The sequence below is a fragment of the Aliikangiella marina genome (assembly GCF_007004765.1).
GTDB lineage: Bacteria > Pseudomonadota > Gammaproteobacteria > Enterobacterales > Kangiellaceae > Aliikangiella > Aliikangiella marina.
The window spans coordinates 230,687-288,357 of sequence record NZ_VIKR01000001.1; the positions used below are offsets into that span (position 1 = coordinate 230,687).

Genomic DNA, 57,671 nt, shown 5'->3' on the forward strand with positions numbered 1-57,671 from the left:
TCCGTTGAGACGTTTATGGAGTTTACTGAACAAAACCCTAATATCTTTCGCTTACTGTTCCATGAGCGTTCTGGTACAGCTTTCGCATTGAGAAGTGCTGTTGGCAGAGAGATCCAGTATTTTATCGCCGAATTAGCCGATTATCTCGACGACTATAATAGCGATAAATCAATGGCTTACACGCAAGCAGAAGCCATGGTTGCGGTTGTGTTTAATGCAGGGGCTGAATCACTTGATGCCAAACCATCGGCGCGAAAAGCGATATCAGAGCGAGCGATGATTCAACTCAGGTTTATAGCCTCTGGGGCCCATGAAGCGGCTAAAAAGAAAGGCAATCTCGATCAATAAAGCACAATATCAGTAAAACAAAATATCGGCTAAACAATATCAACAAAGCAAACTAAAGTCGTCTAGTCGTCATGCCGGCCGAGCCTTTTTGAGGGACTCTCCAGGCAAAATGACTCAGATTTTGTATCTCAGATGTTTAAACTGCGGCCCATATGAGATTGCTTTTAACAAGGGAATCAGTCTCGAAGGTGCTGGTTTAAATGATGGAACATGGTACCAGTGACTGCCATGCCCTTTGTATTTCGCGATGATGGGCCGTTGAGATTGCCAAAATTTATATTTAACGGGTAGGTGCCGCAAGGTGATCTGGATACAGTCGGCATCTTTTGGGTCGGTTTCTACTTTTAAGATCTGGTCACTCATATAATAAAACTTGCTGGTGCTGCTGGTTCGACAGTTGAGTTTGAAGTCTTAATCTCGTGCATTGATTTGATAAAACCAACTCGCGGTCGACATTCTTTCACTTATTCCCTAACATCCTTATTCAGTCAGGTTTTTGATAATTATAGTGAATGATTGACGATTCGGCATTAAAATTGCGCCTGCCGGAGCATAGCAATCGCTCAGTGGTTTATACGTTAGTTAATCATGAGCCGTTTTAAAGAGTTTTGTATCTGAAGTAATGAATCCCGAAAGCCAAAAATTGATTCAATTAGTAGAAGTATTCAACAATCTATTTTTAGAGTCTGAGAATACCCAACTGAAACCTGGCGCCGAAGAGCCTTTTTACCGAGCGGCTAAAGACGGTCGACCAGCAACGATTTTTTCGAGAAATGATTATTTCTCAAGTGCGCTCCATGAAATTGCCCACTGGTGTATCGCGGGCAAAAAGCGCCGCCAATTGGATGATTTTGGCTATTGGTATGCGCCGGAGGGAAGAACAGCCGAGCAACAGGTTGACTTCGAAGCGGTTGAGGTTAAACCTCAAGCAATAGAATGGGCGTTATCTTTGGCGGCAAACCATCAATTTCACTATTCCGCGGACAATCTTAGCCAAGGAATCGACGCATCAATGACTTTCAAAGCTGCCGTACACCAACAACTAGTCAATTACCTCGAGGGACAAAGTTTACCGCCGAGAGCAAAATTACTATTTGATCGGATGTTGAGCGTGTTTAATCAGGATAACGCTGTGGAGTTACCTCATGTTTAATTTAGGTCTGATTATTAATCCTTTTGCTGGAATCGGCGGACGAGTAGGCTTAAAAGGCAGCGACGGTGATGCGATCCGGGCCCAAGCACTCGCCATGGGGGCACCCAAGTTAGCCCCCTCAAAGGCTGGGATCTGTTTGGAGCAAATACTTGATTTAAAAAATGATTTTAAGGTCTTCACGGTTTCTGGCGAGATGGGAGAAAATCTTTGCGAACAATTAGCGCTCAACTTTGAAGTCGTGGTAAACGCCAACGAGCCCTCGACTTTTGAGGATACAGAAAATGCGGTTAAAGCGCTAAATGCCCATGGTGTTGACTTGATATTGTTTGCTGGCGGTGATGGTACCGCACGAAATGTATTTCAAGCCGCTGATGAGTCTCAGATGGTGCTAGGGATCCCGGCAGGCGTAAAAATCCATTCTGGGGTCTATGCGGTATCCCCTGAAGCTGCCGGTTTGTTGCTTCACGACATGATCACCGGAAAAGTTTTAAGCCTGGTCTCCAGTGATGTCATGGACATCGATGAAGAAGCATTCAGAGGTGGCGTCGTAAAAGCTAAACGTTACGGTTACCTCAACGTGCCTGGGGCACTGGAATACATTCAAGCGGTAAAGTCTGGTGGTAAAGAAGTTGAAGAGTTAGTGCTAGATGACATTGCCGCAGAAGTTATCGAGTCGATGGAAGATGATGTTTATTACGTGATTGGTTCTGGCAGTACTTGTGCGGCTATCATGGCCCAATTGGGCCTCGACAATACGCTTCTCGGTTCAGATATTGTGTTTCAGGAAAAACTCTTTAAACAAGACGCCATTGAGAGTGATTTGCTTGAACTTATCGATTCTGGCGCAAAAGTTAAGTTTGTGATCACGGTAATTGGTGGTCAAGGACATATTCTTGGAAGAGGCAACCATCAATTGAGTCCAGAGGTCATTCGACGAGCGGGTTGGGAAAATTTCGATATCGTTGCAACTAAAACAAAATTGAATGCACTCAGCGGACGACCGCTCCTTACCGATACCGGTGATAGTGAACTGGATCACAGTTTACAAGGGAGCAAACGCGTAATTACGGGATACAGAGATTACGTTATTTGTCGGGTTGGCTTCGGCAATAAAGAATAGTTTGGGATATTACCCCGAGGCTTTGTGAGATATTTCTTACAAAGCCGTGAGAGATTACCGAAAAAGCCCTCAGAAAATCTCCAGAAGAGAACTTTAAAATTTTCTAACTGATTGTTTATAAAGAATTAATTGTGATTAGACCTTCTGGGGTATAGGTCCGAAAGTAATAAATCAGTCATAAAAGTCGCTTGTTCGATAAGCGCTATTCCTTAAAATAACACTTGTCTTTAGGAAATAAGACAAGGAAACGCTGAAGGAACAGCAGCCGAAAGGATTTGGCAAAAAAGGAACTGGTTCACTGACGAACGTTAACAGTTAAAATGGAACTTGAAGGAAAGCAAAAGGATTTGTGGAGTAGGAATCGGTAAGCGGATTACCGGAAAAGGATTTATAAAGGATTGTTGGAGATTGAGGAACCATAAGGATTTGGTAACGGATTGTTCTAGGACAGATTGAAAAAGATTAGAAAAGGCAACTGAGAAGTTGCCTTTTTTATTGCTTGTAAAAAAGGTTATCTGAATCGATTAAATATTATTCAAGTTACGCCAGATTTTAATTTTTTTATTTCTGCTATTGCATGTGGTATTTCTCTGCAACACAATACTCCCTCAAATTAAAAACGATAAACCGCAATTCGCACTCAAACCGTCCTCGTTGGAGCCTTCGTATTCATGGCAATTAGTGTCAGTTATCAGGAATTAGCACCATTTCTAAGCGAACAGACGCTAATCCTGACGCCCAATGCGAGAACCCTCAGCGCTGTTAATGCCGGATTTGTAGAGTCACTTGAGGAAGGGCAGGTGGTTTATGCCCCCAAAGCTAACACCTTTCTGGGGTGGCAATCCCATTTGCTGGAGCAACTCTCTTTTCACTATCCGGTACCCAAGCTCATTAAAAGTCTAGAAATTAAAACTTGGCTAAAAAATCAGATTAGCGGCGATGAAAACTGGCTACTAACAAATGAATTAGGAGTCGCTGAAAAAGTTCTCGAGGCTTTTAGGGTAATGCGTCAATGGGATTGTCAATTGAGTGACTTGGGGCAACTAGAAACCGTTGAAAATCAATACTTTGCAAAGTGGATTGGTGAACTTGAAAGCTTTCTTGATGCCAATGATTTATTACCCGATTTTGCGCTGTGTAATTTTCTGTGCGAGCAAATCGATGATTTACAATCGTTGTTACCCTCTGAACTGCTCACAATTGGTTTCAATCAGTTGACACCTGCCGAACAAAAGCTACTCGATTTAGTGAGTCAAAAGTCTGTTCGCTGGCAAACTTTTTTCCCCAGTCAAAAGCCCGCATCAGCAACGCGAGTGGAGTGTGAGCAATTTAAGCAAGAGTTAGAGTTTGCAGCTGAATTGGCCAGTAAGCGAGTCGTTGATGCCCCTGATAAAACAATTGCGGTTGTGGTTAACCAACTGTCTAACCATATCGACCTTGTTCACCAATGTTTTAGTGACACCTTTCAACCTGACGAACACCTGCCATGGAAACCGCTGGGTAAAACGGCTTATAACGTTTCTGCAGGTCAACCTATTGCCGAGTTTCCGCCGATATATGTTGCTCTGAGTATTTTGCAATTGAGTTCTAAAGGTTTAGACCTAACAACTCTACGGTTGCTGAAAACCACACCTTTCATTCATTGGGGGGATTACAGCAATCAAATCAGAAGCTTTTTACATGATCAAAGTTTGCTGGGGTATCGTCATTATTCGCTCGATAGGATTAGAAGTGCGATTGACTCTCATCCTGAGTGCGACAAACTAATTCAACTAAAAATTCGTCTAGATTCCATTGAAAACAAACCGACTCAAGCTCGTCCGATGAGCGCCTGGGTTGATCTTTGGTTGTCTGAATTAAACGCCTGGAGATGGATGAACAATGAGACAGTCGATAACAATCAGAATTTAATGAGTGAATTTTACGAGGCGCTAAAGTCGAGCGTTTCATTAGCAAGCGTTAACCCCAAGCCATCAAAGAGCGCCGCATTTGAGTACTTTCAACAAGTTTTGAAACAGTCAGCATTTCAAATGCCGAGTGATAGAACTAACCTTCACATACTAGGTATTTTAGAGGCGTCTGGATTAGTGTTTGACGAGCTAATTATGGTTGGCTTTGGCAGACATAACTGGCCCGCAAAATCTCAGCTTAATCCCTTCTTACCGGTCGCTTTTCAACAAGCCAATCACACGCCGGGTTCATCTGCAGAACGAGAATACGAATATACTCGAGACTTAAGTCAATCTTTACTTAACAGTGCAACCAACCTATGGGTTACTTACAGTAAAACCGAACAAGACAGTCTAACGGGGGAATCCCCTTTATTTTCCCACCTTCCTGAGACAGACATAGCAGATTGGCTGTCACAGAAAGCCACTTACCAAGTGCAGTCAGATTACGAATGGACTTGCGACGAGAAAATTACCATTGACACTAAAGCGATTAAAGGTGGCGCCTATCTTTTAAGCTTTTATGCCGCTTGTCCTTTCAAGGGAATGAGTCAGTTTCAATTTGGGATTCGTCCAGCGCAACAAACTGAACTAGGTATTGAAGCGAAAATAAGAGGTGCATGGCTGCATCGCGCGTTGGAGTTGTTTTGGCGAGAAGTGAAAACTTCAAGTGCGCTTCAAGCGTTATCAACGGAGCATCGGCAAACACTGATCGAAAACGTATTAATCGAAGCAAAATCTGAATTTGAAAAGCCATTGTATGCAAGTGCAAGTCCTGTCATTGTTGATTTGGAGTTTGAAAAACTAGCACGACAAATTGATGATTGGCTTGAAATCGATAGCCAATTTGGGGATTTCAAGGTCGCTACCGAAGTGGAAAAACAACTAACAATCGGACCTTTGGATTTTACTTTTAGGGTTGATCGAATTGATTATTTGAATGATGGCTCTATCGCCATTATTGATTATAAAACGGGTAATGTAGACGTTAAGAAGTGGTTAGGCAAACGACCTGATGAGGCGCAAATGCCTGCGTATGTTTTAGCTTGTGAAGAAGAGAATGTTAATAGTCTCTCTTACGCAAAAATAAAAACAGGCGAAACGAAGCGGGTAGGGGTATGGTTTACACCTGAAAGCAATAGTCAGTCGAGCTTTGATTACCAGTTTTTAGAGATTACTGAAGATGGTCAAAAAGACAGGACTCGATATTTTCAAGCAAATCCCAATCTAGAATTGACCAGCGACAGTTTGTCTGAACAATGGAGAGATAATTTACAACGGCTTGCTAACGCCATCGCAGAAGGCGTAATGCCCGTCTCTCCTAAATCGCGAAGTCAATCATGCCGATACTGCGACTTTTCTGATTTTTGCCGGATTAATGAATTCCAACCCGATGATGAAGCCGAGTTAGTAGTGGGCAGGGAGGATTGAATTTGAAGCAGACTGTAATCGATCAAGAAACTCGCTATGAACTGCTTAATCCGCGCGGCTCGTTTATCGTTCAGGCACCCGCAGGTTCTGGAAAAACTGAACTGTTAACGCAAAGAATTTTAGCGTTGCTTGCGGTGGTCGATAAACCTGAAAATATCTTAGCAATTACGTTCACTCGGAAAGCGGCAGCAGAAATGCAGAACAGAGTTGTTGCTGCTTTACTCTTGGGGGCTCAGCCTGAGCCAGAAGCCGCTCACGAAAAATACCGCTGGAAGTTGGCACAAAAAGTATTACAAAGGGACAAACAATTAAGCTGGAATCTATTGGAAAATGCGTCTCGGCTTAACATTACAACTATCGATAGTTTGTCTGCAAGCCTCTCGAGTGCTTTGCCACTTTTATCACAAACGGGCGCATTACCGAAGATCGCAGAAAATGCGCATGCTTATTATTTAGAGGCTGCGGAAAATACCCTGCAAGCTATCGAAAGCGATGATCAAATTGCCGAAGATATCATTCGTTTATTACGGCACAAAGATAATAATTTGTCGCAACTAACTGAACTACTGGCGCAATTATTAGCGAAACGCTTGCAATGGATGGCGAGTGTCACAAGTGGCCACAGTGAGAGCCTTACGCAAGAACTATTAAATTCATTATCAATTGTTACCCAAGAAAGATTAGAAGCGCTATTTGAGTTGTTTCCCACTGATATCATTAGCGAGCTCCCCGAACTAATGAATCAAGCGGGAGAAGTGCTGCGTCTCAACAATAAAAGTGGCAAGCCTTTCCTAATTGAGGTTGAAAATATTGGACCTCTTAAAACGCCTACTGCTGCGGATATCAATATTTGGAAAGCTATCAGTGAGCTGTTTTTAAAGGCTGGAAATAAGCCTGAACTGCTAAGCAAATTTAATGTGAGTCATGGATTTCCGGCAGTCAATAAAAGCAATACAGAAAATGAAAATGCGCGCTATCAAAAGAATAAGAAGCAAGTAGAGGAAATCGCGGCGCAACTTTCGCAAGATAAAAGGCTCATTAATCTGTTATTTCAAATAAAAAAGCTCCCTGCAACGGACGAACAAGAAAGGAATCAGCAAGTACTAGCGTCACTTGTCAAACTTTTACCTATTTCAGTCGCTCATTTGAAGCTTGTATTCAGTCGTTATAATGTTATCGATTTTTCTGAATTAGCGATTACTTCATTGCAGGCACTTGGTCATGGGGATATGCCAAGTGATTTAGCGCTAGCGCTTGATTATCGTATAGAACATATTTTAATTGATGAATTTCAGGATACTTCAACGCCACAGATCGAATTAATTAATTTATTAACCGCCGGCTGGGAACAGGATGAGCGAGGATTGATTAACCGAAGCTTGTTTCTCGTAGGCGATCCGATGCAGTCGATCTATCGATTTAGAGATGCCAATGTCAGTTTGTTTATGAAAATTCGCGAGCAAGGTATTGGGTCCATTCGCTTAGCATTCAGGCAAGTTAAAGTGAACTTTCGTTCCAACGCAGTAATCGTTGATTGGGTTAATCAGCAATTTCAAGAAATTATGCCAACACAAGAAGACTTAACAGTGTCGGCAGTGAGTTATGCGCAATCAGTAGCCTTCAATCACAGAGCAACCGATAGTCAAGTCAACGCATTGTTAACTGTTGATGCGCAGGATCACTTCACTCAAGACCACAAGGTAATTGAATTAGTTAACAACCACCTTAAAGAAAATCAATCTCGAGAGTCTAAAAAGACCTTAGCGATACTCGGTAGAAGTAGAAATAATTTAAGTGAGATCATTCAACTTCTTAACCAACACAATATCGCGTTTCAAGCGCTAGAAATCGATCTACTGTCTCAGAAGATGATCGTGCGCGATTTAATGAGTCTTGCGTTTGCGCTACTAGATCATTATGACGAGGTAAGTTGGGCGGCGTGCATGCGCTCGCCTTGGTTCGGTTTAAAACTTGATGATATTCGAAAAGTATTTGTCAATGGCGACAAAGCATTACCCATCATTGAAAGAATTGAAGCTGAGCAGGCGTTTTTAAGCCAAGCATCGCAAGCACGATGCGCTAAGATTCTTCCACTGCTCGCAGAAACAATTAACCAAAAAGGTTTTAAACCATTTCGTAAATGGTTGTATGGATGTTTTAAAGCAGTGGGCGGCCTTTATCAAATGGATTTTGACTCCGATTATGATGATTTACTCGTTTGTCTGGACAAGCTGGCGGAGCTTCAAGCAGGCGGCGAACTGAATGATAGATTGTTGGTGGAAGAATCAATTAATCAGCTCTTTGCAGCACCTAACCCGAGAGCAGATAGTCAGGTTCAAGTAATGACTATTCATAAATCTAAAGGTTTAGAGTTTGATACCGTGATACTGCCTAGACTTGATGCGACTGGTAGAAGCAGTGACCATGTTCTCCTCAAGTGGACAGAGGTTATCGGCAATAATGGAGAACCACATAATCTATTAGCTGTTTCAAAAGAAACCGGCCAAGAAAATGATGGTGTTTACCAATATATCGCTTATCTAGACTCGGAAAAGTCTCGCTATGAAGATCAACGAGTTTTGTATGTTGCAGCGACAAGAGCGAAGTCGAATTTATATTTACTGGGTAACCTTGTTAGCGATAGCAAGACAGGGGAGATGAAACGACCACAAGCCTCGAGCTTTTTAGGTATGCTTTGGCAAGGGATTAAAGGGAACTATACAGAAATACCGCTGATTGCTGAACCAGTCGACCGGCAAGAAACCCCGTTATTTGAATCGCGAATGATAAAGCAAGTTAATCACCAGCGTATCCTTACGCAACCGATTGATGTTCAGGAGACTAACGCTTTCTCTAACCAAGAGACCGGGGTTGCGACTCCAGGTATTAAGGTCGAAGGCCATCAGCCTGTGTCGCAATTGGCTGCCGCAACCGGGAGAGTGTTACACAAACAGTTACAATGGTTGAGCGCACATTTTGATGACGAGTTTCAAGTTGATAATAGATGGCGAAGAATCATTTCATCGCAGCTTAAGAATGAATATTATTTTTCGAGTTCCGCCGAGCTAAATGACAGTGTAGAGAAGGTTGTTTTTGGAATTGAGAACATGCTGCAAGACGAGCTTGGCAAACAAATCCTGAGTAGTTCAAATAATGCTTATTCAGAAGTAGCTCTCCATAAAAAGTTAAATAGTGGTAGCTATTTGACTCGAATTATTGACCGGACTTTTGTTAAAGATGATGTTCGTTGGATCGTTGATTACAAATCGTCTATACCCTCTAAAGAAGAAACGCTTGAGCAGTTTGTTACAAGAGAAAAGGCGGTTTATTTGGACCAGCTAACAGATTACTTTAAAATGTTTCAAAAGCTCGAGGACCGCAGCATCATTGCCGGACTTTATTTTCCAATGTTGGCTCACTTTGAACCGGTTTTAAGAAGCTAGCATAAATTCGGCTTTGTTTTTTGAGGATGAGTATGAGATTACTTTTTCGACTGATATTTTCGCTTGGGCTGCTAGTCGCAGTCGGCTTTGTTTGTTATCAGTATTTAGTTCAAACTGATTCTGAACTTGGTCGTCAGTTAGAAAGTATCTTTGGGGAGTTAGGCGGTCAAAAAGTCACCCCGGAAGAACGACAGGCTGCAGAATCTCGCTCAAAGACTGAATTACAAGTACCGGAAATTAATTCAAATGAAAATGCTGCGAGTCCAGAGAGAAAGGTGTTAAAGCTTTACCGCTGGAAGGATGATAATGGTAGAACGCAAGTTACTGACCAGCCGCCTGAAGACAAAGAGTTTAAAGTGATTACCTACCAAGATCCTAAAAATATAGCGTTGACTCCTCAAACATCGGTCAATACACCAAACTTCAATTATCAAGTACCTCATGCTAGTCAAACGGGCCAGTCGACCGCGCCAATTGCGACTAAACCGACACCGCTTCCGGTTCAGTGCCAAGTTAAAATGCGGGATGTAAAACGCCTGGAAAGGAAACTTGATAAAGCTGATGACGTGGTTGAAAGCATTTGGTTGCAAGACTATTGTTCAGCTTTGTCTGAGCTCATTCAAGATAGTTGTGTAGTGCCTAAAAGCGAGGTGAAGTACAACCGTTATTGTCCAGTCAGATTTAAGCGTTAAAATAATTTTTTAAATTTTGCGCAGCCCCAAGGGGATATGGCTGTGATCAGTAATACAAAAAGCATTAAGTTACCGGTTAGGGGATTGAGCATTGGAATAATGTCGCTCCAGCTTCGATCTTGAGTAAGGTTAGCGAAAGTAAACTCAAAAGCTAAGGTCACGCCCAGCCACAAAGCGCCAATCGCTTTATAGGCGTTTTCCGGGATTTTTCCGTAGAATGTTATCGTTGAATAACAAATCAAGATTATCCAAGTGCACAAGATTAAGCCGCTCACTGGGAGTGCGATTGACTCACCGAGCAAAGGCTCCAAAAACTGCTCCCGAGCAAATCCATTCAGCATGGCGCCGATCAACAATAATATCCATACGGCAAGTGATTTAAGTACTAACATCGGAATACTGCTTTTGGTCAAGTGTCAGTGGGTATTGGTATGATTGGTGACTGGTTAAAAAGCTTGTCATGGTGATTTGCTTGCACATCAACAGCTAATGGCCTAAGCCGCGATTAATAAAGTGGGGTGTAGCTCGCTTGACTAGTGTGTATTCACCCAATGATGTTTGAGGGGCTGATGACCTCATCATTGAGAGAACAATCATTACAACACTCAGTGCCATAAATACAGGCCCCTTATAGTCAGGCAGCATAAAAACTAGCAACGTTAAGTCAGGCACTGTAGAAAAAGCCACTAGAACAACAAGCGCGACGAAAAGTGCTGGAAATGATTTATTATTAGGACACTGATAATTGGAATCCATCGGAGTACCTCGTTTCATTAACTCCATGAAAGCACGGTATAAATATAGGTTATATCTAGGTATTCTGCTGTAAAATTGGACTAGTCGATGAACAAAATAGTGACTTGGTCGGTCATAAGTATGAGTGGAATGAGGGTAAACGTTTCAGTTTGCTACCCGTTATTGTTTTAAAAATAATGTTCAGGCTAGATTAAGGTGATTGTTGATAGCCTTATCTGAGTCGCGTACATTAGCCGTGTTGTCTCTACAAAATATTGATTAATTGGGAAAACGATGAATAAACTAAGTTTAAAAGGCTTTTTGCTAGGAATGACCTTACTAATGGTGTCTGGGTGTGTCGTAAAACCGCCAACGACCAGTGACTATGATACGAGTTATGATTTCAGTCAGCTAAAGACTTATGCATGGATCAAAGACAAAAGTCCTAATAAAGTGGCGACTTTGGACAACAAAAGGCAGGAAAATGCGATAGAAACCATGCTTAATCGTAAAGGGTTCCAGAAAGTCAGTGATACCCAGAAGGCGGATTTTTTGCTTAAGACACACACCGTCACTGATAAAAAGGTCGATGTTGACCGCTTTGTTAGTACCTGGGGGTACCACCCTTTTTACAACCCATTTTTTGACCCCTATCCTCGCAATTCAACAACGATCGTGCGTGAACAAAAAATTGGGACCCTAATTTTGGATATTGTTGATCCCAAGCAAAAGCAGGTCATTTGGCGTGGAACCGTTGCCAAACCGCTAGGTATATACAGAAATCGTACGCCAGAGGAACGTGCAACGATTGCAATGTCCAATGCAGAGCACATGTTGATGACGTTTCCGCCGCAAGCCAACTAGCGTTCAATTTAAGCTAAACCAATCACAAAATTCTCAAAGCCGAACACTGTTCGGCTTTTGGGTTTAAGACCTGAAATAAATTCTTCAAATTATATTCCTAACTTAAATATTTGGTACTAGATGATTGGGAGACCATCGATTAGAATAGCGCCATGAATGAGCTGTCGAGTGATACCCCTGTCTTAGAGTCGCTAGAATTTGAAAAATCTTTAAATAAAGCGATTGCTTACGCCTGCCGATTACTCGGCGTGAGAGAATACGCTCAAAAGATGATTTTAAAGAAGCTGACAGACAAGGGATTTGATAACAAAATAGCGTTACAAACGCTTGAGTTTCTCGTTGATAATGGTTGGCAGAGTGACCAGCGGTTTTGTGAGTCATTTATTAGAGGCCGGGTGGCTAAAGGGCAAGGCTACCGACGAATCAAATTCGAATTGGCGCAGAAAGGTATTGATGAGCAGTTAAGCCGTAACGGATTTGAGCAGCTGGAAATCGACTGGCAAGAAGTATGTAACTCGGTTGCGATAAAGAAAATCGCCACCATAAAAGACATAAGAGAATCGAAAGCGCGACTTAAAGTTGAGCGTTTTTTACAATATCGAGGCTTTTCTAATGATCAAATTCGAACAGCAATCGATAGTCAAAGCAAAATTTAAAAGATATAAACAAATGGGAGATACCACAGGTGAGCATGTCGAGTAGTGAAATTCGCGAAGCCTTTTTAGCGTTTTTTGAGAAAAATGGCCATCAGCGAGTTGACTCAAGTCCACTGGTGCCGGGAAATGATCCGACATTGCTGTTTACCAATGCGGGTATGGTCCAGTTTAAGGAGTGTTTTCTCGGAACTGAAAAAAGAAGTTATGTGCGTGCGGCTAGTTCACAGCGTTGCGTGCGTGCCGGTGGTAAGCACAACGATCTTGAAAATGTTGGCTATACAGCTCGTCATCATACTTTCTTCGAAATGTTGGGTAATTTCAGTTTTGGTGATTATTTTAAAAGAGAAGCCATCCGGTTTGCCTGGGATTTCTTAACCAAAGAACTCGGCTTACCAGAAGATAAGCTTTGGGTAACGGTCCACAAAGACGATAAAGAATCTGAGGAAATCTGGTTTAATGAGATGGGGATTGACCAGACACGTTTCTCCCGACTCGGCGATAAAGACAATTTTTGGTCGATGGGCGATACCGGCCCTTGTGGTCCCTGCAGTGAAATATTTTATGACCATGGCGAAAGTGTCGCGGGCGGACCTCCCGGAAGCCCAGATGAGGACGGTGACCGTTACATTGAAATTTGGAATTTGGTATTTATGCAGTTCAACCGAAGCAAAGAGGGTGAAATGACACCATTACCTAAGCCTTCGGTGGACACAGGGATGGGGTTAGAGCGGATTGCGGCAGTGATGCAGCATGTTCATAGCAATTATGAAATTGACTTATTTGCTAACTTAATCCGGTTTATTGCTAATGTTTTAGGCGTTAAAGACCATTCCAATCAGTCGTTGCGAGTGATCGCTGATCATATTCGGTCTTGTAGTTTTCTGATTCTTGATGGGGTGTTACCAGGGAACGAGGGAAGAAGTTACGTACTACGTAGAATTATTCGACGTGCCATCCGTCATGGAAATAAGCTCGGGGCAACAACAGATTTCTTTTACAAATTAGTTGAGGGACTCGTCAGGGAAATGGGTGAAGCCTATCCCGATTTAAAGAAACGACAAACTTACATTGAAGACGCATTGCAAAAAGAAGAGCAACAATTTGCGCGCACTTTGGAACAAGGAATGAAAATATTGGAGCAAGATATTGCTCAGCTATCTGGCACTGAAATTGGTGGCGAAACGCTCTTTAAACTTTACGATACTTATGGTTTTCCGCTCGACTTAACTGCGGATATTGCCAGAGAAAGAAATTTAACCATCGATGAAGATGGGTTTAATCAACATATGCAAGTGCAAAAGGAAAAATCCAAGCAGGCGAACCAATTTGGCACGGATTATAACGATTCAGTTGAACTTGACATCGATACTGAGTTTTTAGGGTATGGGCAAGCGGAAGCTCAAGGGATTGTTAAAGAAATCATTGTTGATGGCGGCATCGTTGATGCGGTAACCGCTGGTGCTGAAGCATCGATTATTTTAGATAAAACCCCGTTTTATGCAGAGTCCGGCGGTCAAGTTGGCGACAAAGGTCGTCTGCTCGCTGACGGTGTTGAGTTTGAAGTTAAAGATACCGTTAAGCTCAATGATGCATTTGCTCACAGAGGCCTGGTTGCGCAAGGCACCATTAAAAAAGGCGACAGCCTACGAGCGTTAATCAATCAGAGTGAGCGAAATGAAACCGCATTAAATCATTCTGCAACCCATTTAATGCACGCTGCGCTACGACAGATTCTCGGCGAACATGTCGAACAAAAAGGTTCTTTAGTTGACAGTGAAAGGCTGCGCTTTGACTTTTCTCACCCGGTTGCGGTGACCGAAGAGGAAATCTTTAAAATCGAGCAGTTAGTGAATCAGCAAATTCGTGCAAATCACCCCGTAGAAACTATCGAAACCTCGATTGAAGAGGCGAAAAAAGCGGGCGCGATGATGCTATTTGGTGAAAAGTACGGTGAAACTGTGCGTGTATTAAAAATGTCTGAGTTTTCGGTTGAGTTGTGTGGTGGCACACACGTAAACCGAACAGGTGATATTGGTGCATTCAAGATTGTCAGTGAGCAAGGTATCGCTTCTGGCGTGCGTCGAATCGAAGCCATAACCGGCGATAGTGCGATCGAATATACTCAGAAACAAGGTTGGTTAATTAATCAACTTGCCTCGTCGCTGAAAACGGATCGGATGTCGCTTGGGGAGAAAGTTGAGCAATTGATTTTAAAGTCTAAGCAGCAAGACAGAGAGATTGATAAGCTCAAAGATAAACTGTCCTCCTCGCAGGGCGGCGACTTGATGAGTCAGATGCGGCAAGTCAAAGGCGTTAACTTGCTTGCGGTTAAGCTGGAGGGAATTGATGCGAAACAGCTCAGAACGATGAGCGATCAACTCAAAGACAAGATGGGAAGTGGCATATTGGTATTAGCGAATGTGGCTGGCGACAAAGTCAATTTGATTACCGGTGTGACCAAAGATCTGACCGGACAGTTTCATGCGGGTAATTTAATGAAGGAACTTGCAAGTCAACTCGATGGTCGCGGTGGCGGTCGTCCAGATATGGCGCAAGGGGGCGGAAACAACGTTGCCGCAGTTGACAGTGCGTTGACTTGGGTGTCCGAATGGGTTGAAAATCAATAAATCGCCTCAAACTACTCTTAAAGTGAAAGCTGAGGTTTTATTGCTACGCAACGCTATGCTTTTGATTACTAGATAAAAATAATTATTAAAGTGACTATGAAATAGTCTATTGTTATAATTGCGCACCGTTTTATAGGGAGCTGTTAGTTTTCCGGACGCGTATATTGCTACAAGCCAAAAATTGAGGAGATTGGCAATGTTAATTTTAACTCGTCGTGTGGGCGAAACATTAATGATTGGTGATGAAGTTACGGTAACGGTACTGGGCGTTAAAGGTAACCAGGTTCGTATCGGCGTAAATGCACCCAAAGAAGTTTCTGTTCACCGTGAAGAGATCTACATGCGTATTCAACGCGAGAAAGAAATGGGTTCAGAGGGCTAGATTTAGCCTTTTCCCAACCTTCAAAAGAGAATCAAATTTTTTGCAAGAAATTGATTGCAATTTATGGTTAATCAGGTAGTATTCTCCCCCGCAAAAAACAGCTAGTAATTAGTGAATATTTGGAGAGGTGGCCGAGCGGCTGAAGGCGCTCCCCTGCTAAGGGAGTATGGGTTTTATCGCCCATCGAGGGTTCGAATCCCTCTCTCTCCGCCATTAACTGCTGGACTTTTATTAATGACGATCTTGACCTTCTTTCATGTTGAATGAGTCTGTGTCGAGAGGGATAAGAACCCAATAAAGAGGGTTCGACAAAACTGCTAGTCAGTTTTGAACGCCGGAGCAACGCGACGGCGGCCCGAAGGGTAAGGCGGTAGCCGAATAATCCCTCTCTCTCCGCCATTAATTGAAGCTAAGTAAGAGTCAGGTAAAAAAAGTGAAATAATTTCACTTTGGTCGTTGACAAGACTCATGTCCGCAACGATAATACCGCTCCCTCAACGCAGGGCGTTGAGAACACATAACGCGCATGTAGCTCAGCTGGATAGAGTACCTGGCTACGAACCAGGCGGTCGGAGGTTCGACTCCTTCCATGCGCGCCATATCTAAGAACCGGGCTTGTCCCGGTTTTTTGCTTTTTAGCTTTATCAATTCTCATATTTTACATTTTTTCTATTTATTCATTGCACATTCAGTTAATTCGCAGAATAATCAATAACATAGAACCTAAACTTCGGCACTAAAATGAAATCTTTTTATTACTTTTGCATAACTGTCTCGCTCGCACTGCTATTGGTTACGTTGAGTGGTTGTGCAACTCTCAGCAAATCAGAATGCTTAACCGCAGACTGGCAGATAATCGGCCTTGAAGACGGCGCAAACGGTCGTCCAACTTCCTATATTGGTAATCATCGCAGTGCGTGTGCAGATTACGGTGTTAAGCCTGACTTAAATGCTTATCTTGCGGGACATAAAAATGGTGTTCGGCAGTATTGCAGTTATCAAACTGGTTACAATCTAGGAGAGCGGGGCAGTAGCTATAATAAGGTATGTCCAAAGGCCCAATATAGCCAATTTGCGGCAGGGTATGAACGCGGTAGAACAGCTTTCCAATTGAAATCTGAAGCAAGGGAACTGAAAAACAGTTTTGACAGTTTGCTTAACCGCTTAGCAGATATCGAAGCGCTAATCGATAGTAATGAAGCGCTGATAATTGCGGATACAACTCCACCAGAGCGCCGAAAACTATTGCTTGATGAGGTTAAGGATCTCAATAGTGAAGCTGCGGAGATAAAGTTGGAGCTGCCTGGATTGGAAGAAGCTTTATATCAAGCGGAACTCAGATATGAGCGATATATCAGCCGACAAAAATAACCAATGTCAGATTGTTTTTGATTTGAGTATATCCCCGATTGAATACCAACAATACTATCGGGGCGAGATCAAATGGGTCATAACAAATAGCTTGGATGGCAGAAAAGTTCAGTTTCCCGCGAACCTCTTGACGCAACACGTGACCCATGAAGGAATTCATGGAAGATTTGTTTTACATTATCTGGCCAGTGGAAAGGCGTTAAAACTCGATAAACTCGGCTGAATTGTTGCGCTGCGACAAATGCGCTGATACATAACTTACTGATTTATAAAGAATTAAAAAACTTCAAAAAAGATCTTTAAACTGGTCGGATGATTTTTCATAATAGGTTTTTACTAGGCTAGTACCGATTACCCGAAACAGCGAATTTTTAGCCGAAGGTCTACTTGTTGAAAAAACGCTGTATACTAGCTGAAACGATAACAATTCACATAATCCGCTCTTCGACGGGAAGGTAATAAAATGATAAGAAAAGGGCTAGACATAATGTATAAACCAAAGCTCGCCGGTGTGGCACTAGCGGTGGCCGTGGCATTATCTGCTGCGCAACCTGCACAAGCTGTCGACATCAATACAGACAACTGGAGTGGTAGTTGGGACACTACAATATCATTCGGCGCCACTTGGCGTGTAGAAGACCGCGATGAAAGTCGTATTGGTCATTCCAATCTAGCTGGGTTAGGACCAGGCGGATTGGCAGCAATCCCTGGCTCAAACACGGTTTTGACCGGTGGATGGTCAAACAACGGTGATGCCGGAAACCTCAACTTTGATCAAGGCGAAATGGTTTCTCGCGCGATTAAATATACCACTGAGCTTGGCTTAGAGCATACCAGCGGTTTCGGTTTCTTTATCCGAAGCACTGGTTTTTATGATTTTGAATTGCATGACAGACCAAGCCAACGAGTCAAGCCGATCACAGAAGCTGCGCTTGATGAGCAAGGTCAACAAAATGAATTACTCGATGCATATGTCTATTTTGATGTCCCTGTCGGCGATTCTTCACTGCAAGCTCGTCTCGGTTCACAAGTCATTAGCTGGGGTGAAAGTACTTTAATCCAGCACGGTTTATCTGAAATCAATGCGGTTGACGTGACCAAATTGAGAATCCCTGGCTCCGAAATTAAGGAAGCGCTTATCCCAGTGAACACTGTGTGGGCTTCAGTCGATTTAACCGACACGATTAGTTTAGAAGCTTTCGCGCAAACCGAGTGGGAGCATTTCAGAACCGACGAGCCTGGCACTTATTTCGCGAGTACTGATTTTGCGGGTGAAACAGGAACTGATATTCATTTAGGTTTTGGTCAATTTGGTGAAGGTACGCCTGGTACAGTTGCACGACGTCTCGCTGACAGAGATGCAAAAGATGATGGCCAGTTTGGTATTAAGCTTGGTTGGTTAGCTGAGGACTGGAACTATACTGAGTTTGGTTTTTACTATGTTAACTACCACAATAAGCGTCCTGTTATTAGTACGCTTGCTCACAATGGTGTTGAAGTTCAAGGCTATTTCGAATACTTAGAAGATATCGAAATGTACGCATTGAGTTTTAATACTTCTTCAGATCTCGGTTTCTCATTGGCGGGCGAAGTCACTTACCGTATCGATGAGCCTTTACAGATCGATGATGTTGAATTGTTATTCGCTGCATTGGAACCTGTTGGCAGTATTCCAAGCGGAACTTCACAAATTCCAGCGGGTGCTGGTTTAGGGGATGAAATCTCTGGTTACCGTTTATTCGACACAACTCAGGCTCAGCTGACTATGACTGCTTTTGCTGGCCCAACCTGGGGCGCCGACCAGCTGGTTATTTTAGCTGAAGTTGGTGCTAACTGGATTACAGATTTACCTTCTGAAGACGAATTGCGATTTGAAGCACCTGGTACTTCACGAAGTGGTAATCCTGATCGTCAAACAACGCTACCAGACGGCACTGTTGTTGAAGGTTCTGGGTTTATCGTTCCTGGTTCTCCTTGTTCGGTCGGCGGTGCGCCAGTTGCATGTGAAGGGGTAACACCAAACGATTTTGCAAGCGATTTCTCTTGGGGATATCGTCTTGTTGCAAGATTTGATTACTCAGATGTTTTTGCCGGTTGGAACATGTCTCCTCGTATCGTTTTCTCTCATGACGTAGACGGCACAACTCCTGCGCCAATTGGTAACTTCGTTGAGGGACGAAAAGCGGTGACATTAGGTGTTAGTATGGACTTACAATCGCGCTGGAAAGCTGACATTGGTTATTCTGCTTTCTCAGGTGCAGGTAAAGCTAACGCATTGGGCGATAAAGATTTTATAGCTGCAAATGTCAGCTTCTCATTCTAAAGTAGGGCGAACAAACAATGAGTATTAAAAACAAACTAACAATGACTTTAATTGCTGGTGCGGTCAGTTTTGGTCTCGCATCTACAGGAGCAATTGCAAAAGTATCTCCAGAAGAAGCGAATAAATTAGGCACTTCGCTTACCCCAATCGGTGCAGAAAAAGCCGGTAATGCTGATGGAACCATCCCTGAGTGGACTGGCGGAATAACGTCTGCGCCAGCGGGCTATGAGCCAGGTAAATTCCACGTTAACCCGTTTGCAAGTGACCAAGTTCAATTCACCATTACTGCTGCAAATGCAGAGCAATATAAAGACAAATTGACGGCAGGTCAGATGGCTTTATTTAAAGCTTATCCTGATACCTTCAAAATGAACGTTTATCAAACGCGACGTTCAGCTTCGTATCCTCAGTACGTTTATGATGCGACTAAAGAAAACGCGACGCGCTCTGAGTTAGCTGAAGGTGGTAACGGATTGAAAAATGCGGCTGTTGGATTTCCATTCCCAATTCCGCAAAATGCATTAGAAGTAATGTGGAACCACATTGTACGCTATCGTGGTGAGAGTGCTGCGCGATTTGTTGGTCAAGCAACGCCACTTCGTGACGGTTCTTATACACTCGTTAAGTTCCGTGATGAACTTGATTTGTTGTACACCAAAAAAGGTACTAAGCCTGAAGACTTAGAAGCACAAAACATGCTTTTCTACTTCAAGCAGTGGGTAACGTCTCCAGCGCGTCTCGCCGGAACCGCTTTGCTTGTTCACGAAACGCAAGATCAGGTTAAAAAGCCTCGTCAAGCTTGGACTTACAACACAGGTCAACGTCGTGTTCGTCGTGCGCCTAATGTTGCTTACGATGCGCCAGGAACCGCTTCAGATGGACTGAGAACCACTGATGACTTCGATATGTACAATGGTGCACCTAATCGCTATAACTGGACTTTAGTCGGTAAGAAAGAAATGTACATTCCTTACAACGACTATCGTTTACATGCTGGTGATGTAAAATATGATGACATTATTCAACCTTCTCACATCAACCCTGATTTAGTGCGTTATGAATTGCATCGTGTTTGGGTTGTTGAAGCTAACTTAAAAGCTGATACTCGTCATCAATACAAAAAACGTGTTTTCTACATCGATGAAGACAGCTGGCAAATCTCCGCGACAGAAATGTATGACAACCAAGACCAATTATGGCGTGTAGGCATGCTACATGCGGTAAACTACTACGAGTTACCAGTGATGTGGTCTACTATGGAAGTTATTCATGACTTGAAATCAGGTCGTTACCTAGCGCTTGGTTTGGACAACGAAGATAGCCCTGTAGATTTCTCGATTACTTTTACAAAGAAAGATTTTACACCTGCAGCGCTTAGAAGAGCGGGTAGACGGTAAAAGCAGTCTATTTCTTTGAAAAATAAGATAAAGTCGTAGTAAAAAGGCCGGTTTTCACTGGCCTTTTTATTAGCGTAAGCGAAATTTACTATCTATATTATATTCATTGCAGTCTAATCGTTAATCCAGGGTACTCAGATCTATAATCTGGCGTAACATTGTTGTATTCTGCGTGTTTATCCACCTTATTAAATTGAATTTTCGGAATATCGAATGGCTTTAAAAAAGGTTATCAAGCTTTCTGTACCTCTGGTTCTAGCGGCTTATGCCGGCATAAGTGCAGCACAAGAACCATCGGCACAAAGCCAGCAAGCGAGCCCTCAAGAATCAAGCAACCTTAACACCCAAGCCCCGAGGGCGTCAGAGCGGTTGTTAATGGACATCAAACGAATTATCAATAACCGACTAGTAGCGGTGGGGGAGCGAGGACATATTTTAATATCGGACGATCAGGGAGAAACTTGGCGTCAGATATTAGTACCGACTGAGACTCTGTTAACTAAGTTATTTTTTGTTGACGATAAGACTGGTTGGGCGATTGGGCATGATCAAACCATTCTTAAAACTGAAAATGCGGGGGAAGAATGGCGCATTCAGTATGAGAGTGATAACCTCGATCAACCCGCACTGTTTGATATTTGGTTTTCTGATAAAAATAATGGTATTGCGGTCGGCGCTTACGGGTTGTATTTGAAGACCAACGATGGTGGTGACAGCTGGGAAGATGTTTATCAAGAAAGCCTTGAAAATGAAGAAATCGGATTTCCCCACTTTTATTCTATCGTTCAAGATGGAGCCGCGGGACGTTTATATATTGCTGGTGAGCTAGGATTTTTAGCTTTCTCTGAGGATAACGGCGACACTTGGCAGATGGCGGAAAGTCCCTACGATGGTTCTTTTTTCAATGCGATGGTCACACCCGATAATGCGTTATTGCTCATGGGGTTGAGAGGACACTTGTTTCGCTCATCTGATCAAGGAGAAACTTGGAGTGAGGTTGAAACGGGTACCATTTCTGGCCTACAGGAGTCAGTCATTTTAGATGATAAACGTTTGTTAATCGTGGGCTCTGATGGAACCCAATTAATAAGCGATGATTATGGTAAAACTGTTCAGCTGATCCAACGCTCGGATAGAATCCATCTTGCCCATGCCTTGAGCTTACTGGACGGTCAAATTATGTTGGTCGGGATTCAAGGCGCCATTAAGACACAATTAAAATAGCTTAAATAAAACGCAAGTTTTTGCTGGAAATAAAAAGTATGAGTCAAACCAGATTAGAAGCGAATATAGACAAGTTCATATTTTGTCGGAGTAAATTAGTACTCTGGGTATTCGGTATTCTTACATTAGTTATGTTGGGGTTTGCATCGCAAATCAAAGTTGATGCCAGTTTCGAGAAGAATATACCGCTCGAACATGAATATATGAAAACCTATATCAAGCACCAAGAGCATTTTGGCGGAGCGAACCGGATACTGGTTGTGCTTGAAGATAAATCAGGCGATATTTTCAATAAAGAATATTTCGATGCCTTAGCCGAGGCGACCGCACTTGTTTCTACTATCAATAGTGTCTCAGAACCTTTGATGAGCTCGTTATTTACGCCAAATACGCGTTTTGTTGAAGCGGTTGAAGATGGGATGGTCGGTGGACCGGTTATTCCAGAGTCCTATGATGGTTCTGAAAAAGAGCTACAGTTGGTCAGAAGTAATATTTTGAAAGCAGGTTTAGTTGGCCGAATGGTGGCTAATAACTTTGCTTCATCGATGGTCAGTTCTCAGTTATTGTCGATTGACCCAACGACAAAACAAAAGACCGATTTGGTCGGAGTGGCCGATCGCTTAGAAGAAATTCGCGAAGAAATTGAAGCAAAATATCCGCAAATCGATGTGCATATTATCGGTTTCGCGAAGATGATTGGTGATGTGAGTAATGGCGCTAAACAAGTGGTTGCTTTCTTTGGCTTAGCCTTGGTCATTACCGCGATTCTCGTATACCTTTACTCTCACTCGGTAAGCTTAACCATTTTACCGTTGATTTGTTCGATCACTGCGGTGATTTGGCAACTGGGATTACTGACTATTTTTGGTTTCGGTATTGACCCTATGTCGATTCTGGTTCCTTTCTTAGTTTTTGCCATTGGTGTTAGTCACGGTGTGCAAATGATCAACGCCGTTGGCAAGAATGTCGCCTCTGGCGCAAATTCTCGCGAGGCAGCGTTCGGCGCATGCTGTCGATTATTTGTTCCAGGGATGATAGCACTGCTGAGTGATACCATCGGTTTCCTGACGTTGTTGTTTATTAAAATTGATATCATCAAAGAGCTCGCTATCACCGCAAGTTTGGGTGTGGCGGTAATCATTTTGACCAACCTAATTCTATTGCCAGTATTGTTATCCTACGCGAAATTTCCGGATAACTTTGCTGCAAAAGTTGAGGAGTCGAACAAAAAGCAAGCGGTTCTTTGGCGGTTTTTCTCGGGGTTTGCCGAACGCAGAACAGCTACAAAAACAGTGCTTGCCGCATTAGTGGTGGTGACAGTTGGATTCTTTTTCGCGAAGAATATGAAGGTTGGCGATTTACATGAAGGTGCACCGGCGTTGCGTCAAGACTCGGTTTACAACATGGATACCAAGTTTGTTACCGACAACTTCTCGATTGGTACGGATCTTATTTCGATCATTGCCGAAACTAAACCTGAAGCCTGTACCGAATTTAGCATCATGAATGCCATTGACAAATTTCAGTGGCACCTCGAAAACCTTGATGGGGTCCAATCAGCGATTAGCCTCACCACCGTATCTAAAATCTTAAACGCAGGGTTTTATGAGGGCGCACTTCAGTGGCGTATTCTGCCGCAAGAACAAGCCACGCTGGCGCAGTCGATACGCTATCTAGAAACCAGCAGCGGTCTTTTCAACAATGATTGTAGCGTAATGCCAGTGCTGGTATTCACCAAAGATCATAAAGCTGAAACCATTGAGCAAGTCGTGGCTGCGGTCAAAGATTACAATGCCAAAGTCAAACACGAAGATATCGAGTTTAAATTAGCGACAGGACCAGTTGGGGTTATGGCTGCAACTAACGAAGCTGTTTCTGCTGCTCAAATTCCGATGCTGATTTGGGTTTATCTTGCCGTTATTTTGCTGTGTTTGATTAGCTTCCGTTCGATCCGCTCGACAATTTGTATTGTTGTGCCCCTAGCGATTGTATCTGTGATGGCTCAAGGGTTGATGACGATTCTAGACATCGGGTTGACTGTTGCCACGCTTCCTGTAGTCGCTCTGGGCGTTGGTATTGGTGTGGATTACGGAATCTACATATTCTCGCGAATGATTGTCTTTATTCGCGCAGGGGAGAGTATCTCAGAAGCCTTTTTGAAAACCCTTCACTTAACAGGTAATGCGGTTTTCTTCACTGGACTGACCTTAGCGATTGGCGTCAGTACATGGTTGATGTCAGCGTTACAATTCCAGGCCGATATGGGGATTCTTTTAACCTTTATGTTCCTATTTAACATGCTTGGCGCGGTGATTTTATTACCGGCTTTAGCTGCTTTCCTCTATCGTCGCTAATCCTTTCTTCGATCTACTTGCTGAGAGTCTTTAAACTGTCAGCAAGTAGATTTCAATAGTTGGTTCATGAAATTAAGTTATGGCATTAAATTAGTGCTTCTTGGCATCGTTTGTCCTACAATTAGCGCAACTTTGATCTAACCCAAAAAACGCTCGAATAATCGCGTTGCGACACAACATGATGATTCTTAATTCAGGCTTTAAAAAGTTACCCAGCCAATTTGTTTTGTTCACTCAGCAAATTACTCAATTTTCACCTAAACTATTAAAAATAAACCAAAACCGTGGGCATTGATTTGAGTTTGTATGCTAAGCAACGGATAAGGAATGTATATGTCAATTGAACAAAAAACACACGACACCATACTTTATAAAAATGTCATTAAACTGATTGAATCTAAATTTTCAAAAAGACAAGCGGAACTCGTTACACAATTTGCAAGTTACTTCTGTTCTGGGATTTCGAGTACCGACTTTGAGTTTAAAAACGACAATGAACTTTATGCGCCTATCGTCAGTTTATGGAATTACATGCAAAACTGCGATAATGAGTGCAGCGTAAGAGTTTTTACGCCAGAGTTTGAGAGTCATGGTTGGCATTCCCGTCACACGGTTATCGAGTTGGTTCATCAAGATATGCCTTTTTTGGTCGACTCTATCCGAATGGAATTAAATCGACTTGGCATTAACATTCATCTCCACATTCATATCCCACTCAATATTTCGCGCAGTAAAGCCGGAAAAATAAATAAAATCCAGCGACCTGATCCTGAAGCGCCTCACAGTAGCGTAACACCGATGTATTTGGAAATCGATCGTCAGTTGGATGACCGAGAGTTAGAGTTAATCAAACTTAATTTGGAAGAAGTTTTATCGGATGTTCGGGCAAGTGTTCGAGATTGGGAACCGATGAAGAAAAAACTCACTGAAGTCATCGGACGTCTAAGTAATTTGCCTGAAAAACTGGTTAATGAAAAAAATACAGAGTGCAAAGATTTCCTTGAATGGATTTCAGGTAACCACTTCACCTTACTTGGTTACACTTACTATGCACTTAAACACGAGAAGAATGATATTAAGCTGGTACCACAACATCGTAATAGTCTAGGGCTGAAAAAGCGCGATAACTGGAAACCGAAACCCTACAAATTAGGTGACTTACCTTCGGGAGCGCGAAATCTAATTCTTAATACCCAAAACCTACTGGTATTAACTAAGTTGAGTGCTGTCAGTCGCGTTCATCGACCTGCACACATTGATTACATCGGTATTAAACGAGTTGATGAGAATGGCGAGATTCTTGGAGAAGATCGTTTTATTGGTTTGTATACGTCTGCAGCGTATAACCTCAACCCCATGAGTATTCCGGTTCTTAGGCAAAAAATACAGTTGGTTCAAGAGCGTTCTGGACTGACCACTTTAGAACATGATTTAAAAGTCTTGCGTAATATCTTAGAGACCTACCCGCGTGACGAACTATTCCAAATCCGATCCGATGATCTCTATGAAACAGCATTGGGAATTTTACAGATCCAAGAACGACCCATCATTAAACTCTTTATCCGTCGAGATCCGTATGGCAGATTTTTTTCATGTTTGGTTTATGTACCACGAGAAATATATACAACCGCGATCCGTATCAAAATAACAGAAATTCTTACTGCTAGTTTAGGGGCGATCTCTGAGCCGCAATTTACAACGACTTTTTCAGAGTCGATCTTAGCGCGAATACACTTTACGATTCCGGTAGAAAATGCGGAGAAAATTCGTTATGACGTGAAGGAAATTGAAAAGAATCTTCATCAAGCGACTCGCTCTTGGCAGGATACCTTAACTGAGTCATTAATCGGTGAGTTTGGTGAGGCTGAAGGCAAACGAATGGTGCAACGGTATGCGGATCGTTTCCCGCTCGGTTATCAAGATGAGTCCATCGTGCAGACTGCAGTACTCGATATCAAGCACATGGAATCTTTGAATGATGAACATCGTTTGAGTATGTTGCTTTATCGTTCTCAAGAAGATAGCAATGACAATATTCGCTTTAAGCTGTTCTACCGCGACAAACCAAAGCCGCTTTCGCAAGTGATTCCAATGCTTGAGAATATGGGATTGAATATTATTGGCGAAACGCCTTATAAGATTCATCCTAATGGTGGTGCTGAAAGGTGGCTGAGTGACTTTGTGATGCGCCATCCGGCGGGCAAAAAACTCGACCTCGAAAAAATCAAAGAAAAATTTCAACAAGCTTTTACGCGTATCTGGATGGAAGATGCAGAAAATGATGGCTTCAATTGCTTAGTATTAGCCGCATCGTTGAGCTGGCGTGAAATCGCAATGCTTAGAGCTTATGCAAAATACATGTGGCAAATAGGCTCAAGCTTCTCGCAAAACTATGTCGAAGAAACGCTCGAAGTCTATCCGGAAATTGCTAAATTGCTGGTTGATTATTTCTGTCTAAAATTTGATCCATCGGAAAAACAATCCAAAGCTAAAATCAAAAATACGCGTACCAGAATAATCGAAGCGCTCGATCAAGTAGCCAACCTTGACCAAGATCGAATTTTACATCGTTACCTAGAGTTAATTGACGCGACCATACGAACTAACTTCTTCCAGTTAAATAGTGAAGGAGATTTTAAGAATTACATCTCGTTTAAACTCACTCCCCGAATCATCTCAGATATCCCGCAACCAGCGCCAATGTTTGAGATATTTGTTTACTCGCCGAGAATTGAAGGTGTTCATTTGCGTGGTGGTAAAGTTGCGCGCGGCGGCTTACGTTGGTCTGATCGACGGGAAGATTTCCGAACTGAAATTCTCGGTTTAGTTAAAGCACAGCAGGTGAAAAACTCGGTTATCGTTCCTGTTGGCGCAAAAGGAGGATTTGTTTGTAAGCGCAGTTTGTCAGGGCTTTCTCGCGAAGAGTTTATGGCGGAAGGAATAGCTTGCTACAAAATATTTATCTCCGCATTACTGGATATCACAGACAATCTGGTTGAAGGCAAATTAGTGCCACCGGAAAATGTCGTACGCTTAGACGAAGATGATCCTTATCTCGTGGTTGCAGCCGATAAAGGTACCGCGACTTTTTCAGATATTGCTAATGGAATTTCGCAAGATTACGGCTTCTGGATGGGCGATGCTTTCGCCTCAGGCGGCAGCGTTGGTTATGATCATAAGAAAATGGGAATTACCGCTAAAGGTGCTTGGGAGTCGGTTAAGCGGCACTTTATGGAAATGGGAATTGATTGTCAAAATACAGACTTCACCGCTGTCGGCGTAGGCGATATGGGCGGCGATGTATTTGGTAATGGAATGCTCTGTTCTAAACATACCAAGCTAGTGGCCGCGTTTAACCACATGCACATTTTTATTGATCCGAACCCTGACTCTGCCAAGAGTTATGTTGAACGTGAGCGTTTGTTCAATTTACCACGTTCCTCGTGGCAAGATTACAATACCAAACTGATTTCAAGAGGTGGCGGTGTCTTTGAACGCTCGGCTAAGTCGATTCCTTTATCAAAAGAGATCAAGAAATTGTTAGATGTTGATGATGACGCTATGGCGCCGAATCAATTGATCAACGCTATCCTCAAGTCGCCGGTCGATCTTCTTTGGAATGGCGGTATCGGTACTTACATTAAATCGAAAGTCGAATCGCACAGTGATGTGGGCGACAGGGCAAACGATTCGCTTCGAGTCAACGGCGAAGAGTTGCGTTGTAAAATCATCGGTGAAGGTGGCAACTTGGGGGTTACTCAACTCGGTCGAATCGAGTATATGCGCAATGGTGGGCGAGCAAATACCGACTTTATAGATAATGCAGGCGGGGTAAATTGTTCTGACAATGAAGTGAATATCAAAATAATGCTTAATCAGATTGTTAGCGCCGGTGATATGACTGAAAAGCAACGAAACAAGTTGTTGCTCAGCATGACTGATGAAGTGTCAGATATTGTTTTAAGAGAGAATTTTTTACAGGCGCAATCAATCAGTGTGAGCGAACAACGCTCGCCGAAAATGGTAAAAGAGTTGATGCGATTCATTCACTGGTTAGAGCGTGAAGACAGATTGGATCGAGAACTCGAATTTTTACCATCCGACGACGAACTGGTTGAGCGCTTATCGCAAGGCGAAGGATTAACTCGTGCGGAAATTGCGGTTCTTACGGCCTATGGAAAAATGGTGCTTAAAGAAGAACTGTGTACGCCTGAGGTGTCAAACGAACCATTCTATAATCAAGTATTAATCGATTACTTCCCTAAACCGATCCGCAGAAAATTTGCCGAGCAAACGGAATTACATCCGCTCCGGAATGAAATCATTGCGATGAAATTAGCCAACGAAATGGTGGATTACTTGGGGAGCAACTTTGCCTTTAGAGCGATGGATGAAACGGGGGCGACACCGTCTGATGTGGCCACCTGTTTTACCCTGGCAAAAGAAATTTTCGATATGCCTGCGATGTGGAAACAGATCGAAGCATTAGATCACTCGATTCCCGCTAAAATTAAGCATGACATGATTTATCAAACGCAAAGAATGGTGCGACGTTGCACTCGATGGTTCTTGCGTCATCGACGAAAAAACCTTGAAATCAAAGAGGGCATCGAATACTTCAAAGAAGGAGTTTTGGAATTACAAAAGAGTATTGCCAAGGTTTTAGAGAAAAAAGAGAACAAAGGTATTGAGAAATCGATTGCGGGCTGGGTCGCTCAGGGAGTTCCGAAAAAGCTTGCAGAGAAAATATGTTACCTGAGCACCATGTTCTCGGGACTCGATATCGTCGAGATGGCTAAGCTGACCGGATTGAATATATCGCTAGTTGCAGAAGTTTACTTTAAATTAGGGGCAAAATTAGAACTCCATTGGTTCTTAGAGCAAATAAACCTGCAACCGGTAGATAATCACTGGCAAGCTTTTGCAAGAGCCTCGTTTAGAGAAGATCTTGATTGGCAACAACGCAGCTTAACCGTAGCAGTTCTTCATATGTCCAACAAGAAAGCAAATGCTGAAGAAAGGATAATCGCATGGATCGTTGAGAACGCCGATTTGTTGACGCGTTGGCAGTCGATGCTCGCTGATTTCCGCTCCAGTGGTCGCCATGAGTTTGCGAAATTCTCCGTTGCCTTGCGTGAGCTGCTCATTTTGGTACAAAGCAGTGTTCGAGCTGCGGCGATAGCTCGCGAAGAGGACTTCAAAGAAAGTTAACCTGTAACAACCTAGCATTTGAACATTTCTGTGTGTTCAGGTGCTAGGTATCTTGACTATTTTCCTATCTATCTTATTGATTTTAGTAACGTTAATTGTTTTCAAATGCCCAGTGTCCAGTTATCGCTTGCCGCATATATGATAAATCTTTAGTATGTCCTATGGCTGGTTAACAGCTGAGCAATTTTTTCACAAGAATAAATTTTTAGCGCCCTTGAGGTGACTAAAATCGGTTTAATTATGAGTAAGATAAGTAAAATATTTCAATTTGGGACAGTACTTGGACTAATTTTTATCACTGCATGTGGCGGCGGGGGAGGCTCTGAAACCTCTGAGCCACCGCCACCACCGCCTCCACCACCGCCTCCGCCGCCAGCGGCAAAAGTTAGTTTTGTTGATGTCACTATGCAAGTCGGTTTGGATTATGTTCTAAGTTCAACTGAACCCAGCGGTGAGTCCCAAGATATGGCTGGCGGGATTTCAATTGCTGACTATAACGGCGACGGCGAACTGGATTTGTTTGTCTCTCATGCCAAAATGGGCCACGGTAAACTATTTCGATTCAATGGTACTCAGTTTGTTGAAGTCACAGACGCTGGTATTGCGATGGATTCTATGTCACAAGGCGCCTTTTGGACCGACCTCAACGGTGACCAAGCGCTCGATTTGTTGGCCTTTGGTGCCAAAAGCCCTTATTTAGAAATCTACATGAATGACGGTGATGGCACTTTCACTCGCGATCTCAATACTGCGGATATGGTTAATCAAAAAGGGATCTTTTCTGTTGCGACAGCTGATTATGATCTCGACGGAGATTTAGATTTATATTTTGCCCACTGGGGCGGCAGCTGGTTGCGCGATGGTGATCAAGAATATCTGTGGCAAAATGATGGTGATGGTACTTTTACTGACATGTCGGATAATGTCGAAGTAATCCCGTCTTTCAATATCCAAGTTTTAGATCCGGAAGAGCAATACAAAGAATATTCGTTTACGCCGATTTTTACTGATATTAATAATGACCAATATCCAGACCTCCTGGTTACCGGTGATTTTGAATCCAGTCAAATATTGGTTAACAACGCAGGCGTAGATTTTACTGATGCCACCACCGATGTAATTTCAGATGAAAACGGAATGGGAGCAGCGGTAGCCGATTTTGATAATGATGGAGACTTCGACTGGTTCGTCTCAAGTATTTGGAATCCGCCTGAAGCAATTAAGTTATATTTTGGCGGCATTTCTGGTAACCGTTTGTATCGAAACGATGGCACCGGAACTTTCAGTGATGTGACTGATGAGGCCGGGGTTAGAGAAGGTTATTGGGGTTGGGGATCTTGTTTTGCTGATTTCGATAATGATTCAAATCCAGACATTTTTCACGTTAATGGAATGACTTATAGTGGGTCGGGAGAAAATCCGTTTGCCCAATTCGAGCAAGATCCGTCTCGCTTCTATCTATCCAATGGTGATGGCACTTTCAGTGAAGTCAGTGAAAGTGTCGGGATTGATGATAATGGCAATGGCCGGGGACTTGTTTGTTTTGATTTTGACAGAGATGGCGATATTGATATTTTGATAGCAAATAATGGGGCGGCTCCGAGGCTTTATGAAAACCAAGGGTCCTTGGATAATAATAATTTTATCAACATCAAGTTAAATGGATTACCAGCGAACTTAGAAGCCATTGGCGCTAAAATTACGATTACGGCAGGTAGTCGAAGTTGGATTCAAGAAATCCGTAGCGGTGGCAACTATATGTCGCAAGATCCGCGTGAAGTCCACTTTGGGGTAGCCCAATTAAGCCAGATCGATAGCATTAGAGTTGATTGGCCAGGTCTCAATGTGACGCCGACAGAATTACAGAATGTCGATGTTAATCAATTCATCACGATTGATCATCCCGATAGATAACCTCAAAAACATAGGCTAGCTGGTTTTTTCAGGCTAGCCTTTTGTGTGACTCAATTACTTAACATTAAGCGATTATTCGCTTACTCATCGCCACGAAAAATAGTTAGTTTAAGACAGTGTGCTCTGCATAATATTCTTTAACTGATTTCTCAACCAAAGCATATAAGCTTCATCAGCCGTATCTTTTCGCCAATACATTCGGATTGGAATTGGGTCGCACTCAAAAGGAATCGGTAAAATTTTTACATCGAGAATATTGGCGAGGAATACGGCGTATGAGTAAGGCATGGTGAGCAACAAGTCGGTGGCTTCGACTGTTTTTGCTGCTGGTAAATAGTGTTCGCACTGCATGACGACTCTCCGTTCAACACCTGCCACTCGAATGCGGCTATCAACATATGCTCGTTCTCTGCGGTTGAGTGAGACAAGCGCGTGATCACTGACAGAGAATTCTTGGATGGTTAATCGCTTGTTATTGAAACAAGGGTGAGAGGGACCGATAAGCACACAGAGTGCTTCTCGGGTAATTTCCTCACTCTCGATTTTGGTACTGGTTGGCGTTTCTAGATCAATCACCAAGTCTAGTTCTGACGCCAGCAGACGCTCTTCAATATCGCCAAGAATTAGTCGTTCGCTCTTAATAATTATCTCTGACGCCATTTCTCTGAGTGGTTTTAACAAGTCTGGCAAAATCAAAAACTCAAGTATGTCGCGAAAACCCAAGGAAAATTCCATTTGCGAATGTTGCGGGTCAAATTCTATCGTTTTACTACTGCAATCGATCAGGCTAGATAATGATTGCTTGACGGTGGGTAAAATACTTTTGCCAAAAGGGGTTAATACTAATTTACGGCCATGCTTGACGAAGACGGGATCGTCAAGCATTTCACGTAGCCGACTAAGCGCATGAGATATTGCCGATTGAGATAGGTTGAGGCGCGCCGCGGCTGCTATCGTTGTGCCTTCCTCAGCGATAGTGAGCATCACCTTGTATAAATTAAGGTCGATTTTACCTTGTGTTTTATTATTAGTTTTGTTCATAGTTTTATCTGAAAAAACATCATTAGATAAATACTAACAAAGGGAATAGGATGACAACAAGTGCTTATAGAGCCGACAACACTTGGTGTTACCACGCAAATTGCAATTGAACGGCACACTTAATCACCAGCAGAGGCCAACAATGGATGAACAAATGATAGCGCAACTCAAGCAAGGGGCAATCGGTGAGATGTCAGCTGACTCAATGCTTCTCCCACCAACTTTTGAGTCGCTTGAGTCTGAGCGCGATTATATTAAACAGCGACTCGCTGCTGCGTTTCGGTTATTTGCACTCTACCAATTTGATGATGGATTGGCTGGCCATATTACCGTGCGTGATCCGATTGAAAAAGAGACTTTTTGGGTTAATCCTGTCGGTATTCATTTTTCGAGAATTAAAGTGAGCGATTTGGTCCGGCTCAACCACGAGGGGCAGTTAGTTGAAGGCAAAGCCTTGGTCAATACTGCCGCGTTTATGATTCATTCAAGAATTCACGCTAAGCATCAACATATTAATGCAGTTGCTCACGCTCATACAAAGTTTGGGAAAGCGTGGTCAACACAAGGACGTTTATTGGACCCTATTACTCAGGATGCCTGTGTGTTTTTTGAATCTCATGATGTCTTCTCACAATTCGACGGGGTTGTTCATCAGCAATCAGAAGGCGATGCGATAGCCGATCGAATCGGTGAAAATAATATCGCACTAATTTTACAGAATCATGGTTTATTAACCGTTGGTATTGATGTTGATAGCGCGGTGTCTTTGTTCGTTCAATTAGAGGATGCCTGTGAAAATCAATTGCTCGTGTCCGGATTACCCAACACGCAAATCATTCCTGCGGAGATTGCGCGCAAGACCAGGTCGTTTATTGGATCTCGGTTGGTCGTGTGGGGCAACTTTCAACCGCTCTACCAAAACATTGAAGCGTTGCAACCCGATTTCAAAACTTAGTCTGAAAATTTTTGTGATGCGAATACAAATTGTGCGTTAATGTAAGTTGAGGTTTTGTTAATGATGAGCGGAAAATAAACATGCAAGCGAGTGTCCTAACGCAGTTAGTTTTACCGAGTTGTTTATTTATCATCATGCTTGGCATGGGACTTTCGCTTGTTATGAACGATTTTAGCCGTGTTTTTAAGTCTCCTAAAGCGATCCTCATCGGCTTATTGGGGCAACTTATCTTGCTCCCTGTTTGCGGTTTTATCATCGTGATACTGCTGATTGATGATCCGTTATTGGCAATGGGAATTATGTTACTGGCTGCTTGCCCTGGCGGGACAACCTCTAACTTAGTTACTCATTTAGCCAAGGGAGATTTGGCGTTGTCGATTTCACTGACCGCTTTTAGCAGTGTTTTAGCGTTACTGACCATTCCTTTAATCGTCGGTTTTTCGATCGAATATTTTCTATCGCAAACTGGTGAAATTCAATTAGATTTGTCCCGCACACTGTCAACGTTATTTTTGATTACTTTATTACCTGTTTCGATAGGGATGATCATCAGACGGCTATACCTTAAATTGGCGATATTCCTAGAACCGAGAATTAAATCTTTTTCCACGATATTTTTAATCCTGTTGATTGCAGGCATTGCATTTGAACAAAGGGAGACACTTCTTGATGCAATAGTGCGCTCAGGATTGGCGACATTGTTACTCAATTTGATTTCGATGTTGGTCGGTTTTTATTTAGCGAAACTGTTTCAATTGAATAGTCGTCAAACAATTTCAATAACCATAGAGATTGGGTTGCAGAATGCCGCGCTCGCAATGTTGGTTGCGACAACGATTTTAGGCAATACACTGATTGCGGTTCCTGCAGCCGTCTATTCGCTAGTGATGTATTTTACAGGCGGGTGTATTATTGCAATGAGTTTACGAAAGTTAAAAGTTAATACCAAGAAACAACCGAAGACAATAGTGACTCATTCTGACTAGTCACTGTGTTACCAAAATAAAGGTGAATGAATGAATTTTGAATATAGTGATACAGCAAAAGACTATCTCGGCCGATTAAAAGCGTTTATGGCCGAACACGTTTACCCGGTTGAGCAGCAGTTGGCCCATACTAACCACGCCCAGAATAACCATGGTGAATGGCAGCGTTGGCAGTGTTTGCCGGAAATAAAATTGTTAAAAGAGAAGGCAAAAGCAGCAGGCTTGTGGAATTTGTTTCTTCCCGATAGTGAATTAGCTCAAGGTTTAAGTTGTGCTGACTACGCGCCTTTAGCGGAGGAAATGGGGCGAGTGCTATTTGCTTCTGAAATATTTAATTGTAATGCGCCAGATACCGGAAATATGGAAGTTCTGTACCATTTTGGTAATGAAGCACAAAAAGCGCAATGGTTAACGCCACTTTTGGCCGGTGAAATTCGATCGGTTTTTGCAATGACTGAGCCTGATGTGGCTTCCTCAGATGCAACCAATATGCAAACTAATATAACTGAAGACGGCGACCATTTGCAGATCAACGGCCGTAAATGGTGGACTACCGGGTTAGGACATCCGGATGCGAAAATTGCAATTGTTATGGGGCTTTCCAATCCTGAAAATGACAGACACAGCCAGCACAGTATGGTACTTGTACCTCTCGATACGCCCGGCGTAAAAATCGAGCGGATGCTAACGGCTTGTGGTGATTATGATGCCCCGTATGGACATGGTGAGTTAAGTTTAACAGATGTTAGGGTACCCAAGACTAATCTAATTATGGGGATGGGCAAAGGTTTTGCAATTGCCCAAGGTCGGTTAGGTCCAGGACGAATTCATCATTGTATGCGCGCTATTGGTGCCGCGGAGCGCGCTTTAGAATTGGCCATAAAACGGGGACAGAATCGAGTCGCCTTTGGTAAACCGATTATCAAGCTGGGTGGCAATCTAGAAAAAATTGCGGAAGCGAGAATGGCGATTGACCAAGCTCGCTTGTTGACGGAGTTAGCCGCTTGGAAGATTGATACGGTCGGTGTTAAACATGCGATGACAGAAATTTCTGCGATTAAAGTGGTGGTCCCCAACATGCTTCAACAAGTGGTAGACATGGCCATTCAAATGCATGGCGGTGCGGGTGTGAGTCATGATTTTCCATTAGCTGGATTTGCCGCACAAGCGCGAATTTTAAGGCTAGCTGACGGTCCTGATGAGGTTCACAAAGGAATGGTGTCGCGCTTAGAATTAAAAAAATATCTAAAGTAAGATAACGACCAAGCGGTCAAAATGGCGAATGATTGATGAGCCAGATTGAATTCATTTAACCGACGAACTAGAGAATAAAAATGCATAAAAGAGTACTTATTACTGGTGGTGCCTCGGGACTGGGGAAAGCTTTAGCGTTGCGTTGGGCGCAACAGGGCTCAAATGTGTGTATTGCGGATCTTAACCAAGAGCGCGCTGAAGAAACAGTTCAGGAACTTCAAGCGTTGAACGTAGATGCTTTTTTTGTTCATTGCGATATAACGGATGAAGCCAGTGTCGAGAGCGTCAAGCAAGCGATTGTTGATAAGTGGCAGGGCATTGATCTTGTTGTGAATAATGCCGGTATCGCCAGTGCAGATTCATTAGAAGATGAGGATCTAGTGCAATGGCGGACGATTATGAATGTCAATTTATTCGGTGCCGTCATTGTAACTCGCGCTTTTGCGCCGCTCATGAAAGCGCAGAATAGCGGATATTTTCTTAACGTTGCCTCACAGGCAGGGATAACCTCAATTGCGATGATGGCTAGCTACAATGTGAGTAAAGCGGCAATGATTACATTTTCTGAGACGATGCGGTTGGAACTCAATGATGACAACATTGGGGTGAGTGTTTTATGTCCTGGCTTTTTTAAAACCAATTTAAAAGAGTCGCTGAGAACTAAGAGCGATCAACTTCGTTCGGTTTTAGATAAGGTGATGGAGCGAGCGACTATCACCGCTGAGGATGTGGCAAACTATACTTTTGACGCGGTCAGCAACAAAGAGTTGATGATAGTCACCCACCCTGAGGGGCGAACAATGTATCGCTTAAAAAGGTGGTTCCCTAAATTTTATTTGAAAAAAATGCTTGAGCATACGGCGCGTTTTAGAGGACGAAAATAAATGGCCGAATCAGGTAAGTTGTTGGATAAAGCGGGTGCCGTAAGAAGTGGTGAAGAGCTTCCGGTTGCAGAGGTTGATACTTGGCTTAAAACACAAAATATAGAACTCATTGGTGCTCCAAGTGTTACCCAATATTCCGGTGGCGCCTCTAATTGGACTTATTGTCTAACTTACGAAAATCGAGAAATTATTCTTCGACGCGCACCCGCTGGTACTAAGGCAAAAGGGGCGCACGACATGGGACGAGAGTTCCGAATTCAGTCAGCCTTAAAGCCTGTCTATGCTTACGTGCCCGAAATGTTGGCACTTTGTGAAGATGAATCGGTTTTAGGTACCGACTTTTATGTGATGGAAAAACTCAACGGTATAATTCCAAGGAAAAATATGCCGCGGGGATTAAAACTCGACCCAGCCACGACGAAAACAATATGCGAAAAAGTACTTGATTGTCTTATTGAACTCCATCAAGCGGATTACCAGGCTGCAGGTTTGGATCAACTTGCAAAAGGAGAAGGTTATATTCGGCGACAAATTGAAGGTTGGAATGGCCGCTACAAGAAAGCGAAAACCTGGAACGTACCGAGCGCCAAATACGTTATGTCTTGGTTGGAATATAACATGCCTAACCATGAAAACATTTGTATTATCCATAATGACTTTCGTTTTGATAATGTCGTACTCGATAACAACGAACCGACAAAAGTACTGGGAGTGCTTGATTGGGAAATGGCTACACTCGGTGACCCGATGATGGACTTGGGCAATACGTTAGCCTATTGGGTTGAGCAGGGAGATGATTTTATGGCGCAGTCGACACGCAGGCAGCCGACTCACTTACCTGGCATGATGACTCGTCAACAAGTGATTGAATATTACTGCGATAAAATGGGGTTTGATGCCTTAGATTTTAAATTTTATGAAGTCTATGGTCTGTTCCGGCTGGCGGTAATTGTTCAACAAATTTATTTTCGTTATCACCATAAACAGACTACTAACCCAGCGTTCAAAAAGTTTTGGTTGTTTGTTCACTATTTATTATGGCGCAGTAAAAAAGCCATTAAGCGGAAAGGGATTTAACGATGGCGACTGTTTATTTAGTCCGCCATGGACAGGCAAGTTTTGATAGCGATGATTACGATAAATTATCGGATCTCGGATTTCAACAAGCACGCCACTTGGGACTTCATCTAACTCGTCGGCTACAACCCGATATGATTTTCTCAGGCACAATGCGACGTCATCAAGAAACAGCTCACTCGGTATTAGAGGCTTTCGAACATATTGATAGTCAAGGATTGCAGTTAATGTCTGAGTGGAATGAGTTTGATCACCAAAATGTTATAGCTGCTTTAAATCCCGACTGGGCCGACTCAAGTGTATTTCGACAACACATCTACCAACACCAAAATCCGGAGCATTACTTTTTAGAATTGTTTGCTAAAGGAATTGCTCGCTGGGTAAGCGGTGAATATGACGAGCAATACAATGAACCTTGGCAAGCATTTAAAGAACGTACGCTTAGGGCGATCGACAAAGTCATTGAAGCATTGCCCGACAAAGGGCGTGCGATAGTATTTACCTCAGGTGGACCAATTTCGTGTGTTACCCAAAATCTATTGAGTATTCCTGATCATTTTCTTTTGAACATGAATAAGTCATTGGTGAACTGTGGTGTTACCAAAATTGCCGTCACCAGTTTAGGGCGACAAGTTTCATCACTTAATGATCATTCAAGTTTTGATTCTGAAGAGCATCGACATTTGATCACTTATAAGTAATCGCGACATCTGATAAAAATACAAGATTTGGCGATTTAACCAATTAAACGCAATATTACAAAGTAAGAATAATAGGAGCGGACAGTGCGTAAAAATATAGTAATTACCGGTGCCAGTTCAGGACTAGGTAAGGGGATGGCAATTGAGTTTGCGAAAATGGGAAGAAACTTGGCAATTTGTGCCCGCCGAACCGAGCGGCTAGAGGAGCTAAAAAGTGAACTCTTAGCAATTAATCCGGATATTCAAGTCTATGTTCGGGCATTAGATGTTAATAATCACGACCAGGTTTTTGAGGTGTTTAAAGCATTTAAAGCAGATATGGGCTCAATTGATCGCGTGATCGTTAACGCAGGAATGGGAAAGGGCGCCTCATTAGGGACCGGCTATTTTCACGCCAATAAGATGACAGCAGAAACTAATTTTGTGGCTGCTATCGCTCAGTGTGAGGCAACGCTGGAGATTTTTAGAGAGCAAAATGCTGGCCACCTAGTGACAATATCCTCAATTAGTGCAGCACGAGGCTTTAGGCGAGCGTTAACAGTCTATGCTGCGACAAAAGCGGCGGTCACTTCCTTAACCGAAGGTATTCGTATTGATGTGAGACGTACGCCGATTGAAGTGACTTGTGTACATCCAGGATTTATTCGCAGTGAAATTAATGAAAAGGTAGAGAAAGTGCCATTCATCGTTGATACGGATGTAGGCTGCCGAGCAATGGTCAAGGCAATGGAAAAAGAACCTGCTAATTGTTACGTACCGTCTTGGCCTTGGTCAGTGATGTATCGTTTGATGAAGGTTATGCCTGACAGTATGATTGCCAAGTTTAGCTAGTGGGACTGCGCGCTAATAATAAGCTTCCTGAGAGCTTCAGGGAGCTATCTCCTTGCTTTTACGCACCATTCACTCCGATTTTTCTCCGTCCAAGAAATACTGTCAACACTTCTCTGTCAATAATCACGCTAAAAATAGCAAATTTAAATCTTTAAATTTCAATAAGTTAGCGGTTTTTGTTAAAAAATTTCAATTTATTTCCCAAGTTAGTATGCGGTTTCTAATTTATTTCAATAACATTGATAACAACTCGATGAAAACCTTGCAATGCAGGAGACTGACAATGACTAAATTAGAATCTATCAAATCAAAAGTATCACAAGCAGAAGATTTTGCTCGTAAAATCTGGTTAGCTGGATTGGGTGCTTACGCGAAAAGCTATGACGAAGTTCAAGGCAAAGCTGACGAACTAAGCGCAGAAGCTTCAAAAGTTTTCGAAGACTTAGTAGCTAAAGGCGAAACTGTAGAAGCAGAAACTAAAGACAAGTTCAAAGCGAAAGCTGACGATTTAAAAGTCAGCGAAAGAGTTGCTGAAGTTCGTGAAAAGCTTGGTATGAACTCAAAAGGTACTAGCGAAAAAATCGACGAATTATCTGCAAAAATCGACGCGCTAGCAGACACAGTTGCAAAACTTTCTGCAAAGTAATCGATTAATTAATCAGGAGAAATATCATGGCTTCATTAAAAGACGTTGAAAAGTTAGGTCGTCAAGCTTGGTTAGCTGGCTTGGGTGCATACGGCTCGGGTTGGAAATATGCAGTCGATAAGTTTGATGAGACATATGCTAAAACTGGTGAAATGCTTAACGAATTGATCACTGAAGGTGAGAAAATTGAGCAAGACATTCAGGAGAAGCTTAAAGCGAAAGAAATTTTGGACGAAAAAATTGTTGCGCTTAAAGACAAACTTGGCTTAAACGAACCAGATGAAGCCGAGAAGTTGCAAGAAATTGACGCTAAAGTTGATAAGCTAACAACTGCGGTTAATGCGCTTGTTGAAGCTCGATTAGCAGAGCAAGCACCTGCTAAAAAAGCGCCAGCGAAAAAAGCACCAGCGAAAAAGGCTGCTGCAAAAAGCTAAGTAAGACTTCTTAAATGATGTCGAAAAAAAGCCCACTTAAGTGGGCTTTTTTTTGTCTTGTGGTTTAAGTGTTTGTGAATTGGATAGACTACGTTAGTTAGAATGATAGTGAAATAGCTACCCTTGATGGTATGAATGTTTGTCGATATAGTGGCAGTCAATAATAGGTCGGGTTGGGGCATTCGACAAACTTCATCACACTTCGGTCTCTGGGCGAATAGAGTGAGCTAAAAAAGCAATCGTTGAAAAGTTTTAGCATTGTCGGTCATTTGAAGGACGACAAAACTCCTCAGTTGAGACATTATTTATTCAAAAAGAGTAAAATATGAAAAAAATCGTATTATTTTTGACTCTGTTTATATTCTGTATTCAAGATGGCAACTGCCAATCTAGCATCAATGAATTTATGGAAAAACAACGGATGGAAAGTATTGAGTTTAATGCGTCTATTAGTGACAAGGATATTATCGAATATCTAGAGTTTAAGTATGAATTCGATCCTGATATGTTGAAACAGCTTCAGGATACTAAAAGTGATTCTGAAAAATTAAACACCTTTCTTTTTAACTACAGAAATTCTCACAACGAAGCTGGAATTCAATTGCCCACGCTAAAAGGATTGTCTGAAAAAGAAATCGGAGAATTAAAAAAAGTTTTAGAATATAAAAGGGAAGAACACTATGAATCTCTAGATGCAGCTAAAAGAGTCCAGAGTCTTTCGAAAGAACAATTAAACACCATTGTGCAAGAAGGTAAGTTGCTGATTGAGAAGTTCGATAAAATAAAACAAAATTCTTCTGAGAGGACGATTAAAATTTTGGATGGTTTTCCAACTGGACTTAGCTTTCTAAAACTTGATTTGATTTATCTTACAGAAAAAAGCTGTCGTTTTTTCCTTCATAAAGGTATAGGAAAGGGGATAGGCTTCTCTGTATCTAAAGAAAAAGGAGAGTGGCGGCTTTGGTCTTTTAATGAGTATAAATCATGGGAGCGTTATGAAGTTGAACTTTAATGTTCAATGCAAGATATAATAATAAGTAGTTGGTGTTGTGAACGCTCCTTATATTGTAATGATTTAGTTACCTATGTTAGAGCTTTATCAGTGGTATAATTACTAGTTGGCTGGCTCGCACCACCACCAAGCTGACGCTGCGAAATCCCTGGTTAGATGGATATCAGTCATGCACAATTGAGTAAGGGCATAACAAGTAAATACAAGTTTAATTGACTATGAAATATATTCTAATAACAATTATATTTTTGTTTTCCTATGATATCTCAGGGGTTAGTGCACCTGAGAATGAGCTCAAAAAGCTTGCAGCATCTAAGTTAGAGTTGTTAAGCAATTTTAACGGCGTATGGATTGGGAAGTTAACGGGGCATAAAGGACATAATCTTGTAGGAGAGCCTACAGGTAACTTGAAACTTATAATCGATGGCGGCAGCGTAGAGGTTTTTACTAAAACAGAAGAAAAATGGAAGCAGGTTAAGAAAGGTCAGTTCAAGATTGAAACCCACAAAACTAACGCTATTATTTTTAGTCTTGATTCTGGAGAAAGTAAGTTTTGGGTAGAAACCTGGTCGCTTAATGTTTCTCAGGTGGACAATGGAAGGATGCTAGTTTTGTGGAATCGAATAGTTAATAATTATCCACTTGAGTCATTTGAACATGAAGCAAGAGGTGCTATGTTTGCATCTGGATACTTGGTGAGAGTTCCCAAGAAGTAAACACTTCAATTACGTAATAGGCTCTAATCATTTATCAGGCGTTCAACCTACCACGTCATTCCGAGCGTAGTCGAGGAATCTCCCACAGTTTTAGACGCATCTGCATGCTGAGCCTTACAAAGAAACACACTCAAGTCTGTGATTACGCCTAAGATATTAAGTTTGTATGAGTCTTTGGGAGACCTCTCCACAACTGTCGAGATGACAAGTGCGTGACCGCTTTATGGCAATCAATACCAACCGACATCAAGTAGCAAATCCAAATTCATAAACAGCTTTCAAAAAACAAAAACATCGAAGCAAAATTATTTTAATTTTTAAGAATCTAAACTTGACCACTTGCGGCATCGTTAGATGCTTCGCGATTCATTTCTCGATACGGATGCGTGTTGTGTGATAACAACAAGCTTTCTCTTTTTTTCAAATCTTTTAAGTGCTTTCTAAAAGTTTTTGAAATTTGTGTGTTTCTTCGAATCATATCAATATGAGGCCAGCAGGCTTTTTCTGCCGATTTGATTAGCTTTGTTAAGCTATCTAGCGAAGGGTTAGCAAATACGTGGCGATAATCGGTTAGCTTACGTTTTGGTAAAATATTAATATCACCCACATATTGTTGCTCAATGATAGAGCGCACTTTATGGATACCTCGACGTAACGCATCGTTCTTACTAAGACTTTCTAAAACATCAAAGAAATAAACACTATTTTTCTTTGCTAAGGTTGTTGCATGCCGGATAGTTAATTCTTTGATGCTGTCCGTTTTATGCTTTCCGCCAGCAATAAACGGTGCTGCGAGTGGGTTAATTTGACTGACGATACTATGGTTGACACCAAACAATCGAGCAAGACGCTCGAAAGGTAAATCCGCCATCAATGAGCCGTCTGCAAACTGTCGGTTTGGGATATAGGGGATTACATCGCCTTGTTGGTTTTTGGCTTTTAAATACACCGGCGAGAAAACGTATGGAATTGCACACGATGCTCTTACCGCTTGAGTGATAATCGCATTAGGGGAGGTTTTATGATTGAGCAAGCGAGAGTGCTGGTGCAAATCGGCCGGCGAAACCGTAATCGTCATACTGATCCCGGTTTTTTCATAAGCTTCATCGAAGGTTGTTAAATCGAACAGTTCAATTAGCGCGTTTTCTAACCGGGTACTGTCAAAAAAGGAATCTTGGCGGACGCCTTTAAATCGGCTCCAACCTCTAAAATGCTCGTAGATGTTTTCAGCGGTCAATAAATCAGCTAACTCATCCTTTGGGCGAGTGCCAATTAGGGCTGCGATAATCGAACCCGCACTCGCACCAGAGACAACTTTAGGGATTAGGTCGTGAGCGAGTAATGTTTTCACAACGCCAGCGTGAAAGAAGCCTAAACCCGCACCGCCGCTTAGCATGAGACAACTTTGGCCATAAGAGTGATTGGTCTCATCGAAAAACGACAGCTTTTCGTAAAAGTCGACTTCATTCTCATCGGCATTGTAGATGAAATCCAATGCAGCACAGACCTCATCAAGGAATTCTTGTATAAGCTTTTTGGTACCTATTTTGGCTTTTTTGTTGAGCAACGGGTTGGCAATGTTACCTAAATTGCCGTGAATACCCTCGTGTAGGATAGACATTAGCGCAGGAGCGTCGCGGCTGGCTCGAGCTGCTTTGATTCGCTCAACGCGCTTGCGGATCATCTGATAATCATAGGCAGAAGAGTCGTCTTCTTCCTTCCAGGCATTGGCACCGCTGACTTCGTCATGGTACAAGCTGGCTTCGTAAAATGCCTGATAAGAGTCAGCATTTTCAATTTCTTTTTCGATATCAGATAGGTTTGGTCCGAAAAGCATTTTAATCACCTACTTAAAACTAGCTTATAATATCCATATAACCAATAAATATTAGAAAGGGCAACCCAATTTTCCCTTTTAATCGGCAAGATTTCTGGCTTTTTGAGCAGAATCAATACAATTGGTGAAATTGTCGTCAGAATTAAATAAATTGTTGTTAAATAAGCAAGAATTATTGATTTTAGGTTGACCATTCTAAACCCAATGGTTAGCCTCTTTAGGCAGAATAACAACCAATTATCCTTCATTTGTAGGTGTTACGCGATGGAATGGTGGAATAGCTTCTGGAATAGTCTTAGTAGCGAAACCCTATTATTACTACTGATTCCGGTGATTAGTGCTTTTGTTGGCTATATCACCAATTATTTAGCAGTGAAAATGATGTTTTACCCACTGGAATTTGTGGGCATTAAGCCAATCTTCGGCTGGCAGGGACTGATCCCAGCAAAACGCAAGGAAATGGCCGAAATCGAGGTTGAACTGGTATTAGGCAAACTCTTAAGTGTTGAAGAGATAGCGGGAAGGCTCTCACCAGAAGAAATCCACAAGGCAATCGAGCGGCGCTTAAAGCAAGTGCTCAAACGGATAGTTAACGATGTGATGGAAAAGTCTGCACCGACGGTTTGGGCAGCTTTACCCATTCAAGGCAAAAATTTGGTCTATGAACGCATCGAAGAAGACATTCCGAACGTGGTGACGAAAATGGTTGAAGATTTCCAATATAATGTGTCGGAAATCATCGATATTCGCGAGTTAGTGGTGAGTCACCTCGTCGCTAACCCAGATCTTATCAACGAAATCTTCTTGAAATCTGGCGCCAAAGAATTCCCCTTTATAGAGCGCTCGGGTTTATATTTTGGCTTTTTGTTTGGTATTCCGACGGCAATACTTTGGCACCTGTTTCCGCTTTGGTGGATTCTGCCGCTGGGCGGCCTTATCGTGGGTTATGCGACAAATTGGATAGCCATCAAAATTATCTTTGAACCAAAACGTCCGGTAAAATTTCTTTGGATGACCATTCAAGGTATGTTCTTAAAGCGCCAGAAAGAAGTCTCGAGAGTTTACTCGGACATCATCGAAGAGCGCTTGTTATCCTCTAAAAATATTACAAACGCTGTTTTAAAAGGACCTGGCTCTGACAAACTTCTCGAGTTAATCGAGTTACATGTTAATGATGCGATTGAGCGCTACATTTCAATTGCCCAACCTTATTTTGCCCTCGGCGTCGGCACCGAAAATTACTATAAAATGAAAAAGATGGCGATTGAGCGACTTTTTAAAGATTCTGAAAAATATTTGAATTACGCTAATCAGTACGCCACTGGGGCCCTTCGTGTTGCTGATGATCTCTGTGAAAAAATGGAAGCATTAACGCCAGAGGAATTTGAAGGCGTTTTACGACCAGCTTACCAGCAAGACGAGTGGAAGCTAATCTTAGTTGGGGCGCTGTTAGGAATGGGAGCGGGTTTTATGCAGCTCTACTTTGTGTTTGGTGGTTAGCACTTCCTGCCTGTCAATCCCTTAGTGCCTATCTGTATTTGGGGCCTGAGTTTCATTTGGTGTATAGTAACAATAAGAGCTCAATTGAAAGCTCTTTATCTCGTATTGGTTGTTTAATACTTGTTTACAGAAAGTAATGTCTAGTCCGCAGTGATGTTTATCATGTGCTTTACTAGCATTAAGACGAACTTTTCAATTGAATTGGTGCAGCAAGGAACGATCTAAAAAGAATGAAAACCGCAGAGCGTATACTGTTAGTCTCTCTTGAACTTTTCAACCATCATGGCGAAGCCAACGTGAGTTCGGTGGATATCGCCAATGAACTCGACATCAGTCCTGGCAATTTGTATTACCACTTCAAAGGCAAGGAAATCATTATTGCGGCTTTGTTTGAAATGTATGAAGCGAAAATGAATAAAGCACTTCACGCATCAACAGAAAGTGAATTGTCTTTAGAAGAATTTTTCTACTATCTTTATTTAATTTTTGAGATTTCTCACACGTTTCGTTTTCTTTATCGAAACCCTGCTGAGCTTGCTGAAAAGTATCCACCCATTGCTAAGGGCTTTCGTAAAACCTTAGTCACTAAAGAGAAAGTATTTAGCGCTTGTTTAAACAACTTTAGACAATCGAGCCACCTCAAAGCAAGTGATAAGCAAATTCATAATTTAGTGGAACTAATGGGATTAATTGGTACCCAGATGCTCAATTATCGACTATTAAAAAATATTGATCCAAGCGATGGTGAATATATTTATCAGTCGATCACGACCATCTTGTTTGCTCTAGCTCCTTATATGCAGATTAAAGAGCAAGAGTTTGAAAGTTTGGCGCAATCAATATTAAGCTTGTCCTAATAATAATGAGGATCTTATAAAGGGAACGTTGGCATGACAAAAAAAATCACCTTTTTAGATAAAGCGTTTTGGATAACAGAGAGCGATGATAATCCCAAACACGTTGCCAGCTTACAAATTTTACAATTGCCGCGTCGCGCAGGTGAGCATTATGTAAAGGATTTAGTCGATGAACTGCGCGAGTATAAAACCGGTGTTGCGCCGTTTAACTGTGTGGTTAAACAATTTCTAGGGTACCCGACCCAACTTAAAAAAATTGATATTTTGAATATGCAATATCACATTCAATTTCATCAATTAAAAGATATTGGTAACCGTCAATCATTGCACAAACTCGTTGCAAAACTTCATGAGCCGCGTTTGGACAAAGACAAACCGCTCTGGCAGTTTCATGTTATTGAAAGCTTAGAGGGTGATGAGTTTGCGATTTATATTAAAATTCATCATATGCTAGGTGATGGGGCAACTTTAGTTAAATGGTTCCAAGCTGCGTATCACGATAAAATCAGCAAAGATGAATTTGTACCCATCTGGGAAAAACCACATCCCAAGCGACCGAAAAGACCTTCAAAGCCATTAATGACGTCTCTACTGGCAATCGGTGAGTTTTTTCTGGTGGTCAAAGATTTTTTCTGGGTGTTGATGCGGATCTTATTCAAGATTATTCGATTCAATACTCACTACATGCCGATTCCATTCACCGGCACTAAAACGGTATTAACTGGGCAAGTTAAACGCGGTAGAGTCGTATCGACGGTTGATTTGCCTTTTGACCGAGTCAAGGCGCTCTCAAAAAGATTGCGTGCATCAGTTAATGAAGTTTTGTTGTGTAGTTTTGATATTGGCGTTCATCGCTTTCTCAAAGAATATGGCCAATCCTTTGATAAAGCCTTGTTTACCAATGTGCCCATTAATCTTCGTCGTAAAGGAGATGATTCATCGGGCAATAAAATTGCCATTGTGCCCGTGGAGTTAGCACACGGAGAAAAAGATCCTTACTTACGGTTACGTCAAATCATCGAAAATCATCGGGTGGTTATTCGAGCGGCTAAACGTGCACGCCCTGCGGCGTTTAGTTATTACACCATTTTTATCCAATCCGTTGCCTTGGTTTATGAGCTTTTACGTTTATCTAACATTGTTCATCCAATTGCTAATATTTTAATTTCAAACATGCCGGGGCCTAAAGAGACGCGTTACTTCAAAGATTGTAAGTTAGTCGCGGTGTATCCCATTTCAACCATAACACCGGGTGGCGGAGTTAATATTACCTTGTTGACTTGTGGTGATACCGCAAACGTCGGTTTGGTGTGCTGTGACAAAGATATTAAATCGCTTGAACCTTTAGCCGAATATTTTAAAGAGTCATTTGAATTGCTAGAGCGATCGATCGATGATCAAACCGTGAGCATTGATGACATAGGCGAAAACGTTAAGCAGGTCGGTCATTCCGTCGTAGAGCTTGGTCACTATGTTTCTGAGGAAGACATGCATGCTTAGACGCGTTCAATTGGTAGCGAATTCGATAGCCAACGTTAATATTTAATCGTTAAAAATAAAATAGACCTTGCCATTCTCAATGCTGACCCTTTTGCCATGGTCAGCAAATAGATTTTCTTCAAAATCATTGTCATCGAGAATATAACGATAGTCGGGGGAGGCAAGTAATTTACCCACCATTTTTTCGATGGTTGGTGTATGATAGTCAATAACTTTTTGCTTACTACCTGACGTGTAAATCATTAGGTACTGAGCGGCAGCACTTAGCTTGGTTCCACCTAGGAGTACTTGGGTGGAAGTTAAAGTTAAGTTGACTAATGATTTAACTGCTCCAGGAATTAACGCCGATAACAATGAAGTCGTGTCTTTCATTATCGAATACTTATCGGATATTAAATTTAACTGTGTTATCGATACATCTTTAACTCCAATTGCGCGACTTGCTTTGTGAAATTCAAGACCGGACTCAACAGTAATTTGAAGATGAGTGTTATAGATTAATTTGTTTTTAACATCCACACTGAAATTACAAAGTAACTCGGCGTGAATACAATCTTTTTCTTTATCAACGTGAAATGAGACTTGCAAAAGCGTGAGTTCGCCATCGCCACCTGGGGTGGGAATTTCAAACGTTATTGGTAAATTTTCATTAATGAGTTGATTAACTTCGACTGTATCGATCGACTCCCTTTTTAATAAACCCAACCTAATCGCCAGGCGCGCGAAAAATAATTTCCAGCGCATACTTTTTGGCTTCACATCTGTGCTCAAAGAATTCTCGGTATCTTCCGTGTCTTGAGGATTTGTCATACTTTTATTCTGAATATGTTATTAATCATTCCCATATAAGTGGCAAATATATGAGTTATATTGAAACTTTGATTGTATTTTGTAATTATTTAAGTCTATTATTTCCCATAATATAGCAATTAAAGGACGCTCTGTACTATGTTTATTCCAAAAATACTATTAAGGCAGTTGTACACCCGCGGAAGCTTAAATTCGACGGATAATGGATTTTGCTTTATGCTCAGAAACCGGTTGAAAGATGCCACATTGGAGTCCATCAAGAGCATCACGCTCAACGGTAAAGACATTCCAGAGTCGAGTATCCAACTTAAAGTCGGTAAGGCCGATCCTATCTCAATAGCCGAACTCAATGATGGTGCCAACATAGACTTTCCTCTCAGAGCCAATATCAAAGTAACCGTAGAACATTCCGAAGAACTGGGTGCAGAAAAACAAACACTAGGCATTAACTTTAAAGCTGCACCTTTTGGTAAATTGAAGTTTGATGTGGAAGATGTCTTAACTTCTGGCGATTCAAGTCACGCTAAAATTCCTCGCGATCTCGAAGATGACTATTGTGAAGAGATCATACAGGCGCGACAAAAATTCTTTGAAGAATTCCACGGCGGAAAAGTCAACCATATTAATCACTATTCCATCGACCCTCATGACCTTGCTGGTAATGTTGAAAGTTTTATCGGTGTTGCACAGGTACCTATCGGACTCGCCGGTCCAGTGCATATCGAGGGTGAGCATGCTAACGGTGAGTTTATGATTCCACTAGCCACCACAGAAGGTACGCTTGTCGCTTCATACAATCGTGGTATGAAATTACTGAATATGAGTGGAGGGGTTAAATCGACGGTGATTGGTGATGCAATGCAGCGTGCACCTGTGTTTGTATTTAACAACGCCAGGGAAGCAAGAGAGTTTGTTAAGTGGGTTAATGCTAACTTTGAAACGATCAAACAAGAGGCCGAAGCAACTTCGACCGTTGCAGATTTATTTTATGTTGACCATTACTTATCCAATAAATTTGCGTTCTTACGTTTCAACTACCGGACCGGTGATGCTGCAGGGCAAAATATGGTTGGGCGAGCAACATTTGCTGCGTGCGGTTGGATCCTTGAGCATTACGAAAAGAAAGAATTAATTAAGAACTTCTTCCTCGAGTCAAACTTTGCAACGGATAAGAAAGCATCGCAGATTAATATCATGCGAACGCGCGGCAAGCGAGTCGTAGCCGAAGCGACCATTAAACGCGAACATCTATTGCAGGTAATGCGCGTAGATCCAAAGCAAATCGACTACCACGGCCGAGTAGCTGCCGTTGGTTCTTTCCTGTCGGGAGTAAATAACACCGGTCTACATTCTCCGAACGGTATCACTGCCATGTTTATTGCAACCGGGCAAGATGTTGCCAACGTTTCAGAGTCATCTGCAGCGATTCTTTATTCGGAATTGACCGATGAAGGCGATTTGTATTTATCGATTACCATCCCGTCTCTGATTATTGCAACCTATGGTGGCGGAACAGGCATCGGCACACAGAAAGAATGTTTAGAGTTGATGGATTGTTACGGTAGAGATAAAGCGCACAAATTTGCGGAAATTGTCGCTGCGGTCGTTTTAGCTGGTGAGATTTCCCTAGCGTCGGCAATTTCTTCGTCGGATTGGGTTTCTTCCCATGAACAATATGGAAGAAATCGTTAAACTTTAACAACAGATCTAACGCCATAAAAAATGGCGCTTTTGCGCCATTTTTATTTCAGACCATTGTAAATTATTCTGTACCAAAGTAGTGACTGGAAAACTCTCCATCTTTGAGCGCTAAATATTGACCTTCTTCGCGCCAATCACTCAAAACAATTCGTAAGTGTTGATCGGTGATTTCTTTAAGTTGGTGAGTATCTGGACGATGTGTATGGCCGTGAATTAACCAGTCGCAGTGATTGGATTTTGCTGCATCTAAGACGGCTTGTTGGTTCACATCCATTATTTCTGCGGCTTTTTCTTGCATAGCGCTTTTACTCTGCTCACGCAAAGACGCTGCAAAAGCCAACCTCGCGTCGACCGGTTGAGATAAAAACTCTGCTTGCCACTGTGGACTTCTTACCATTTGACGGAGTTGCATATAAGCGACATCGTCGGTGCAAAGCGAGTCACCATGCATCAAGCAGATACTTTTATCAAACCATGTGAAATTGTAGGGTTCATCGAGCAATTGAGCCCCGCAACTTTCAGCAAAAACATTGCCGATTAAAAAGTCACGATTGCCATGACCAATAAATAGCTCACCGCCATTTTGAGTGTAACCTTTAAACAGGTTAATCACTTTTTCATTGAATGGCGTGTAATGATCGTCACCAACCCATAACTCAAACAAGTCACCGAGCACGTAAAGTTGATCACTCTTCGGTGCAATCTCAACCATATAGCGTTCGAGCAAATCATATAGCTTGGGTTGCGCTTCTTGCAAATGAAGATCTGAAATCAGGTGGATGACTTTATTCATTTTATCGGTCCTATTGGAATTGAGTTATCGCTACAATAATTAGTCTCGAGTGATCTTTATGATCTCTACTGGTTCGACTGGAACATCTTGCATGCCACTCGCAAAGCCGGTTTCCACCCCTTTTATTTGATTAACAACCGCCATACCATCGACGACTTCTCCGAATACGGCATATCCCCAACCTTGTGCTGTTTCCGCAGTAAAATTTAAAAAGTCATTATCCTTTACATTAATAAAGAATTGCGAGGTCGCTGAATGAGGGTCCATAGTGCGTGCCATCGCTAATGTCCCCGTTTTATTTTCAAGACCGTTTTGTGACTCGCACTTGATTGGGTCGTTTGTCATTTTTCGTCCCATTTCTTTGTCGAACCCGCCGCCTTGTATCATAAAGTTTTCAATGACACGGTGAAAAATTGTTCCGTCATAAAACCCTGCGTCGACATAGGCAAGGAAGTTTTTGACTGTTTCGGGGGCTTTTTCTTCATTTAAAGCGACTTTGATATTGCCAAGATTAGTTTCGATGGTAACCATGTTGATTCCTGATAGTAGTGATTGGTTTTCGTCATTTAGCAAAGATCTTACCGGATTCATTGATTTAAAGGTAGGGGGATGTTTGCGAGGTCACTTAATCGGTCTTTGATACAAACCTTTATTCCCTCAAACTATGGTTTTAAGGATGATTTAAGTGGCCAAGCACTTTATAATCCGGTCCCTCAAGCTTTATATTTATCGATTCAACGTGTTAATCAGCGAGTTTTAAACCATGCTCAATATTTACAACAGTCTTTCTCAGTCTAAAGAAACCTTCAAACCGATCAAACCGGGCAAGGTGAGCATGTATGTCTGTGGTATTACGATTTACGATTATAGTCACATTGGCCATGCTCGTACCTTTGTTTCCTTTGATGTTATCGCACGCTATTTGCGCTATTCGGGTTACGACCTCACGTTTATCCGCAATATTACTGATATCGACGATAAAATTATCGCTCGAGCGAATGAAAACAAAGAATCTATCCATGAGTTAACGGCTCGGTTTGAGAAAATCATGCATGAGGACTTTGATTCGTTGGGCATGATTAAACCTGATATCGAGCCAAAAGCGACTGAGTCGATCAATGAGATCATTGAGATTATTCAAACCCTGATGGATAAAGGCTTTGCCTACCAAGGTGAAGACGGGGATATTTACTATCATGTGCCTAAATTTGAAGATTACGGCAAGTTGAGTAAGCAAAATTTGGAAGCCCTGCAGGCTGGAGAGAGAGTCGGTGTTGCGTCTGACAAAAAGAGCCCAATGGACTTTGTGCTCTGGAAAATGGCAAAACCAGAAGAGCCGAGCTGGTCATCTCCGTGGGGAGAAGGTCGACCTGGTTGGCATATTGAGTGTTCTGCTATGTCAAAAAAGTGCTTAGGTGATCACTTTGATATCCATGGCGGTGGTTCAGATCTTCAGTTTCCGCATCATGAAAACGAAATCGCGCAGTCAGAAGCGGCAAACGGATGCTGCTTTGCGAATACCTGGATTCACACAGGAATGGTTCAAGTCGACAAGGAAAAGATGTCAAAGTCATTGAACAACTTCTTTACGATTAGAGAAGTTTTGGCGCTTTATCGCTCTGAGTCTGTGCGTTACTTCATGTTATCCAGTCATTATCGCAGTCAATTAAATTATAGTGAAGAAAACTTAAAAGCAGCTGATGCGTCATTAGAGCGATTGTACCTTTCTTTACGCGATCTTGATTTGAGTAACTTACCGGAAGTATCGACTGATAGTGATTACTTAGCAAAATTCAAGCAGGCGATGGATGATGATTTTAATACGCCAGAAGCCATGGCTGTGCTGTTTGAGCTTGCAAAAGAAATCAATCGCGCAAAATCGACTGATCTTGAGAGAGCGTTGTTACTCGCGGCTGAGCTAATCGAATTGGGTGGCGTTTTAGGTATTTTGCAACAATCGCCTGAGGCTTTCTTAAAATCATCTTCAAGCGGTGAAGACTCTGATGATTCAAGAATTGGACAGCTTATCGCAGAGCGAAATCAAGCGAGAGCCGACAAGAATTGGGCTCGTGCTGATGAAATTCGTGACCAATTGCAGGCGGAAGGTGTTGTTCTTGAAGATAAGGCTGGCGAAACCGTCTGGCGAAGAGAGTAGCTCGATTCCACCCTTTGATCGGCTATCGTTTAACCATTATTTACTGAATTCACTGGGCGGTCATAAAAGCCGCCCAGACTTTAGTCTCATATAGCGCTAAGGTCATACCAGATGCGATGTTTAAAAAAGGGATAATAGCGCGTTTTTTAAATGGGGAAGGCCTGATTTGCCAACAAAACTCCGCTATTTAATTCATTTTTGCTGTTAATTTAAGGTTTAGAAATCTATATGAGTCGCACAGAGTCTTTTTCACGAGACGATCTTATCGCCTGCGGTAAAGGCGAGCTAATTGGAACTGCATCAGAAGGCCGTCCCATCGCACGCTTACCACTACCTAATATGCTAATGATGGACCGAATTACTGAGATCACCAATGAAGGTGGTGCTTACGGTAAAGGGCAAGTAACCGCAGAACTGGATATTAATCCTGATTTGTGGTTTTTTGGTTGTCATTTCGAAACGGACCCTGTCATGCCTGGGTGTTTAGGCGTCGATGCACTTTGGCAATTAACCGGCTTTTTCTTATCTTGGTCAGGCTATCCAGGTAAAGGTCGAGCACTTGGTGCCGGTGAAATTAAATTTGTCGGCCAAGTACTGCCAACCGCCAAGCTCGTCAAGTATGTTGTTGATATTAAGAGAGTTTTGAAGAAGGGCTTAGCAATGGTTATTGCCGATGCTAAAATGCTCGTCGACGGCAGAGAGATCTACACAGCAAAAAATCTTCGGGTAGGTTTGTTTGAGTCGACCGAAGATTTTTAGGTCTAATATCGGTTAGTCACTTTTGGTTAAGTGTCTAACGGAGCAATTTTCGAAATCAAATAACATAAAAATATTCGAGAATGATTATTATCGTGAAGCTGGTTACTGCAAATTATCCTGTGGATTCAGCTTTATTGATAAATTTTTATCCAGTTACGAGGAAAAGAAATGAAGCGAGTCGTAATCACAGGGATGGGCGTTGTTTCCTGTCTAGGTAATGATGTCCCGAGCGTTGCTGAATCACTCAAAGAAGGGCGCTCTGGTATCAAGTTTATGGACAAGTACAAGGAAGTCGGTCTCCGCAGCCAAGTTGCCGGTAGACCCGATCTTGACCCGAAAGAACATATTGACCGTAAAGTCATGCGTTTTATGGGGGATGCAGCCGCTTATACCTATATTTCGATGACTCAAGCAATTGAGGATGCTGGCTTGTCGGAAGATTTGGTGTCAAATCCTCGCACCGGTATTATCACCGGTTCTGGTGGTGGTTCTCAGAAGGCGCAAGTTGAAGCTGTTGAAACTTGTATGCAAAGAGGTGTTAAAAGAGTTGGACCCTATGCTGTACCTAAAACAATGGCTAGTACCACGTCTGCTTGTTTGGCGACGCCTTATAAAATCAAAGGCATTAACTACACGATTTCTTCAGCTTGTGCGACCAGCGCACATTGTATCGGTAACGCCTATGAGCAAATTCAACTGGGCAAGCAAGATATTGTTTTTGCCGGTGGTGGTGAAGAGGAAGATTATCGATTAACGTTATTGTTTGATGCGATGGGCGCACTTTCATTTAAATACAATGACACGCCAGAGACTGCTTCGCGTCCGTATGATGAGACTCGCGATGGATTTGTTATTTCATCGGGCGGTGGTATTTTAGTATTAGAAGAGCTTGAGCACGCGAAAGCGCGTGGTGCAAAAATTTATGCTGAAATAGTTGGCTATGGTGCAACTTCTGATGGTTACGATATGGTAGCGCCATCCGGAGAGGGAGCCGTACGTTGTATGCAGCAAGCGTTACAAACAGTTGATGGAGAAGTCGACTATATCAACACTCACGGTACTTCCACACCCGTCGGCGACACAGCAGAGCTAGGCGCAATCAAAGAAGTGTTTGGCAGTGATATCCCCAAAATCGGTTCCACTAAATCATTGGCTGGTCATTCATTAGGCGCAACTGGCGTACATGAAGCCATCTACAGTTTAATTATGATGGAGCAAGGCTTTATTGCGGGCTCTATTAATATCGAAAACATTGATCCAGACGCGGAAGGATTACCGATAGTTCAAACAACTGAAAACACTCAGATTAACCGAGTATTATCCAATAGTTTCGGTTTCGGAGGCACTAACGCTTGTTTAGTTTTTGAGAAATTTAAAGGCTAAATAAAAAGCGAAAACAATAACAACGTTAAACAACAATAAGAAAAAATAAAGCGCCGTTTTGGCGCTTTTTTTTGTCTCGAACTTTAATTTTAAACGAGTTATTTCTGAATCAGTCGCTTGTAAATATTACGTCTAGCAATTTTTCATTATTGATAAGCGTAACCTAATCGTTGAGCGGCTCAATCGTTTATTGTTGAGTCATCCAATGACTTAATAGTGCGGCGGAGGAACCTCCAACTTCTGATCGATTACGCTAGATTCCTGCAAATCTTGCATATCGCTACTCATTTTTTCGAGTAGCTTCGTTAGCATGCGAATATCGTCTTGCTGCTGAATGAGTGCTTGATTCAATTTTTCAATCAAATCATCCTGAAAGGTTACTTTTAATTCCAGTTCAGCAAGACGGTCGGCTATGTTGGTTTCAGAAGTCATGAAGTGGCTCATTCACTGTTTTTCTATGATTTACAGAATTGCTTGGATATCTTTTTCAATCGACTCAGGACTATCTTTAGGCGCAAAGCGCTTCATGACTTTACCTTCTTTATTCACCAAAAACTTGGTGAAATTCCATTTAATCGCTTTGGAGCCGAGAAGGCCAGTGGCTTCTTCTTTCAAATAATTATACAGCGGATCAGCGTCAACACCGTTTACGTCGACTTTACTGAACATTGGAAATGAGACTTTGAAGGTTAAATCACAAAATTCAGCGATTTCTTCATTAGATCCCGGCTCTTGTTTACCAAATTGATTACATGGGAATCCTAAAACAACTAATCCGTTGTCTTTGTGCTTTTCATAAAGCGCCTCCAAGCCTTTGTATTGAGGCGTAAAGCCGCACTTACTCGCAGTATTAACAATCAATAAAGTCTTACCTTTGAAATTTGATAATGGGACGGTATTCCCTTGAATATCATTGACTTCAAATTGATAGATTGAATCGGTCATCAGGTTTTTTCCTCTTTGCCTAGTTGTTTGTCCCATCAGTTAATCAGTGCATGTTACACTTTATTGCTTTTTTTGATAAGCTCTGGCGCTTGTCATAGGCACCACAAAATAAAAATATAGGCTATTTCAATGAACAAATTAAGTTTGCTTACCGGGTTATTCAGTGTTTTGCTATTAACTGGCTCCGCCTTGGTTAAAGCTCAACCAACTGAGGAAGAAATCGTCGCCGAGTTACGCGAGAAAGCGATGAGTAACACGCTTGCGTACGACATTCTGGAGACTTTAACAACTGAAGTTGGTGCCCGCATGGCTGGTACTCCACAGGATGCGATGGCAGTTGAGTGGGGGGTGAAGAAATTCAAAGAGCTGGGTTTTGATAAAGTCTGGACAGAGCCTGTCACCTTTAAGACTTGGATAAGAGCGCAAGAAGCCGCTGTGTTAGTTTCACCTTATCCCCATAAGATAAGAATTACCGGGCTTGGCTTTACTGTCCCGACGCCGCTAGAAGGGATCGAAGCGGAGATTGTGCATTTTAAAACCCTTCAAGATCTTATTGATTCTCCAGCAGATTCTGCCAAAGGAAAAATCGTTTTTATTAGCCAAAAAATGGAGCGTTTTCGTGATGGTCGCGGTTATGGTCCAGTGGTTAAAGCTCGCGGACAGGGTGCGGTAGAAGCCGCTAAGAAAGGTGCGCTTGCAATTGTTATTCGCTCGATAGGCACAGATTCTCACCGTTTACCACATACCGGAATGATGCGTTATAAAAAAGGCGTGAAGAAAATTCCAGCTGCCGCAATGTCTAACCCTGATGCAGATTTGTTAGAAAGAATTTTAGCCCGTAAAAAGCCCGTTAAGATGAACCTTAAGGTTTATTCTCATGATGGTCCTGAATACACCTCATACAACGTTATTGGCGAGATGACGGGGAGTGAGTACCCTGATGAAAAAGTTGTTATAGGTGGCCATTTAGACTCTTGGGATTTAGGAACCGGTGCTGTTGATGATGGTGCTGGCGTGGCCATTACGATGGCCGCTGCGAAAATTATCGGCGATAGCAAATATCGTCCTAAGCGAACCGTTCGAGTCGTTTTGTTTGCTAATGAAGAACAAGGTCTCATTGGTGCGAGAGCTTATGCTGCAAAGCATAAAGTTGATTTAGACAATCACGTGACCGGCGCAGAATCAGATTTTGGTGCGGGAAAAATCTATGCGTTTGCCTCAAACGTAGCGGAAGATAATTTACCGGTGGTTAAAAAAATGGCCGAATTAATGAAGCCGTTGGGCATCGAGTATGTTGATAATAAAGCAGGACCTGGTCCTGATTTGATTCCGATGTATTCGCTCGGTATGTCGGTATTTAGTTTACGCCAGGATGGTACGGATTATTTCGATCTGCACCACACTGAAGACGACACCCTGGATAAAGTTGTTCCGGAAAATCTCTCGCAAAATACAGCAGCATACGTGGTTTTTGCCTATATTGCGGCAAACAGTGAACAAAAAATCAGCCGTGGAATAACCAAGACCCACTAGCAAATCAGATATCGATTAAATAAGCAAATTAGTAAAATAGGGAAATTAGAAATGAGTAATGAGCACATATTAACAAGCGTCGAAAACCAAGTTTTTGAAATTCAAATCAATCGACCTGAAAAGCTCAATGCTTTAACCGACGAGATGTATGCCAATCTTGTTAAAAA

The 57,671-nt window shown here is 42.3% G+C and carries 48 protein-coding genes, 2 tRNA genes and 1 other RNA gene (2 of these 51 running past the window's edge); 41 read left to right on the forward strand and 10 right to left on the reverse strand.

Annotated features, from left to right (window positions below):
• Window positions 1–348, forward strand: the 3' portion of a protein-coding gene (gene fabR, locus FLL45_RS01005; protein WP_142887930.1) for an HTH-type transcriptional repressor FabR. The gene continues 273 nt to the left of window position 1, outside the view; only the last 348 of its 621 coding nucleotides appear in the window; its start codon lies off the left edge, out of view; it ends in the stop codon at window positions 346–348.
• A 114-nt stretch (window positions 349–462) separates the two neighbouring features.
• On the opposite strand, the gene FLL45_RS01010 is transcribed toward fabR, so the two are convergent.
• Window positions 463–711, reverse strand: coding sequence for a hypothetical protein (locus FLL45_RS01010; protein WP_142887931.1), 249 nt, complete (start codon window positions 709–711; stop codon window positions 463–465).
• A 259-nt stretch (window positions 712–970) separates the two neighbouring features.
• Between FLL45_RS01010 and FLL45_RS01015 the strand changes: the two genes are divergently transcribed.
• The 5 genes from FLL45_RS01015 (at window position 971) to FLL45_RS01035 (ending at window position 10,136) form a co-directional block, all read left to right on the forward strand.
• Window positions 971–1,501 (forward strand): elongation factor P hydroxylase, encoded by a 531-nt coding sequence (locus FLL45_RS01015; protein ID WP_142887932.1) that lies wholly within the window; start codon window positions 971–973, stop codon window positions 1,499–1,501.
• Window positions 1,494–2,621 carry an ATP-NAD kinase family protein gene (locus tag FLL45_RS01020; RefSeq protein WP_142887933.1) on the forward strand — a complete coding sequence of 376 codons (1,128 nt, stop codon included), beginning with the start codon at window positions 1,494–1,496 and terminating at the stop codon, window positions 2,619–2,621. The genes FLL45_RS01015 and FLL45_RS01020 overlap by 8 nt, the downstream gene beginning before the upstream one ends.
• A gap of 671 nt (window positions 2,622–3,292) precedes the next feature.
• Window positions 3,293–6,001 carry a PD-(D/E)XK nuclease family protein gene (locus FLL45_RS01025; protein ID WP_142887934.1) on the forward strand — a complete coding sequence of 903 codons (2,709 nt, stop codon included), beginning with the start codon at window positions 3,293–3,295 and terminating at the stop codon, window positions 5,999–6,001.
• Window positions 6,002–6,003: 2 nt separating this feature from the next.
• Complete coding sequence (locus FLL45_RS01030; RefSeq protein ID WP_185964279.1) at window positions 6,004–9,444, forward strand: UvrD-helicase domain-containing protein; 3,441 nt, start codon at window positions 6,004–6,006, stop codon at window positions 9,442–9,444.
• 32 nt (window positions 9,445–9,476) lie between these two features.
• Window positions 9,477–10,136 carry a DUF4124 domain-containing protein gene (locus FLL45_RS01035; protein WP_185964280.1) on the forward strand — a complete coding sequence of 220 codons (660 nt, stop codon included), beginning with the start codon at window positions 9,477–9,479 and terminating at the stop codon, window positions 10,134–10,136.
• Here the strand turns inward: FLL45_RS01035 and FLL45_RS01040 are convergent.
• On the reverse strand, window positions 10,133–10,528 hold the full coding sequence (locus tag FLL45_RS01040; RefSeq protein WP_142887937.1) for a hypothetical protein: 396 nt from the start codon (window positions 10,526–10,528) through the stop codon (window positions 10,133–10,135). The two genes, FLL45_RS01035 and FLL45_RS01040, sit on opposite strands and share 4 nt — an antisense overlap.
• A 94-nt stretch (window positions 10,529–10,622) precedes the next feature.
• The gene (locus FLL45_RS01045) at window positions 10,623–10,910 is read right to left on the reverse strand and encodes a hypothetical protein (RefSeq protein WP_142887938.1); all 288 of its coding nucleotides are present in this window, start codon (window positions 10,908–10,910) and stop codon (window positions 10,623–10,625) included.
• Between the two features lie 255 nt (window positions 10,911–11,165).
• Between FLL45_RS01045 and FLL45_RS01050 the strand changes: the two genes are divergently transcribed.
• The 15 genes from FLL45_RS01050 (at window position 11,166) to FLL45_RS01120 (ending at window position 31,194) form a co-directional block, all read left to right on the forward strand.
• The gene (locus FLL45_RS01050) at window positions 11,166–11,735 is read left to right on the forward strand and encodes a DUF4136 domain-containing protein (protein WP_142887939.1); all 570 of its coding nucleotides are present in this window, start codon (window positions 11,166–11,168) and stop codon (window positions 11,733–11,735) included.
• A 152-nt stretch (window positions 11,736–11,887) separates the two neighbouring features.
• Window positions 11,888–12,391 carry a regulatory protein RecX gene (locus tag FLL45_RS01055; protein ID WP_142887940.1) on the forward strand — a complete coding sequence of 168 codons (504 nt, stop codon included), beginning with the start codon at window positions 11,888–11,890 and terminating at the stop codon, window positions 12,389–12,391.
• Window positions 12,392–12,426: 35 nt separating this feature from the next.
• Window positions 12,427–15,018 carry an alanine--tRNA ligase gene (alaS, locus tag FLL45_RS01060; RefSeq protein WP_142887941.1) on the forward strand — a complete coding sequence of 864 codons (2,592 nt, stop codon included), beginning with the start codon at window positions 12,427–12,429 and terminating at the stop codon, window positions 15,016–15,018.
• Between the two features lie 196 nt (window positions 15,019–15,214).
• Window positions 15,215–15,400 carry a carbon storage regulator CsrA gene (gene csrA, locus FLL45_RS01065; RefSeq protein WP_142941121.1) on the forward strand — a complete coding sequence of 62 codons (186 nt, stop codon included), beginning with the start codon at window positions 15,215–15,217 and terminating at the stop codon, window positions 15,398–15,400.
• Between the two features lie 121 nt (window positions 15,401–15,521).
• A tRNA-Ser gene (locus tag FLL45_RS01070) sits at window positions 15,522–15,613 on the forward strand.
• Window positions 15,614–15,662: 49 nt separating this feature from the next.
• Window positions 15,663–15,799, forward strand: a non-coding RNA gene (locus FLL45_RS01075) — RtT sRNA.
• Window positions 15,800–15,922: 123 nt separating this feature from the next.
• Window positions 15,923–15,999 (forward strand) — tRNA-Arg (locus FLL45_RS01080).
• 142 nt (window positions 16,000–16,141) lie between these two features.
• Window positions 16,142–16,771 (forward strand): DUF2799 domain-containing protein, encoded by a 630-nt coding sequence (locus FLL45_RS01085; RefSeq protein ID WP_142887942.1) that lies wholly within the window; start codon window positions 16,142–16,144, stop codon window positions 16,769–16,771.
• The gene (locus tag FLL45_RS01090) at window positions 16,743–16,994 is read left to right on the forward strand and encodes a DUF2835 family protein (protein ID WP_142887943.1); all 252 of its coding nucleotides are present in this window, start codon (window positions 16,743–16,745) and stop codon (window positions 16,992–16,994) included. The genes FLL45_RS01085 and FLL45_RS01090 overlap by 29 nt, the downstream gene beginning before the upstream one ends.
• Window positions 16,995–17,258: 264 nt before the next feature.
• Window positions 17,259–19,094, forward strand: coding sequence for a DUF1302 domain-containing protein (locus FLL45_RS01095; RefSeq protein ID WP_246075726.1), 1,836 nt, complete (start codon window positions 17,259–17,261; stop codon window positions 19,092–19,094).
• 17 nt (window positions 19,095–19,111) lie between these two features.
• Entirely contained in the window at window positions 19,112–20,491 is a 1,380-nt protein-coding gene (locus FLL45_RS01100) for a DUF1329 domain-containing protein (protein ID WP_210247086.1), read from the forward strand.
• A gap of 213 nt (window positions 20,492–20,704) precedes the next feature.
• Complete coding sequence (locus FLL45_RS01105) at window positions 20,705–21,715, forward strand: WD40/YVTN/BNR-like repeat-containing protein (RefSeq protein WP_142887945.1); 1,011 nt, start codon at window positions 20,705–20,707, stop codon at window positions 21,713–21,715.
• 38 nt (window positions 21,716–21,753) lie between these two features.
• Window positions 21,754–24,069: an efflux RND transporter permease subunit gene (locus tag FLL45_RS01110; protein WP_142887946.1), complete on the forward strand. Its 2,316-nt coding sequence runs from the start codon at window positions 21,754–21,756 to the stop codon at window positions 24,067–24,069.
• Window positions 24,070–24,402: 333 nt separating this feature from the next.
• Window positions 24,403–29,280 (forward strand): NAD-glutamate dehydrogenase, encoded by a 4,878-nt coding sequence (locus FLL45_RS01115; RefSeq protein ID WP_142887947.1) that lies wholly within the window; start codon window positions 24,403–24,405, stop codon window positions 29,278–29,280.
• 240 nt (window positions 29,281–29,520) lie between these two features.
• Window positions 29,521–31,194 (forward strand): CRTAC1 family protein, encoded by a 1,674-nt coding sequence (locus FLL45_RS01120; RefSeq protein ID WP_142887948.1) that lies wholly within the window; start codon window positions 29,521–29,523, stop codon window positions 31,192–31,194.
• 108 nt (window positions 31,195–31,302) lie between these two features.
• Here the strand turns inward: FLL45_RS01120 and FLL45_RS01125 are convergent, their stop codons facing one another.
• Complete coding sequence (locus tag FLL45_RS01125) at window positions 31,303–32,235, reverse strand: LysR family transcriptional regulator (protein WP_142887949.1); 933 nt, start codon at window positions 32,233–32,235, stop codon at window positions 31,303–31,305.
• Window positions 32,236–32,377: 142 nt separating this feature from the next.
• Here FLL45_RS01125 and FLL45_RS01130 point away from each other — a divergent pair, with 142 nt between their 5' ends.
• The 11 genes from FLL45_RS01130 to FLL45_RS01180 all read left to right on the forward strand — a co-directional run bounded on the left by FLL45_RS01130 (window position 32,378) and on the right by FLL45_RS01180 (window position 41,731).
• The gene (locus FLL45_RS01130; protein ID WP_210247087.1) at window positions 32,378–33,190 is read left to right on the forward strand and encodes a class II aldolase/adducin family protein; all 813 of its coding nucleotides are present in this window, start codon (window positions 32,378–32,380) and stop codon (window positions 33,188–33,190) included.
• An 80-nt stretch (window positions 33,191–33,270) separates the two neighbouring features.
• Entirely contained in the window at window positions 33,271–34,176 is a 906-nt protein-coding gene (locus FLL45_RS01135) for a bile acid:sodium symporter family protein (RefSeq protein ID WP_142887950.1), read from the forward strand.
• A gap of 30 nt (window positions 34,177–34,206) precedes the next feature.
• Window positions 34,207–35,430: an acyl-CoA dehydrogenase family protein gene (locus tag FLL45_RS01140; RefSeq protein WP_142887951.1), complete on the forward strand. Its 1,224-nt coding sequence runs from the start codon at window positions 34,207–34,209 to the stop codon at window positions 35,428–35,430.
• 80 nt (window positions 35,431–35,510) lie between these two features.
• Window positions 35,511–36,314 carry an SDR family oxidoreductase gene (locus tag FLL45_RS01145; protein WP_142887952.1) on the forward strand — a complete coding sequence of 268 codons (804 nt, stop codon included), beginning with the start codon at window positions 35,511–35,513 and terminating at the stop codon, window positions 36,312–36,314.
• The gene (locus FLL45_RS01150; RefSeq protein WP_142887953.1) at window positions 36,315–37,391 is read left to right on the forward strand and encodes a phosphotransferase family protein; all 1,077 of its coding nucleotides are present in this window, start codon (window positions 36,315–36,317) and stop codon (window positions 37,389–37,391) included.
• Window positions 37,392–37,393: 2 nt separating this feature from the next.
• The gene (locus tag FLL45_RS01155; protein WP_142887954.1) at window positions 37,394–38,092 is read left to right on the forward strand and encodes a histidine phosphatase family protein; all 699 of its coding nucleotides are present in this window, start codon (window positions 37,394–37,396) and stop codon (window positions 38,090–38,092) included.
• An 84-nt stretch (window positions 38,093–38,176) separates the two neighbouring features.
• Window positions 38,177–38,923: an SDR family oxidoreductase gene (locus FLL45_RS01160; RefSeq protein WP_142887955.1), complete on the forward strand. Its 747-nt coding sequence runs from the start codon at window positions 38,177–38,179 to the stop codon at window positions 38,921–38,923.
• Between the two features lie 283 nt (window positions 38,924–39,206).
• A complete protein-coding gene (locus FLL45_RS01165) occupies window positions 39,207–39,569 on the forward strand; it encodes a phasin family protein (RefSeq protein ID WP_142887956.1) in 363 nt (120 codons plus the stop codon).
• A 26-nt stretch (window positions 39,570–39,595) separates the two neighbouring features.
• On the forward strand, window positions 39,596–40,003 hold the full coding sequence (locus FLL45_RS01170) for a phasin family protein (protein WP_142887957.1): 408 nt from the start codon (window positions 39,596–39,598) through the stop codon (window positions 40,001–40,003).
• A gap of 325 nt (window positions 40,004–40,328) precedes the next feature.
• Entirely contained in the window at window positions 40,329–41,015 is a 687-nt protein-coding gene (locus tag FLL45_RS01175) for a hypothetical protein (RefSeq protein WP_142887958.1), read from the forward strand.
• Between the two features lie 218 nt (window positions 41,016–41,233).
• Window positions 41,234–41,731 carry a hypothetical protein gene (locus FLL45_RS01180; protein ID WP_142887959.1) on the forward strand — a complete coding sequence of 166 codons (498 nt, stop codon included), beginning with the start codon at window positions 41,234–41,236 and terminating at the stop codon, window positions 41,729–41,731.
• Window positions 41,732–42,056: 325 nt separating this feature from the next.
• Here FLL45_RS01180 and FLL45_RS01185 read toward each other — a convergent pair whose 3' ends face one another.
• Window positions 42,057–43,568: a DUF3336 domain-containing protein gene (locus FLL45_RS01185; protein WP_142887960.1), complete on the reverse strand. Its 1,512-nt coding sequence runs from the start codon at window positions 43,566–43,568 to the stop codon at window positions 42,057–42,059.
• 264 nt (window positions 43,569–43,832) lie between these two features.
• Here FLL45_RS01185 and FLL45_RS01190 point away from each other — a divergent pair, with 264 nt between their 5' ends.
• The 3 genes from FLL45_RS01190 (at window position 43,833) to FLL45_RS01200 (ending at window position 47,425) form a co-directional block, all read left to right on the forward strand.
• Window positions 43,833–45,068 carry a DUF445 domain-containing protein gene (locus FLL45_RS01190; protein ID WP_142887961.1) on the forward strand — a complete coding sequence of 412 codons (1,236 nt, stop codon included), beginning with the start codon at window positions 43,833–43,835 and terminating at the stop codon, window positions 45,066–45,068.
• A 230-nt stretch (window positions 45,069–45,298) separates the two neighbouring features.
• Window positions 45,299–45,925, forward strand: coding sequence for a TetR/AcrR family transcriptional regulator (locus tag FLL45_RS01195; RefSeq protein WP_142887962.1), 627 nt, complete (start codon window positions 45,299–45,301; stop codon window positions 45,923–45,925).
• 33 nt (window positions 45,926–45,958) lie between these two features.
• Window positions 45,959–47,425, forward strand: coding sequence for a wax ester/triacylglycerol synthase domain-containing protein (locus tag FLL45_RS01200; protein WP_142887963.1), 1,467 nt, complete (start codon window positions 45,959–45,961; stop codon window positions 47,423–47,425).
• 42 nt (window positions 47,426–47,467) lie between these two features.
• Here the strand turns inward: FLL45_RS01200 and FLL45_RS01205 are convergent, their stop codons facing one another.
• A complete protein-coding gene (locus tag FLL45_RS01205) occupies window positions 47,468–48,235 on the reverse strand; it encodes a hypothetical protein (RefSeq protein ID WP_142887964.1) in 768 nt (255 codons plus the stop codon).
• A 138-nt stretch (window positions 48,236–48,373) separates the two neighbouring features.
• On the opposite strand from FLL45_RS01205, the gene FLL45_RS01210 reads away from it, so the two are divergent.
• Entirely contained in the window at window positions 48,374–49,927 is a 1,554-nt protein-coding gene (locus FLL45_RS01210) for a hydroxymethylglutaryl-CoA reductase (protein ID WP_142887965.1), read from the forward strand.
• A gap of 70 nt (window positions 49,928–49,997) precedes the next feature.
• On the opposite strand, the gene FLL45_RS01215 is transcribed toward FLL45_RS01210, so the two are convergent.
• Window positions 49,998–50,729 carry a UDP-2,3-diacylglucosamine diphosphatase gene (locus FLL45_RS01215; RefSeq protein ID WP_142887966.1) on the reverse strand — a complete coding sequence of 244 codons (732 nt, stop codon included), beginning with the start codon at window positions 50,727–50,729 and terminating at the stop codon, window positions 49,998–50,000.
• A gap of 39 nt (window positions 50,730–50,768) precedes the next feature.
• Window positions 50,769–51,260 (reverse strand): peptidylprolyl isomerase, encoded by a 492-nt coding sequence (locus FLL45_RS01220; protein WP_142887967.1) that lies wholly within the window; start codon window positions 51,258–51,260, stop codon window positions 50,769–50,771.
• A gap of 232 nt (window positions 51,261–51,492) precedes the next feature.
• On the opposite strand from FLL45_RS01220, the gene cysS reads away from it, so the two are divergent.
• The 3 genes from cysS to fabB all read left to right on the forward strand — a co-directional run bounded on the left by cysS (window position 51,493) and on the right by fabB (window position 55,026).
• Entirely contained in the window at window positions 51,493–52,884 is a 1,392-nt protein-coding gene (gene cysS, locus FLL45_RS01225; protein ID WP_142887968.1) for a cysteine--tRNA ligase, read from the forward strand.
• Window positions 52,885–53,112: 228 nt separating this feature from the next.
• Window positions 53,113–53,643, forward strand: coding sequence for a bifunctional 3-hydroxydecanoyl-ACP dehydratase/trans-2-decenoyl-ACP isomerase (gene fabA, locus FLL45_RS01230; protein ID WP_142887969.1), 531 nt, complete (start codon window positions 53,113–53,115; stop codon window positions 53,641–53,643).
• A 168-nt stretch (window positions 53,644–53,811) separates the two neighbouring features.
• Window positions 53,812–55,026, forward strand: coding sequence for a beta-ketoacyl-ACP synthase I (fabB, locus tag FLL45_RS01235; protein ID WP_142887970.1), 1,215 nt, complete (start codon window positions 53,812–53,814; stop codon window positions 55,024–55,026).
• A 210-nt stretch (window positions 55,027–55,236) separates the two neighbouring features.
• Here fabB and FLL45_RS01240 read toward each other — a convergent pair whose 3' ends face one another.
• Both FLL45_RS01240 and FLL45_RS01245 read right to left on the reverse strand, forming a co-directional pair.
• The gene (locus FLL45_RS01240; protein ID WP_185964281.1) at window positions 55,237–55,458 is read right to left on the reverse strand and encodes a SlyX family protein; all 222 of its coding nucleotides are present in this window, start codon (window positions 55,456–55,458) and stop codon (window positions 55,237–55,239) included.
• Between the two features lie 30 nt (window positions 55,459–55,488).
• A complete protein-coding gene (locus FLL45_RS01245; protein ID WP_142887972.1) occupies window positions 55,489–55,971 on the reverse strand; it encodes a glutathione peroxidase in 483 nt (160 codons plus the stop codon).
• 129 nt (window positions 55,972–56,100) lie between these two features.
• On the opposite strand from FLL45_RS01245, the gene FLL45_RS01250 reads away from it, so the two are divergent.
• A complete protein-coding gene (locus tag FLL45_RS01250) occupies window positions 56,101–57,504 on the forward strand; it encodes a M20/M25/M40 family metallo-hydrolase (protein WP_142887973.1) in 1,404 nt (467 codons plus the stop codon).
• Window positions 57,505–57,555: 51 nt separating this feature from the next.
• A protein-coding gene (locus FLL45_RS01255; protein WP_142887974.1) for an enoyl-CoA hydratase-related protein crosses the window boundary here: on the forward strand, window positions 57,556–57,671 show its start. The gene runs 628 nt beyond the window's last position; the window shows 116 of its 744 coding nt (coding positions 1–116); its start codon is at window positions 57,556–57,558; the stop codon falls past the right edge of the window.

What these genes read in the sequence shown, in the direction of transcription:
- FLL45_RS01010 (WP_142887931.1), bottom strand. Translation starts at nt 711, where the DNA reads ATGAGTGACCAGATCTTAAAAGTAGAAACCGACCCAAAAGATGCCGAC.
- FLL45_RS01015 (WP_142887932.1), top strand. Translation starts at nt 971, where the DNA reads ATGAATCCCGAAAGCCAAAAATTGATTCAATTAGTAGAAGTATTCAAC.
- FLL45_RS01020 (WP_142887933.1), top strand. Translation starts at nt 1,494, where the DNA reads ATGTTTAATTTAGGTCTGATTATTAATCCTTTTGCTGGAATCGGCGGA.
- FLL45_RS01025 (WP_142887934.1), top strand. Translation starts at nt 3,293, where the DNA reads ATGGCAATTAGTGTCAGTTATCAGGAATTAGCACCATTTCTAAGCGAA.
- FLL45_RS01035 (WP_185964280.1), top strand. Translation starts at nt 9,477, where the DNA reads ATGAGATTACTTTTTCGACTGATATTTTCGCTTGGGCTGCTAGTCGCA.
- FLL45_RS01040 (WP_142887937.1), bottom strand. Translation starts at nt 10,528, where the DNA reads ATGTTAGTACTTAAATCACTTGCCGTATGGATATTATTGTTGATCGGC.
- FLL45_RS01045 (WP_142887938.1), bottom strand. Translation starts at nt 10,910, where the DNA reads ATGAAACGAGGTACTCCGATGGATTCCAATTATCAGTGTCCTAATAAT.
- FLL45_RS01050 (WP_142887939.1), top strand. Translation starts at nt 11,166, where the DNA reads ATGAATAAACTAAGTTTAAAAGGCTTTTTGCTAGGAATGACCTTACTA.
- FLL45_RS01055 (WP_142887940.1), top strand. Translation starts at nt 11,888, where the DNA reads ATGAATGAGCTGTCGAGTGATACCCCTGTCTTAGAGTCGCTAGAATTT.
- alaS (WP_142887941.1), top strand. Translation starts at nt 12,427, where the DNA reads ATGTCGAGTAGTGAAATTCGCGAAGCCTTTTTAGCGTTTTTTGAGAAA.
- csrA (WP_142941121.1), top strand. Translation starts at nt 15,215, where the DNA reads ATGTTAATTTTAACTCGTCGTGTGGGCGAAACATTAATGATTGGTGAT.
- FLL45_RS01085 (WP_142887942.1), top strand. Translation starts at nt 16,142, where the DNA reads ATGAAATCTTTTTATTACTTTTGCATAACTGTCTCGCTCGCACTGCTA.
- FLL45_RS01090 (WP_142887943.1), top strand. Translation starts at nt 16,743, where the DNA reads ATGAGCGATATATCAGCCGACAAAAATAACCAATGTCAGATTGTTTTT.
- FLL45_RS01095 (WP_246075726.1), top strand. Translation starts at nt 17,259, where the DNA reads ATGTATAAACCAAAGCTCGCCGGTGTGGCACTAGCGGTGGCCGTGGCA.
- FLL45_RS01100 (WP_210247086.1), top strand. Translation starts at nt 19,112, where the DNA reads ATGAGTATTAAAAACAAACTAACAATGACTTTAATTGCTGGTGCGGTC.
- FLL45_RS01105 (WP_142887945.1), top strand. Translation starts at nt 20,705, where the DNA reads ATGGCTTTAAAAAAGGTTATCAAGCTTTCTGTACCTCTGGTTCTAGCG.
- FLL45_RS01110 (WP_142887946.1), top strand. Translation starts at nt 21,754, where the DNA reads ATGAGTCAAACCAGATTAGAAGCGAATATAGACAAGTTCATATTTTGT.
- FLL45_RS01115 (WP_142887947.1), top strand. Translation starts at nt 24,403, where the DNA reads ATGTCAATTGAACAAAAAACACACGACACCATACTTTATAAAAATGTC.
- FLL45_RS01120 (WP_142887948.1), top strand. Translation starts at nt 29,521, where the DNA reads ATGAGTAAGATAAGTAAAATATTTCAATTTGGGACAGTACTTGGACTA.
- FLL45_RS01125 (WP_142887949.1), bottom strand. Translation starts at nt 32,235, where the DNA reads ATGAACAAAACTAATAATAAAACACAAGGTAAAATCGACCTTAATTTA.
- FLL45_RS01130 (WP_210247087.1), top strand. Translation starts at nt 32,378, where the DNA reads ATGGATGAACAAATGATAGCGCAACTCAAGCAAGGGGCAATCGGTGAG.
- FLL45_RS01135 (WP_142887950.1), top strand. Translation starts at nt 33,271, where the DNA reads ATGCAAGCGAGTGTCCTAACGCAGTTAGTTTTACCGAGTTGTTTATTT.
- FLL45_RS01140 (WP_142887951.1), top strand. Translation starts at nt 34,207, where the DNA reads ATGAATTTTGAATATAGTGATACAGCAAAAGACTATCTCGGCCGATTA.
- FLL45_RS01145 (WP_142887952.1), top strand. Translation starts at nt 35,511, where the DNA reads ATGCATAAAAGAGTACTTATTACTGGTGGTGCCTCGGGACTGGGGAAA.
- FLL45_RS01150 (WP_142887953.1), top strand. Translation starts at nt 36,315, where the DNA reads ATGGCCGAATCAGGTAAGTTGTTGGATAAAGCGGGTGCCGTAAGAAGT.
- FLL45_RS01155 (WP_142887954.1), top strand. Translation starts at nt 37,394, where the DNA reads ATGGCGACTGTTTATTTAGTCCGCCATGGACAGGCAAGTTTTGATAGC.
- FLL45_RS01165 (WP_142887956.1), top strand. Translation starts at nt 39,207, where the DNA reads ATGACTAAATTAGAATCTATCAAATCAAAAGTATCACAAGCAGAAGAT.
- FLL45_RS01170 (WP_142887957.1), top strand. Translation starts at nt 39,596, where the DNA reads ATGGCTTCATTAAAAGACGTTGAAAAGTTAGGTCGTCAAGCTTGGTTA.
- FLL45_RS01175 (WP_142887958.1), top strand. Translation starts at nt 40,329, where the DNA reads ATGAAAAAAATCGTATTATTTTTGACTCTGTTTATATTCTGTATTCAA.
- FLL45_RS01180 (WP_142887959.1), top strand. Translation starts at nt 41,234, where the DNA reads ATGAAATATATTCTAATAACAATTATATTTTTGTTTTCCTATGATATC.
- FLL45_RS01185 (WP_142887960.1), bottom strand. Translation starts at nt 43,568, where the DNA reads ATGCTTTTCGGACCAAACCTATCTGATATCGAAAAAGAAATTGAAAAT.
- FLL45_RS01190 (WP_142887961.1), top strand. Translation starts at nt 43,833, where the DNA reads ATGGAATGGTGGAATAGCTTCTGGAATAGTCTTAGTAGCGAAACCCTA.
- FLL45_RS01195 (WP_142887962.1), top strand. Translation starts at nt 45,299, where the DNA reads ATGAAAACCGCAGAGCGTATACTGTTAGTCTCTCTTGAACTTTTCAAC.
- FLL45_RS01200 (WP_142887963.1), top strand. Translation starts at nt 45,959, where the DNA reads ATGACAAAAAAAATCACCTTTTTAGATAAAGCGTTTTGGATAACAGAG.
- FLL45_RS01205 (WP_142887964.1), bottom strand. Translation starts at nt 48,235, where the DNA reads ATGACAAATCCTCAAGACACGGAAGATACCGAGAATTCTTTGAGCACA.
- FLL45_RS01210 (WP_142887965.1), top strand. Translation starts at nt 48,374, where the DNA reads ATGTTTATTCCAAAAATACTATTAAGGCAGTTGTACACCCGCGGAAGC.
- FLL45_RS01215 (WP_142887966.1), bottom strand. Translation starts at nt 50,729, where the DNA reads ATGAATAAAGTCATCCACCTGATTTCAGATCTTCATTTGCAAGAAGCG.
- FLL45_RS01220 (WP_142887967.1), bottom strand. Translation starts at nt 51,260, where the DNA reads ATGGTTACCATCGAAACTAATCTTGGCAATATCAAAGTCGCTTTAAAT.
- cysS (WP_142887968.1), top strand. Translation starts at nt 51,493, where the DNA reads ATGCTCAATATTTACAACAGTCTTTCTCAGTCTAAAGAAACCTTCAAA.
- fabA (WP_142887969.1), top strand. Translation starts at nt 53,113, where the DNA reads ATGAGTCGCACAGAGTCTTTTTCACGAGACGATCTTATCGCCTGCGGT.
- fabB (WP_142887970.1), top strand. Translation starts at nt 53,812, where the DNA reads ATGAAGCGAGTCGTAATCACAGGGATGGGCGTTGTTTCCTGTCTAGGT.
- FLL45_RS01240 (WP_185964281.1), bottom strand. Translation starts at nt 55,458, where the DNA reads ATGACTTCTGAAACCAACATAGCCGACCGTCTTGCTGAACTGGAATTA.
- FLL45_RS01245 (WP_142887972.1), bottom strand. Translation starts at nt 55,971, where the DNA reads ATGACCGATTCAATCTATCAATTTGAAGTCAATGATATTCAAGGGAAT.
- FLL45_RS01250 (WP_142887973.1), top strand. Translation starts at nt 56,101, where the DNA reads ATGAACAAATTAAGTTTGCTTACCGGGTTATTCAGTGTTTTGCTATTA.